Raw genomic sequence first — 56,668 nt, 5'->3', positions numbered from 1 at the left:
CGCGTGCCCAACGCCGCTACGTGTCCAGAACGCGGTGCCGTCGAAGCCGCCGGTGTCGCGTTCGGCGCCCTTGTCGCCGTAGGCGCTGCCGCGCGCATAGATGATGTTCGGGTTCACCGCGCGGATGTGCTCGATGTCGAACTTGTTCTTCTGCCGTTGTGCCGGCATGTAATTGGTGAGGAACACGTCGGCGGTCTTGGCGATCTCGTAAAGCACCTCCTGGCCGCCCGGGGTCGACACGTCGATCCCGACGCTGCGCTTTCCGCGGTTCGGGTGCTCGATCAACGGGTGCCGGTTCGGGTCGAGTTGGAATCCGCCCATGTTGATGAAGCCGCGTTGGGTGTCACCGCGTACGGGATGCTCGACCTTGATGACGTCGGCGCCCCAATCCGCCAGGATGGCGCCCGCCGCGGGCACGAACGTGAACTGTGCGACTTCGAGGACCCTGACGCCCTGCATCACCTTGATCAAACTCGTGCCCCTTCTGACGGCGTTGTCGGCGGTTGTCGGGGAAGTCTAGCCCAATTTCGATACTGTAATGTTTACCGTTGCGCGTGCCGGATGGGTGCCGCGCTGTCGTTCGACCGAAGGTGCCACATGGGCGAGGCCGTGACCGAATCGCAGACCAGCATCGAGATCGGCCGACGTGCCGCCGAGCGTGCCGAACGGCGGATGCTGATCGACGGCAACCTCGTCGCCGCCGAGTCGGGTGCGGAGTTCGACAACATCAGTCCGGCCACCGGCGCGGTACTCGGTACCACGGCCGCGGCCGACGTCACCGACATGGACCGCGCGATCGCCGCGGCCCGCAATGCCTTCGACACCACGGACTGGTCGACCAACCGGGCGCTGCGCCGTCGGTGTCTCGAACAGCTGCAAGCCGCGCTCGAGTCCGAGCAGGAACTGTTGCGCGAGGAACTGATCGCCGAGACCGGGTGCCCGGTGATGATGACGGCCTCAGCACAACTGGATTGGCCGTTGGCCGACGCGCTGCGCTACCCCGCGCAGCTGATCGACACGTTCGAGTGGGAGCGTACGCTCGACGGCGGAGGCCTCTTCGGTGAACGCAACATCCGTACCGTGGTCAAGGAGCCCGCCGGGGTGGTCGCCGCGGTGACTCCGTCGAACTTCCCGATCGAGGTCATCCTCAACAAGCTCGGTCCCGCCCTGGCGGCCGGGAACACCGTCGTCCTCAAGCCCGACCCGCACACGCCGTGGAACGCCACCCGGATCGGCCGACTCATCGCCGAACACACCGACATCCCGCCCGGCGTCGTCAACGTCGTCACCACCCCGTCCAACGAGGTGGCCGGACGGCTCGGCACCGATCCGCGGGTGGACCTGGTGTCGTTCACCGGCTCGACCGCGGTCGGCAAGCTGTTGATGCGCCAGGGTGCGGACACGATGAAGCGCATGTTCCTGGAGTTGGGCGGAAAATCGGCGGCCATCGTGCTCGACGACGCGAACCCCGCCGCGATCGTGCCCACCGCGATCGGCGTGTGTGTGCACGCCGGGCAGGCCTGCGCGGCGACCAGCCGGATGCTGGTCCACCGCTCGCTCTACGAGCAGGCCGTCGCCGACATCACCATGGCGTATCAGCATGTGCCCGTGGGTGATCCGGCCGACCCCGGGACGCTGGTGGGTCCGGTGGTCAGCGCCGCGCAGCAGGAGCGTGTGCTGACCGCGATCGACGGTGCGCGGCGTGCCGGCGCGGAGATCACCGTCGGTGGCGGACCGGCCACCGGATTGTCCGACCACCTGGCAGGCGGCTACTTCGTGGCACCCACCGTGGTGACCGGCGTGGACAACAGCGCCGACATCGCGCAGCAGGAGATCTTCGGGCCGGTTCTGGTGGTGCTGCCGTTCGACGATGACGACGACGCGGTTCGCATCGCCAACGACAGCCCGTTCGGTTTGGCCGGCGCGGTGATGTCGCGGTCGGAGGAACGGGGGATGGTGATCGCGCGCCGGGTGCGTACCGGCGCGTTCGGTGTCAACGGCGGCATGTTCTACGGTGCCGACGCACCGTTCGGCGGCTACAAGAGCAGCGGGGTCGGCCGCCAGTGCGGCCTCGAAGGATTCCAGCAGTACCTGGAGACCAAGACGATCGCGCGCCGGGAGCGTCGCAAGAGCTGAGAGACGCTACTCCGCGGGGGTGAAGGTGACCGGCAGCGCGGTCGGGGACCGGAACGGCTGGCCGTGGATGTGTGGGTCGTCGTCGGTGACCAACTCGATGTCCGACAGCCGGGTCAACAGCGTTTCCAGCGCGACCCGGGTCTCCATCCGCGCCAGATGCAGGCCCATGCACGTGTGCTCGCCGGCGGCGAACGAGATGTGCGGTGTGCGCTTACGGAAGATGTCGAACTCTTCGGAACGCTCCCAACGCTTCTCGTCGCGGTTGGCCGAACCGATGCAGACGTCGATGACCGAGCCGGCCGGTATCGGGACGCCCTCGAGTTCGGTGTCCTCGGTGGCGGAGCGTTGCACCGTGGTCAGGGGTGTCTCGTAACGCAGACCTTCCTCGATCGCGGCACCGATCAGCTCGTGGTCGGCCTCGACGGCATCGAACTGGTCACGGTGAGTCAGCAACAGGTACAACAGGTTTCCCGACGACCGGTAGGTGGTTTCCAACCCGGCGGGCAGCAGTAGGCGGAGGAACGAGTAGATGGCCTCGTCGCTGAGCTTCTCCCCGTCGATCTCGGCAGATACCAGGTCGCCGATGATGTCTTCGGTCGGGGCGGAGCGGCGCTGCTCGATTTGGGCCAGGAAGTACTCCTTCAGTGCTGCGGACGCCTCGAAGGCGCGCTGGTACTTCACGGTGTAACTGATCAGCTCGACCGCACGCTTGCGGAACCAGGACAGGTCCTCCTCGGGGAGGCCGAGCAGGCGCGAGATGACCCGCGTCGGGAACTCGAACGTGAAGTCCCGCACCAGGTCCGCTTCACCCGCGTCGACGAACTCGTCGATCAGCTCGTTGACCACGGGGCGGACGATCTCGGGTTCCCAGCGCGCCAGCGAGCGTGACTTGAACGCCGCCGAGACCAGGTTGCGGTGCTCCCAGTGCGGTTTGCCCTCCATGGCGAGGATGGTCGGGCCGATGAACAGACCGATGGTCGAGTCGTAGATGCGAGAGTTGAACACCTTGCCGTCCCGGAACACCCGATTGACGGCGTCGAAAGACACAGCGGCGTAGAGATTTTCCGGGACCATCGATGCCGGGGTCTTGGACCAGTCCATCACCGAACCGCGGAACACACCACCCTCGGCGCGTCGGCGCGCGAACATCGGATAGGGATCGCGTAGGTCGATGGGCTCGTCCACCGCGACATCCGGGACCGGCGTCTCCATAAAGTTACTGTAACTCTTACAGTAACTCGTGTACAGAGTGTGCCGTGCGATCACCGTAATAGTTACAGTAACTGCGACTAGGATCGTTTTGGCCACCGCGACAAATGAAGTGCCAGGAGGGCAGCTATGGGTTCGGACGTGCGCCGTGTGGTGGTCGTCGGTGCGGGTTCCGGGATCGGTGCCGCGGCGGCCCGGTGGTTCCACGATCGCGGCGATCACGTGCTCGCCGTCGATGTACGGCCGCAAACCGGACCGGCCGCCGAGTGGCTGATCTGCGACTTGCGCAACGGCGACGAGATCGAGCAGACCCTGACCTCGATCGGTGACGGGTGGGACGTCTTCGCCCATGTCGCGGGCATCCCGGGCACCGCTGCGGCCGCCGACGTGTTGTCGGTCAACTACCTCGGTGCCAGGCTGATGCTCGACGGCATGCTGCAACGGATGAATCGCGGCGGTTCGATGGTTGCCGTGGCGTCCACCGCGGCGCTCGGCTGGGAGAACAACCTCGAGATGCTCTCGAGGCTGCTCGAGGTCGACGACGCGGCGTCGCTGCATGAATGGCTCTCGACCCAGGACCCGGCGATGGCCTACTACGTGTCCAAGCAGGCCCTCATCCTCTATGCCAAACGGCTCAGCGGCGTCGCGTGGCGTGAGTACGGGGTGCGGGTCAACACGATCAGTCCGGGTCCCACGGAAACGCCGATCCTCGGTGAGTTCGAACAGTCCATGGGCAAGGAGATGCTCGACGGCGTGCGCGCGACGATCGGCCGGCACGGCACGGTCGACGACATGACGCCGGCCATCGGGTTTCTCACGTCTCCGGACGCGCGCTGGATCAACGGTCAGGACATCCAGGTCGACGGCGGATTCAACGCCGCCCTGATGTACCCGATGCCGGCGCAGGCCGGCGCCTGAGGGGTGACTTCCGTGCTCACCCGCGCCGACAAGATCCTCTGCGCGATATACGGAGTCACCGCGCTCGGCGCGCTGATCGCGACATGGTGGCACAACGTCGCGTTCTTCGTCAGCGGGCAAGGGCGCAGCATCGTCGACTTCGTCACCGCGGCCTACGCCAACCACGCCGCCGCGTCACTGACCAACGATGTGGTCCTGGTGGCGGTCGCCGCGTTCGTGTTCATCGTCGTCGAGGCGCGGCGGCTCGGCATCGCGCATGTCTGGGTCTATCTCGTGATGAGCATCTGCGTCGCGATCAGCGTGGCTTTCCCGGTGTTTTTGATCGTGCGCCAAAACGTGCTGGCCCGGCGCCGGCCTGCAGGGAGTTGACGGTGGCTGATCCGATGATGGCGCTCCTGGAACGTCAGCGCGCGTCGTTCCTCGCCGAGGGGCCGCCGGATCTGGCGCAGCGCCACAACAGGATCGACCGCCTCCTGGCCATGGTGCTCGACCACGCCGACGACTTCGTCGACGCCATGAATGCCGATTACGGCACCCGGCCGCGTGACGGGTCCCTGTTCACCGAGATCCTCGGCATGGTCTCGGTGATCGAGCACACCCGCGCCCACACCAGGCAGTGGATGACACCGACCCGGGTTCTGCCGTCAGGCCGGCTGTTCGGTGTCAAGGCCGAAGTCCACCCGACCCCGAAAGGTGTTGTCGGGATCGTCGGGCCCTGGAACTTCCCGCTCAACCTCGTGGTACTTCCCGCCGCGGCGGCATTCGCGGCCGGCAACCGCGTCATGATCAAGATGTCGGAGGTGACCCCGCGCACCGCCGAGACGTTCGCGGAGCTGGTGCCGAAGTTCTTCGATCCGACGGAACTCGCGGTCGTCACCGGTGATGTGGACGTGGCGTCCGCGTTCACCCGGTTGCCGTTCGACCACCTTTTCTTCACCGGGTCGCCGTCGGTGGGTGCGATGGTGGCGCGGGCGGCGGCGGAGAATCTGGTGCCGGTGACGTTGGAGCTGGGTGGCAAGAACCCGGTGGTGGTCGCTCGGCAGGCCGACATGGTGCGTGCCGCCACCCGCATCGCCCAGGGACGCATGATCAACGGGGGACAGGTATGCGTCTGCCCGGACTACGTTTTCGTCCCCGAGACACACGTCGAGCAGTTCACCGCGACGGTGCGGGACACCTGGCGCTCGATGTTTCCGTCCATCGTGTCCAACGACGACTACTGCTCGTCGGTGAACCAGGCCAACTTCGACCGCGTCCGCAACCTGATCGAGGACGCCCGTGGGAAAGGGGCGCGCGTCGAAGCGGTTGCCCCGCCCGGTGAGTCGCTGCCGGATCCGGTCTCGCGCAAGATCGCACCGACGCTCGTGCGCGACATCGACGAAACCATGCTGCTGGCCAGCGAGGAGACGTTCGGACCCGTGCTGACTGTACGGACCTACCGGAGTTTGGATGACGTCGTCGACTACGTCAACGCGCGGCCGAGCCCGTTGGTCGCGTACTGGTTCGGCCCGGACGACGGCGACTTCCGCTCCTTCGTGCGGCGCACCCGCAGCGGTGGGGTGGCGCGCAATGACTTTGCCGCCCAGATGATCCCGTCGGATGCACCGTTCGGCGGGATCGGGCGCAGCGGGATGGGGGCGTACCACGGCAAGGCCGGGTTCGACGCGTTCACCCACTATCGGTCGGTGGTGGGCAGTGATCTCCCGTTCACCATCACCGGCCGGGCGGCCCCGCCGTTCACCCGGTCGCTGCGGATGACCACCGCGCTGGCGCTGCGCAGCGCGCGCCGGCGCACGCGCCGACGGCTGAGGTGAATCAGTTGCCGGCGACGGCTTGTTCGCGGGCCCAGCGGTAGTCGGCTTTGCCTGCGGGGCTGCGCTCGATGGCCGGGCGGAACACGACGGCCTTGGGCAGCTTGTAGCGAGCGATCACCTGACCGGCGTGCTCGATGAGTTCCTCGGCGGTGACCTGCGCGCCCTCGGCCAGTGCGACGACAGCGACGACCTCCTGACCCCAGCGTTCGCTCGGACGTCCCGCGACCACCACGTCGGCGACGGACGGATGGGAAGCGACTGCCGACTCCACCTCCTCGGCGAAGATCTTCTCGCCGCCGGAGTTGATGGTCACCGAGTCGCGGCCCAGCAGCTCGATCGAACCGTCGGCCAGGTGTCGGGCCCGGTCGCCAGGAATCGAGTACCGCACACCGTCGATCACCGGGAAGGTGGCTGCGGTCTTGGTGGCGTCGCCCTTGTAGCCGAGTGGGACGTAGCCGCGCTGCGCCAGCCAGCCGATGCCCTCGTGACCCGGCGCGAGCATCGAGCCGAGATCCTCTGCGGCGACGTAGGTGTCGGGTCCGGCGTTGAACTTGCCGGTGGACACCGCGCCCGGTGCCGACATGTGGGTCATCTGGGCGCCGGTCTCCGAGGACCCGACGCCGTCGACCACCATCAGGTTCTCTTTGGCGTCGATCAACAACTGCTTACCGGTCGGGGTGAGCTGCGCGCCGCCGTTGGCGACCACGGCCAGCGACGACAGGTCGGCGTCGGTGCGCGCGAACGCCTCGGCCAGGGGGCGCGCCATCGCGTCACCGACGACGGTGACGGCCAGGACCTTCTCCCGTTCGATGGTCGCGACGACGTCGTCAACATCGAGATGGTCGGTGACCGAGGAGAACACCACGGTCTGGCCGGTGTTCATCGCCGTGAACACCGCCCACTGCGCCGCGCCGTGCATCAGCGGCGGCAACACCAGCAAGGACGTGGCGGGGGCTTCGGCGCAGCGCTGCGTGATCTCGTCGTAGGTCGACACGAGCTCGCCGGTGTAGAGGCTGCGTCCACCGAACGAGGTCATGAAGATGTCGTGCTGGCGCCACAACACGCCTTTGGGCATCCCGGTCGTCCCGCCGGTGTAGAGCACATAGAGATCATCCGGTGACGGGGTCACCGGCGGGGGATCGGCAGGGTACTCCGACATGAGCGAGTCGTAATCGACTGCCCCGGGCAGCAATTCGTTGCCCGAGTCGTCGGCGATCTGGATGAGCACCCGCAACTGGGGCAGCTCGGGCAGCACCTCGGCCAGCCTTGGGGCGAAGGCGGAGTGGTACAGCAGGGCGGTGGCACCGGAATCGGCCAGCAGGTACTGCAGCTCGCTCTTGACGTAACGGTAGTTGACGTTGAACGGAGCGACGCGGGCTCGCCACGCCCCGATCATGCCCTCGACGTACTCGGGTCCGTTGTAGGCGTAGATGCCCAGCAGGTCCTGCCCGATTTCGTGCCCGGCGAGCTGCGAACGTTCGGTCCGGCATCCCAGCCCTTGGGCGTGCAGGTAGTTGGCCAGCCTGTTCGACCGCTCGACGACCTGGGCGTACGTCAGCCGGCGATCTCCCTGCACGACGAAGGGGCGGTCGCCGATGACTGCCGCGATGGCGTCGGCGGCTGCCGGAACGGTGAACTGGGTGGGCTCAGACATACGGCCTCTCATCGCAAGTGGGCGGGACGATCATCGAGACTCTATCCGGCAGCTGTGGGGTGGGTCACTGCCGCGGGGCGCTAAGCCGACGGGGGAACTTCGTAGAACTGCTGCGCCCACTTGCGCATGGCCATGTAGGGCTTGGCATCCACTTTGGCCAGCGGCGGGTTTTCCACGTATTTCTGGTAGCGCCAGATGTCACAGTCCTCCCACACGGTCTTGAGGAACTGCTTCTCGACCTTGGTCCGCACCTCGGCCGGCGGGATGTCGGATGTCTCGCCGGGGACTTTCGGCCACCAGATCGAATAGAACATGTCGGAGACCTCGTCGTCGACCGGGGTGCAGGCGAAGATCAGCCGGTGGTTCGAGGAGCCTTCGAAGGCGCTCATCGCGAAGCCCAGCCCGGAGAAATGGCTGTGGATCTTCAGCGCCATCTTGTCGGGATCCTCGCTGCGGGCGTCGGGCCATCCCGTCAGGAAGCGCCACTCGTGGTCGACGTTCTCCCAGTGCAGGCACACCGGGGTGACGGAGGCGCCGTGCACATAACGGAAGTGTGAGCTGTCCGGACCGTTCTCCGCCACGATCTGGGGATGCACCGGGATGGCGTCGGCGCGGCTGGAGAACTCGGGATAGGGCCGGTAGTAGGCGTTGGCGTCGGTCTCGAACTGGGGGAACTTGTGGAAGATGTCGGGCAGCTCCCACTGCGGTTCCTTGCCGTGCGGCTGGTACCACATGAAGATGCAGCCGTACTGTTCCTTGACCGGGTAAGAGCGCAGTCGCAGGCCACGGTTGGGCCGGTCGGGCTGGTAGGGGATGTAGGTGTTGGATCCGTCGGGTCCCCAGCGCCAGCCATGGAACGGGCACTCGACACAGTCACCGACCACCTTGCCGCCGTGGCCGATGTGGGCACCCAGGTGCTTGCAGTGCGCCTCGAGCACGTGCAGCTCGCCGGACTCGTCGCGGTACGCGGCCAGGTCCTCGCCGAAGTACCTCAGCGCCTTGACATCTCCGACTTCGAACTCGGCCGACCAGCCGATCATGAACCACCCGGTGACCTTCCAGGTGAACGGGACTTTCATGACATCTCCTTCGACGTTGCGGCCAGATGCCTCCGGCCGATCACATCCGAGCCGAACGTATCGATGAACTCCAGCGCGGCGCCCGCCGAGCGCCCGTCGGCGCGGATCAGCGCCCACGTGGCACCGGCCGCCGCGAGCTCTTCGAGTATCTCGACAGTGCGTGCCGTGTCGTTGCCGTCGACGGGCGGGCAGACGACCTGCACGTCGAGTGAGGCGGGATCCCGTCCGGCGCGTTCCATCGCGTCACGCAATCCGCCGACCGACCGGGAGAGGGCGTGGGTGTCGGGGATGGCGGTGGTACGCATGGTGGCTGCCAGGGGCTCAGGGGCGATCACCGGCATCCATCCGGTCCCGTACTCGACCACGCGGCGCCGCGCCGCGGCACTGTTGCCACCGATCCAGATCGGCGGATGGGGACGCTGGACCGGACGTTGCAGCCAGACCGGCCCGACGGTCGAGAACCCACTGCCGCCTACCGGAGTATCGGGGTCGACCCAGATGGTCCACAGCGCCGCCAGCGCCTCGTCGAACAATGCTGCGCGCCTTCCGAAGTCGACACCGAGGGCGGTGAACTCCGAGCGCAGGTAGCCGGCGCCGAGCCCGGCGATCAGGCGACCTCCCGACAGTTGGTCGAGGGTGGTCAGTGCCTTGGCCGCGAGGTAGGGGTTGCGGTAGGGCAGCACGTAGAGGTTGGTCATGACCTTGATCCGGGAGGTCACCGCGGCCATGAAGCTCAGGGCGGCGACCGGGTCGAGGGTGTCGTGCCCGCCGCGGGCGCGCCACTTCACCGACGGGGCGGGATGTTCGCTCAGCGCGACAGCGGAGAAGCCGCATTCCTCGGCAGCCCGGACCACGTCGGCGATCACCTCGGGGCGACCGAAGTCATCGTCGGCGGCCGGCAGGTCGCCGGGGTACTCCAACGTGAATCGCATGGTCTCCGCCTTCGGCGTCGCGGGCTGAATTGTCGAATCCATCCCGGCTCAGCGCCAATACTGTAATAGTTACAGTAACATCCGCCAAGTGGTGCCAGCCACGAACCGATGAGGAAGCGTGACAGTGTCGTCGACCAGCGCCGAAGCCGCCGATTCCCACCTGTTGACCGGTTCGTTCGACGCCGTCGTCGTCGGCGCCGGATTCTCCGGGCTGTACGCGTTGCACCGCCTCCGGGAACTGGGCGTCACGGTTCGGGTGCTGGAGAAGGCCGACGACGTCGGCGGCACCTGGCTGGTCAACCGCTACCCGGGTGCGCGCTGTGACATCGAGAGCATCGAGTACTCCTACTCGTTCTCCGAGGAGATCCAGCAGGAGTGGGTCTGGACCGAGACCATGCCGGCGCAACCGGAGATCGAGGCCTATCTGAACTTCGTCGCCGACCGATTGGACTTGCGGCGCGACATCACGTTCGGGGCCGAGGTGGTGTCCATGACGTTCGACGAGAGCGCGGCGACCTGGATGCTTCGGCTCGCCTCGGGCGAGACGGTCGGCGCCCGCTTCGTGGTCGCGGCGACGGGCATCCTGTCGACACCTCTGGAACCGTCGCTGCCCGGTATGGACTCGTTCACGGGTACGTCGCTGCACAGCAGCCGGTGGCCGCGCGAGGGTGTCGACCTGTCCGGCCGGCGGGTCGGAGTCATCGGGACCGGATCCACCGGCGTGCAACTGATCCCGGTGGTCGCACGAGAAGCCGGCACGCTGACCGTCTTTCAGCGCTCACCGGCCTACACGCTGCCCTGGGAGGTCAGGGCCTTCGAGCCCGGGGAACTCGACGAGCTCAAGGCACGGTATCTGCAGATCCGAGCCGCCCAGCGCGAGCACCCGGTGGGAGCGGCGCGACTGAGCGCGTTCTCGGTGATGCTGGAGATGCTGACCAAGCCGCCCTTGAAGACGGCCTCGCCGGAAGAGCAGCGGCGCGCAGTCGAGGAGGGCGGCATCATGGGCGCCCTGAACTGGGGCGATGTGTTCTTCGACATCGAGGCCAACCAGATGGCTGCGCGGCTCTACGGCCAGGCGGTGGCCCAAATCGTCAAGGATCCCGCGACCGCGCAGGCGCTGACACCGAGCCATCCGTTCGGGTGCAAGCGCCCGATCATCGACCAGGGTTACTACGAGACGTTCAACCGGGACAACGTGACACTGGTCGACCTGCGCGCGAATCCCATCGTCGCGGTGCGACCGGACGGCATCGAGACCGCAGCAGGGCTGCACGAACTCGACGTCATCATCTACGCGACCGGATTCGACGCCATGACTGGGGCGCTGAGCAGCATCGACGTCCGCGGCCGCGACGGCTTGTCGCTGCGCGACTTCTGGGCCCAGGAGGGCCCGCTGAGTTATCTGGGCCTGGCGGTGGCGGGCTTTCCGAACCTGTTCATCGTCCAGGGACCCGGGAGTCCCTCGGCGGCAACCAATTTCGTCGCAGCACTGGAGCAGCACATCGAGTGGATCGGTGACTGTGTGGCCTACCTGCGCGACCAGGGCTACCAGACCATCGAGGCGCAGCCCGACGCACAACGCGAGTGGATCGAGCACGCCACGTCTCTGGTCGAGCCGACGGTGCTGGTGCACCCGTCGTGCAGCTCCTGGTACAACGGCGGCAACGTCGAGGGCAAGAAGCGGATGTACATGGGTTACACCGCCGGCATCCCCGAGTACCGGCGACGCTGCGACGAGATCGCCAAGGCCGGCTACACCGGATTCACCCTCGCGTGAACCCCGCCGAGCGAGCTTGGCGAGCCGTGAGCGACGTGGCCGGTGTGCTCCCTCGGGCACATTCGGCGCTGACCGGTTCCGGTGATTGGAACGCGCTGTCGCTCGACGGTGCCCGCCAGTTCGGCGAAGTGCTGCTCGACGAACTGGCGTTGACGGGCCTGACCCTGACCGCACCGCCGCCGCGCCTGGAACGCAGCGTTGCATCGTGTGCCGAGATCGGCGCCGAGCTCGCCCCAAACCTCGCAGAAGCCCATAGCGAACCGGAACCGTTGCGCGTCAGGTCCGTTCAACGGCGCCGGTTCGCCGGGCACAGCTACGAGCAGGTCACGTTCGACCACGATCCCCAGTTGCCGGAGGCGCTGTCCCGTGAGGGCTTCGGCGGGCCGGCGACGGCCGTGGTGCATCTGTGCCGCGACGACGACACCCGACGACCCTGGCTGGTGTGGGTGCACGGCGCGGGCCAGGGCCGGCCGATCGATCTGCTGTTCTCGCGCGCTCGACGCATCCAGGACCGGCTGGGGTTCAACATCGCTCTGCCCGTGCAGCCCGGGTGCGGCGTGCGGCAGACCCGGTGGCCCCGCTATCCGAGCATGGATCCGGTGGAGAACGTCGCCGGCATGATGCGCGCGGTATCCGAGGTGCGTGCGGTGGTGCGCTGGCTGCGGCCGCAGGCCGACGCGATCGTGGTGTCCGGAGTGTCGATGGGAAGTCCGGTGGCAGGGTTGGTATCCCACCTCGAGCCGGTCGACGCGGTCGCGGTCTACACGCCGATCGCGGGACTCAACGCGATGATCGCCGCGCACCTGGGACGGTGGGGTCCGTCGGTGCGCGACACGATCGCGCTACTGCAGTCCGGTGCGGCGGCCGACATCATGTCCGTCGTCGACTACCACTCGGTGAGCCCGACCGCTGCGCCGGACCGCCGGTTGATCGTCGGGGCCTGGTACGACCAGATGGCACGAAGGGAGACAGCGTTGGCGCTGCACGAACGATGGGGCGGGCGGATTCACTGGCACCGGGGGAGCCACGTCGGGCACCTGTTCGCTCCGGGTGTGCAGAACGCATCCGAGGACTTCCTGCGCTCGACCATCCCGGCGGGTGCGCGGTGACCACCGCGCACACCGACGTGCCGGCCGGAATCGAGGCGGTCACTGCCGATTGGCTGACCGCGGTCCTGCGCGCCGACAGCGATCTGTCGAATGACCTGCAGGTCAGCGACCTTCATGTGGAACGCATCGCCGAGGACACGGGGTTCTCGTCACTGCTCTACCGATTGACGCTCACCGGAACCCCCGGACTGCCGCGGACGCTCATCGCGAAACTGCCCGCCGGCTCCGAAGCCCGTGGCGCGATGGACCTGCTGGGTGGATACCGACGGGAGGTCGCCTTCTACCGCGAGGTCGCGAACCGCGCACCGATCGACACCCCGACCGTCTACAGCGCCCGCATGGCCGACGATTCAGCAGACTTCGTGCTGCTGCTCGAAGATCTGCAGCGATGGGAGAACGCCGATCAGCTGGCCGGATTGTCCCTGGATCGGGCACGGTCGGCCATCACGCAATTGGCCGGTTTGCATGCGTGGTCGGTCCAACCCGCCAATTCGGATGCGGTGCAACACTTCCCGAGCCTGGACTCATCGGTGGTGCGTGATCTGCTGCTCCCGGCCTTCGGGCCCGGGTGGGCGATGTACCGAGACCGAACCGATGCGCCGGTGCCCCGCCATGTCGCACGGTTCGCCGACCGGTTCGTCGAGCACGCCGGTGAGGCGCTGTCGGTGCTGGCCGAGCACTCGATGCTGCTGCACGGTGACATCCGCGCCGACAACATGTTTTTCGACGGCGGTCGGCTCCGGATCGTCGATTTCCAGATGGCCTCGACAGGATGCGGTATGGCCGATATCGCCTACCTGGTGAGCCAGGGTCTGCCCATCCTCACGCGCCGCGGCCATGACGAAGCTCTGGTGTGTGAGTACCTGGACGCGTTGGCGGGCCACGGTGTCGCAGGTTACTCGTTCGACGACGCGTGGCGCCGCTACCGCTACGGCATCGTCTACTCGATGGTGCTGCCCGTGATCATCCTGAACGGCTGGGACGCGTTACCCCCGCGCTCGCGAACCCTGTGTGTGGAGCTGACCGACCGCGCCGTCGCTGCCATCGAGGACACCGGTGCCCTGGAGGTCTTCGCATGAGCCGGTCGGCGCGCGAGGTCGTCGAGCTGTACAACCTGGTGGTGTGGAACGAGCGGAACTTCGACCTGGCCGACGAGCTGATGGGCGATACGGTGGTCCGCCACGACGTGGGGGAGGCGACGACCCTGACCCACGAGCAGGCTGTCGCACGCATCGTCGATCACTGGGCCATGTTCGACACCATCCGCTTCGACCTCAAGCTGGTGGTGGCCGGCGACGACGGTGAGCACGTCGTCATCGTCTACGAGTCCCCGATGACACTCAAAGACGGCACCTCGATGACGATCAGCAGTATGGAAGTCTTCCGGGTGATTGATGGCAGGATCACCGAGGTCTGGAATTGCGGCTACAAGCAAGGAGTTTGGGCGTGACGGAGAAGGTGCTCGACGAACTGGGTTTCTACCTGCTGGCCGGCGCCGGCGGAGAGGGTCCCGCCACGCTGATGGACGAGGCTCGCCTTGGCGAGGAACTCGGCTTCGGGACGGGTTTCATCTCCGAGCGGTGGAACGTCAAGGAGGCGTCGTCGCTGACCGGCGCAGCGCTGGCGGTGACCAGTCGCATGCAGATCGCGACGGCGGCCACCAACCACAACACGCGTCATCCGCTCATCACGGGGTCCTGGGCGACGACGATGCACCGGCTCTCGGGTGGGCGGTTCACCCTCGGGATCGGACGGGGCATCGGCGCGATCTACAACGCCTTCGGCATCCCCTCGGTGACCACCGCGCAGATGGAGGACTTCGCGCAGGTCATGCGCAAGCTCTGGCACGGGGAGCTGATCTTCAACCACGACGGTCCGCTCGGTAAGTACCAGGTGCTGTTCCTCGACCCGGATTTCCGCGAGGACATCCGCTTGGCGATCGTCGCGTTCGGTCCCCAGACGCTGGCGCTGGGCGGCCGGGAATTCGACGACGTCATCCTGCACACCTACTTCACGCCCGAGACGTTGCAGCGTGCGGTCAAGACCGTCAAGGACGCCGCCGAACAGGCCGGCCGGGATCCGGCCAGTGTGCGGGTGTGGTCGTGTTTCGCCACCGTTGGTGACCATCTTCCCGAGGAGCTGCGGCTGAAGAAGACGGTGGCCCGGCTGGCCACCTACCTGCAGGGCTACGGCGACCTGCTGGTCAACACTAATGGTTGGGATCCTGCTGTGTTGCAACGGTTCCGGGAGGACTCGGTCGTGCAGTCCATCGGTGGGGGAATCGACCACAAGGCCACCGCCGAACAGATCGAGCACATCGCCACGCTGATCCCCGACGAATGGCTCGAGCCTTCGGCCACCGGCTCACCGCAGCAGTGCGCCGACCGGGTGCGCAAAGAGTTCGACTACGGCGCCGATGCGGTGATCATGCACGGCGCCACCCCCGACGAACTAGAGCCGATCGTCGCCGCCTACCGCGCCGGTACCTAGCGATTTCGCCCAGGGTCAGGGCGTGATCCCCGTGCGGGTCACCGGCTGTGGGGCGGCCTGACGACTGTAGAGCGCACGCTCGAGCGCGTCGATGAGCACATCGCGCGTCTCCTCGGGATGGATCAGGTCGTCGAAGCCGAGGTGTCCGGCCGAACGGAACGACGCGTCGACCTCGGCCTGGCGCAGCCTGGCCTCGATGTCCTCGGTGGCGTGCGAGGCCTTGCTCAGCGCCGCCGCGCTCATCGCGCCCATCGTGGCGCCGGGATAGGCGAAGGTCGCGCTCTGGCCGTCGAAGCCCAGCAGCGACATCACCATCGATCCGAAGCCGTACGCCTTGCGCAGTGTCACATGCAGTTTCACTGTGGTGGCCGCGGTCTGCGCGGCGAACATCCGGGCACCGCTGCGCAGCACGCCGGTGCGTTCCGAGCGGCTGCCGGGCAGCATGCCCGGGTTGTCGGCGAGGAACACGATCGGCAGGTGGAACGCGTCGGCGACCGAGATGAAGTGCGCGGCCTTGTCGGCGGCGTCGGCGTCGATCGATCCGGCGAGCACCTTGGGCTGATTGGCCACCACCGCCACGGGATGGCCGCCCAGATGGGCCAGCGCGGTGATCATCGCCGGCCCGAACTTGGGCTGCACCTCGAACCAGTCCGTGTGGTCGAAGAGGACGTCGAGCACCGCGCGCATGTCGTAGACCCGGCGGTTGCCGCGGGGGACGATGTCGAGCAGTTCCGGCGTGGCGCGACGGGCGGTCGCCTCGTCGGCCGGAAGTGATGGCGGATACGACCACGCGCTGGACGGGAAGTACGACAGGTAGCGGCGGATGTCGTCGAGCACCGCGGCATCGTCCTGCCCGAAGTTGTGGATCACCCCGCTGGCCAGGGCCACCGACGGGCCCCCCAGGTCCTCTTTGGAGATCTCCTCGCCCGTCGATTCCTTGACCACCGGAGGACCGGCGGTGAAGATCGCGCCCTGGGCCGTCATGATCGTCCAGTCGCACACCGGTGCGACCAGCGCTCCGTGCCCGGCCGACGGCCCGAACAGCCCGCCGATCGTGGGCACCTTGCCCGAGCACTGCGCCTGGGCCAGCAGATCGGTGGGGGTGCGGCCGTAGTGCTCCCCACTGGGCCGAAAACCGGCGCCCTCCAACAACATCACCATCGGGACGCGGTCGCGCAACGCGAGTTCGGCCAGCCGGTAGCGCTTGGCGTTCCCGCCGGGGCCGATGCTGCCGGCCAGCGTCGTGAAGTCCTCCGCGCCGACGAGCACCGGGCGACCGTCGACCAGGCCGGAACCGGTGACGATGCCGTCGGCGGCGATGTCGCCGCCGACCAGGGTGCCGAACTCCCGGAACGAGCCCTTGTCCAACAGGTGGTCGATACGTGCCCGTGCGTCGAGCTTGCCCTTGCCGTAATGCTTGGCCAGACGCTCGTCGCCGCCCATGGCGCGCGAGTGATCTCGACGCCGATTCAACTCGGCGAGCGTGTCCTGCCAATCCTCGGCACTGGCCATGCGCAGACTCCTGTTCTCCGACGTCCCGGCGTTGACCTTACTGAATTGCTTACTGTAGCGTCATCCAACATGGGTGCTGGAGGCGGCCTGAAGGTGGATGCTGCCGTCGTCAGTCAACTGTCCCAGGTTCCGACGGCCGCGAGAACACTGGAGCGGCGTGGATTCGACGGTTGCTGGACAGCCGAGATCAACCACGACCCGTTCCTGCCGCTGACGCTGGCGGCCGAACACACCCACAGCATCGAGCTCGGCACCAGCATCGCGGTGGCATTCGCCCGCACCCCGATGACGGTGGCCCAGATCGGCTGGGACTTGCAGGACTACTCGCACGGACGGTTCCTGCTGGGGCTCGGCTCGCAGATCAAGCCGCACATCGAGAAGCGCTTCGGCATGCCGTGGAGCAGGCCGGTGGACCGGATGAGCGAATTCGTCGAGGCCCTGCGCGCGATCTGGGCGTGCTGGCGTGACGGAACACCGCTGGACTTCGAGGGTGACTTCTACACCCACAAACTGATGACCCCGATGTTCGTCCCGCCAGCGCAGCCGCATGGGGATCCGAAGGTGTTCGTCGCCGCGGTGGGGGACAAGATGACCGAGATGTGCGGCGCGGTCGCCGATGGACTGATCGCGCATGCGTTCTCGACGCGGCGCTACATGCACGAGGTCACCATCCCCACGCTGACCCGGGGCATCGAACGCGCCGGCCGCTCACGCACCGACGTCGAGGTGGCCAGCCCGCTGTTCGTCGTCACCGGCAACGACGAAGAACAGGTGGCCGCCGCCGCGGTGGCCACCCGCAAGCAGATCGCGTTCTATGCCTCGACACCGGCGTACCGCAACGTGTTGGAGCTTCACGGCTGGGGCGATCTGCAGACCGAGATGCACGGACTGTCCCGCAAGGGTGACTGGGACACGATGGGCTCGCTCATCGACGACACCATCCTCGAGGAGTTCGCCGTCGTCGGCCTCGTCGACGACATCGTGGACAAGATCAGATCGCGATGTGACGGTCTGATCGACCGCGTGCTGGTGGGTTTCCCGCCGACCATCGACGAGGCGACCGTCGTCGACCTCGTCACCGATCTGCGCTGCGGCGCATGACGAAGGAGACACCGATGAGTGTTCGCATCGCCGACGAAGCGGCCAAGGTCTTCGCAGACCCGACCGCGTATGCCGACGAGGCCAGATTGCATGCCGCACTGACGCATCTGCGCGCGAACGCCCCGGTGTCATGGGTCGAGGTGCCCGGGTACAACCCGTTCTGGGCGATCACCAAGCACGCCGACATCATGGCCATCGAACGGGACAACGAGATCTTCACCAACTCACCGCGTCCGGTGTTGACGACCGCCGAGGGCGATGCCCAGCACGAGTCGATGGGCATCAGCACGTTGATCCACCTCGACGACCCGCAGCACCGCAAGGTTCGCGCGATCGGTGCCGACTGGTTCCGGCCCAAGGCGATGCGGGCGCTCAAGGAACGCGTCGACGAACTGGCCAAGACGTTCGTCGACCAGATGGCCGACCGCGGTGGCGAGTGCGATTTCGTCGCCGAGGTCGCGGTCAACTTCCCGCTGTATGTGATCATGTCGCTGCTCGGTATCCCGGAGTCGGACTTTCCTCGCATGCTGACCTATACGCAGGAACTGTTCGGCAACGACGACGCCGAGTTCCAGCGTGGCACCAGCATGGAGGAACGCGGTCTGGCGCTGTTCGACATGTTCAACTACTTCAACGAGATCACCGCAGCGCGGCGCGCGAACCCGACCGAGGATCTCGCGTCGGCCATCGCCAATGCACGGATCGACGGGGAACCGTTGTCCGACATCGACACCGTGTCGTACTACCTGATCGTCGCGACCGCAGGCCACGACACCACCAGCGCCACGATCTCCGGTGGGCTGCAGGCCCTCATCGAGAACCCGGACCAGTTGCGCCGACTGCAGCAGAATCCCGATCTGATGCCACTGGCGGTCGAGGAGATGATCCGCTGGGTGACCCCGGTCAAGGAGTTCATGCGCACCGCCCAGCGCGACGCTGAGGTCCGCGGAGTGAAAATTGCTGCGGGAGAGTCGGTTCTGCTGTCCTATCCGTCCGGCAACCGCGACGAGGACATATTCACCGACCCGTTCACGTTCGACGTGGGCCGTGATCCCAACAAGCACATCGCGTTCGGGTACGGCGTGCACTTCTGCCTGGGTGCCGCGCTGGCCCGGATGGAGATCAACAGCTTCTTCACCGAACTGTTGCCGCGGCTGTCGTCGATCGAGCTGGCGGGGCCCCCCGAGCACACCGCCACGGTGTTCGTCGGTGGGCTCAAGCACCTTCCGATCCGCTACACGATGTCGCGCTGAAGTCTTCGCGTCACCCGGCCGACCGGGTCCCGCCGAAATTGCATTCCACGTGGTGTTTTCGCGATTTGACGCGCGTGGAATGCAATTTCGGCGGGTGTGGGGGCAGCTAGTCGCTGCCCGAATTGCCGCGCGCGGCAGCCTTCAACGCATCGAAAGCGCCTGCCCCACTGCTGTGGTCGTGCTTCGACAGGGCTTGGATGGAGACGTCGTGTCCTTCGGCGGCTTTGCGCAGGGCGCCGACGGTGGCCTGGTCTTTGCCGATGTGGGTGAAGGGGTCCCAGTTGTACCAGCGCATGGCATTTTCGTAGGTCATCTTGTTGATCTCGTCGTCGGGGACGTTGTTGGCCTTGAGGACCTCGTCGAGTTGTTCGGGCGCCCCGGGCCACATCGAATCGCTGTGCGGGTAGTCGGCTTCCCAGCAGATGTTGTCCACCCCGATCTGATGACGGGTGGCCACCCCGACCGGATCAGCGATGAAACAGGTCAGGAAATGCTCCCGGAACACCTCGCTGGGCAGCTTGCCGCCGAAGTCCTGACCGGTCCAGGTCGAATGCATCTCATAGGTGCGATCCACCCGCTCCAGGAAATACGGAATCCACCCCGTCCCACCCTCACTCAACGCGATCTTCAGATCCGGGTACTCCTTGATCGGCCGCGACCACAACAGATCCGCCGCAGCCTGGACGATGTTCATCGGCTGCAACGTGATCATCACATCCATCGGCGCATCCGGCGCGGTGATGGCCAACCGCCCCGAGGAACCGATATGCACATTGAGCACCGTGTCGGTATCAACCAGTGCATCCCACATCGGCTTCCAATGATCGAAATCATGAAAGGACGGGTAACCCATCGCCGCCGGGTTCTCGGTGAACGTCAACGAATGCACCCCACGCGCCGCGTTACGCCGAATCTCCTTGGCGCACGCTTCGGGATCCCAGATCACCGGCAACGTCATCGGAATGAACCGCGCCGGATACGCCCCGCACCACTCCTCGACATGCCAATCGTTGTAGGCCTGCACCAACGCCAACGAGAACTCCGCATCCTCGGTGGCAAACAACCGCCCCGCAAACCCCGGGAACGACGGAAAACACATCGACCCCAAAATCCCGCCGGCGTTCATGTCCTTGACCCGCTCATCGACCTGCCAACACCCCGGCCGAATCTCATCAAGACCCTGAGGCTCCAGGCCGTACTCCTCCTTCGGACGACCCGCCACCGCATTGAGCGCCACATTCGGAATCACCACATCCCGGAACTGCCACGTATCGCTGCCGTCCGGGTTATGCACCAACCGCGGCGCCTCATCCAAATACTTCTTCGGCAGATGATTCTTGAACATATCCGGCGGCTCAACGATGTGATCATCCACGCTGATCAAAATCATGTCGTCTTTATGCATGGCACGGCCCGTTCTGTAGTTGCTTACCGTTGGGTCAACAGTTTAGTCGGAGGGTCAACAGCAGCGCGCTGACGGATTCGCGTCGGCCTCGGCGTGCCGGTGCCGCCAGTACGCGCTCTCCGTCATCACCGGCTCACCGGGATGCACCCGTCGATGGTGCTCGACGTAACGCTGATAATGGTTGTCGCCCATCAGCGACTTGCAATACCAGCTCACCGCTCGGAGGGCGCGGAGTGCGCCGGGGTAGACCGTTTCGGCAAGGCGTCCCACTGCTTCTGCACCTCCTTCTCCGGTGTGGTCATGAGCATCCCGGCCGGCGCGAAGATCCGCGACGGGATCGGTTTCTCCTCGGCCAGCGGCGGGGCCTGTCCCCGGATCGCGCGGAGTGCCACCAGCACCCCGGCGGCGAACACGATGAGCACCAGCACGGCGAACACGATCGACAACGTCCCCTGAATGAAGGTGTTGCGGATGACGGCGTCGAGTTCCCCGGCGTCCTTGGCGGCACCGAACGTGGTGGCGCCGCCGTCGCGGGCGTTGCGGTACTGGAAGTGTTGCGTCCAGTAGCCGACCTTCGGGTCGCCGGAGAAGATCTTCTGCCACGACGCCGTCATCGTCACCGTGAGGTCCCACAGCAGCGGAATCCCGGGAATCCACGCCCATTTCAGCAATCCGCGCTTGATGATCACGACGGTGACGACGGTCAGCGCGATGGCCGCGAGCAGCTGGTTGGCGATACCGAACAGCGGGAAGAGCGTGTTGATGCCACCGAGCGGATCGGTCACGCCCATCAGGAGAATGCTGCCCCACGCCGCGACCACCACGATGCTGCAGGTCCATGCGCCGATCCGCCAGCTCGGGTCACGCAGCTTCTTCAGCGGCCCACCGAGATTGCCCAGGCCGTCCGAGAGCATGAACCGCGCGACGCGGGTGCCGGCGTCGACCGTGGTCAGGATGAACAGCGCCTCGAACATGATCGCGAAGTGGTACCAGAACGCCTTGAGCGTCTCCCCGCCGAACACCTGATGCAGCACCTCGGACATGCCGAACGCCAAGGTGGGCGCACCGCCGGTGCGCGAGATGATCGACTCCTCGCCGACGCTGCGGGCCGCTTCGTCGATCTCCTCGGGACTGATGGCCGCCCCGGACAAGCCGAGGCCGTTGACGTAGTCCGCGGCCGTCTGGGCGGTGGCGCCCGTGGCTGCCGACGGCGCGTTCATCACGAAGTAGAGATGCTGGTTGAGGATCGCCGCGGTGATCAGAGCCATGATGGCGACGAAGGATTCGGTGAGCATGCCGCCGTACCCGATCAGCCGCATCTGGCTTTCTTTTTCCAGCAGTTTCGGGGTGGTGCCCGAGGAGATCAGCGCGTGGAAACCCGACAACGCGCCGCAGGCGATGGTGATGAACAGGAACGGGAACAGCGAGCCGGCGAACACCGGACCGGTGCCGCTGGCCGCGAACTGCGAGATCGCCGGGGCCTCCATGACCGGACGCGCGATCAGGATCCCGACGGCCAGCAGGGCGATGGTGCCGACCTTCATGAACGTCGAGAGGTAGTCGCGCGGCGCGAGCAGGAACCACACCGGCAGGATCGACGCGGCCAGCCCGTAGATGATCAGGCACCACGACAGCGTGACCTTCGACAGGGTGAACCATTCGGTGCCCCAGTCGGTCTCGGCGACCCAGCCGCCGGAGGCGACGGCCAGGAGCAGCAGCACCATCCCGATCAGCGAGACCTCCGACACCCGGCCGGGGCGCAGGAAACGCAGATACAGACCCATGAAGATCGCGATGGGGATCGTCATCGCGATCGAGAAGACACCCCAGGGGCTTTCGGCCAGCGCGTTGACCACCACCAGCGCCAGCACCGCGAGCAGGATCACCATGATCACCAGCACCCCGACGATCGCGGCCACACCACCGACGGCGCCCAACTCGTCGCGCGCCATCTGTCCCAGCGACCGCCCACGTCGCCGCACCGAGATCGACAGCACCAGGTAGTCCTGCACGCAGCCGGCCACCACCGCGCCGATGATGATCCAGATGGTGCCCGGCAGATAACCCATCTGCATCGCCAACACCGGCCCCACCAGTGGTCCGGCACCGGCGATCGCGGCGAAGTGGTGCCCGTAGAGCACCCGCCGGTCGGTCGGCATGTAGTCGGTGCCGTTCTCGAAAACCTCAGCCGGAGTGGCAAGGTCGTCGCGGGGACGGACCACCTTCATCTCGATCAGGCGGGCATAGAAACGGAACCCGATCACGTAGGTGCACACCGCGGCGATGACGAACCAGACGGCGTTGACCGTCTCTCCGCGGAAGAACGCGATCACCGCCCAGGCGACGGCGCCCAGCAGCGCGACGGCCGCGAAGATCAGCCGGTGCTTCGTGGTGATGGGGGAGCGGTCGATGATCGCCACCGGCGGCAGATCCTTGTCCGTGCGGACATAGGTGATGTCTCCGTGTCGCTCCTCGATCCGGTCGGGTGATTCTGCGGTCGGAGTGGCCACGTTCCTCCTCGTCGGCTCGACAGCGTGGATGCCCGGTCCCTACCTTGTCCGATCCTTGCACCGGCCCAGGTGCGGCGGGGCCGAAATCCAGTTTCGGTCAGTGCCGGTCGTAGAGGGCGCGCACGGTGTCGATGGTGTCGGCCTCGGCGGCGGACTTGTCCTCGCGGTACCGCAGGACACGCGCGAACCGCAAGGCCATCCCGCCGGGGTAGCGCGAGGAGGTCTGGAGACCGTCGAAGGCGATTTCGACGACCTGTTCGGGACGTACGGGCACGACGTAACCGTCGGTCGGCCCGGTGGCGAGTTCGAGGAACCGCTGCGTCTGCCAGGCCAGCATGTCGTCGGTCATGCCCTTGAACGTCTTGCCCAGCATCACGAAACCGCCGGTCTGCGGATCGCGGGCGCCGAGGTGGATGTTCGACAACTTGCCGGATCGCCGGCCCGATCCCCACTCGACGGCCAGCACCACCAGGTCCAGGGTGTGCACCGGTTTGACTTTCAGCCAGGCCGCTCCCCGCCGGCCGGCCTCGTACGGTGCGGTCGGTGATTTGGCCATGACGCCCTCGTGCCCCGCGGCCAGGGTCGTGTCCAGGAAGTGTTGCGCCGCATCAGGATCACCGGTGACCAGGCGGTCGACGCGCTGCTGGGCGGGCACGATCGCGTCGAGTGTGGCCAGCCGCTCCCGCGCGGGCCGGTCCAAGAGGTCCACCCCGTCGGCGTGCAGCAGGTCGAAGAAGAACACCGACAGCAGCTGGGTCGCGGGCGCGTCGCCGCGTCGGCCGAAGCGTGATCCGGTCACCTGGAAACGATGCGGCCGACCGTCGTCGCGCAGCGCGATCGCCTCCGCGTCGGCGATCAGGTCGGTCACCGGCAGCGCCAGGACGGCGTCGACGACCTCCGGCAGCCGGTCGGTGACCTCGTCGAGACTGCGGGTGTAGATCGACACCTCTTTGCCGCGGCGATGGATCTGAACCCGCGCCCCGTCCAGCTTGGCCTCGAAGATCGCTGTCCCGCCGAGGCGGTCGAGCGCCTCTGCGACGTCTGCGGCCGTCTGGGCCAGCATCGGCCCCACCGGTCGGCCGACTTGCAGGGTGAACCGGCCGAGCGCGTCCTCACCGCCGGTGAGGGCGGCCGCGGCGACCGCGGGCAGCGCGCCGCCGAGCATCGCGGCGCGGCGCACCGCTGCGGCCGGAACCTCGGCGGCCGCGGCGACGGCGTCGGCCATCACCCCGAGCAACGCTCCCTGGCGCAGCTCCCCGCTGAGCAGTCGACGCAGAAACGTCTGTTCGGTGGCCGTCGCGGCGGCGAAGAGCGCGCCGAGCAACTCGGCGCGGCGGGATTGCGAACCTCTCCCGGCCACCTGACCGATCGCGCTCAGCCGGGCCTCGACGTCGGACACCGTCAGCGTCGGGTGTGCGGCGGGGTCGGGTAGGGCGCGCAGACTGGCCCAGCCCACACCGATCTGGCGTTGCGTGAGCTCGCCGGACAGCCACGAGACGATCACAGCGACCAGATCCGCTTCGCCGCGGACCTCGTTCAGCAGCGCAGCGATCCGCGTGATCTTGGCCCGCCGCGCCGACGACGCGCCGACCTCAGCCGACGCCCGGGCCACCTCGATCAACAACACGAGTCACTCTTTCCCGCCGAACTCGCATTCCACGCGCGTCAACTTCGCGTGACGCGCGTGGAATGCAATTTCGGCGAATGGGGGAAGGGGGTCATGGGGGAGGGGCGGCATCAGTGGACGGCGAACGTGATCGAGTGCCAACCGGTCGCGCCGTCGGGGATCGGCGCGGCGCGGTCGGCGGTCTGGACGTACCCGGTGTCGTCGGTGGCGCGCACGGTGATCGTGTGGAATCCGGTGTCCCGGGCCACCCACGGGAAACTCCACAACCGCCAGGTGTCGCGGGAATAGGCGTGCGCCAACTGCGCCGGTTCCCAAGGCCCGTCGTCGATCTGCACCTCGACCGCGCGCACCCCGCGGTCCTGGGCCCACGCGACTCCGCCGAATGTCACCGGCCCGAGCGCGACGTCGGCTCCGCTGCGCGGCACGTCGATCCGCGACGCCGTCTTGATCGGTCCGCGCTCCGCCCACCCCAATCGGGTCCAGTAGGCCTGGGCGCGGTCGAATCGGGTGACCTCGAGGTCGACGACCCATTTGGTGGCCGACACATATCCGTACAGTCCCGGGACCACCAGGCGCGCCGGATATCCGTGCTCGACGGGCAGGGCCTCCCGGTTCATCCCGACCGCCAGCAGTGCATCGCCGTCGAGGAGCGCCTGCACGGGAGTACCCGCCGTCCACCCGTCGATCGAGGTCGACAACACCATGTCGGCATCGGAGTGCACCCCGGCTCGGGAGAGCAGGTCGGACACCCGGTAACCCGTCCACAGGGCATTGGAGATCAATTCGCCGCCAACGGGATTGGACACACACGTCAACGTCACCGCCTTCTCGACGACCTCGAACCCGTCGAGGTCGTCGAAGCGATAGGTGATCTCGCGGTCGACCATGCCGTGCACGCGAAGCTGCCACTCGGTCGCGCTGAGCTGGGGGACGCTCAGTGCGGTGTCGATGCGATAGAAATCGGCGTTGGAGGTGACGAAGGACGGCAATGCCACCCCCTCCGGTTGCACCGACGCCGGTATCGGCGCGGCCGGCACATCGGCCGGCGGCACCGCGAAGGCCCGGCGCTCACCGGAGACCGAGGTCGTCAACCTGGCGAGCACGACGCCGAGGACCCCGCTCGCGGTCCCCGCGACCAGAAAGCCCAGCCCCAGCAGCGACGCCCGGCGGCTGCGATCGGTCACCTCGTCGCGCGCCCGGACGGTCAGGTACCGCAGCACAGCGATCCCGCACGCCGCGCCGAGCACGGTCGGAAGGACATCGACCGGACCCGACCCGCTTCGGGACAGCACCGCCGCGCCGCCGAGGGCCGCCGCGGCCGCGATGATCAGGCTGCCCACGGGACGTCGCGGGGTCTCCAGGAGGCCGGCCGCGGCGCCCAGTACGGCGATCACGATCAGCACCGACGCCGTGAGCACGGCTTTGTCGGCCGTGCCGAAGGTCTGGATCGCCCACTCTTTGACGGCGCCGGGCGTCAGGTCGATCACCGAGGAGCCCACTGCCGTGCGGGCGTCAGACCGGGGGCCGAACAAGACCGCGACCAGCTGCGCCACGCCGAGGGCGGTGGCGGCGGCGGCCACACCGCCGAGGGCCCGCGCACCCGGGGTGGTCATGGCGCCAACGTACCGCCGGAGGGAACCCGAAAGGCTTACAGATCGATGTCATCAGCTAGGTTGCTTTACGATTCGAGCACTTTTTGGAAAGGGGAACTTGCGTGGAAATCTCGGGCAAGAAAGCCATCGTCGTCGGCGGAGCGTCCGGCTTCGGCAAGGCCACCGCCGAGCTGCTGGCCCAGCGCGGCGCCGATGTCGCGGTGTTGGACCGTCCGCAGTCGAAGGGCAAGGAAGTGGCCGATGCGATCGGCGGCTCCTTCTTCGAGGTGGACGTCACCGACTTCGAAGGCACCGAGAAGGTGCTGCAGCAGGCCATCGACAAGCTCGGCGGGCTGCACATCATCGTCACCACCGCCGGTGGGGGCGCCGCCGAGCGCACGGTCAAGAAGGATGGTCCGCACAGCCTGGACACCTTCCGCAAGTGCGTCGACCTGAACCTGATCGGCACGTTCAACATCAGCCGGCTGGCCGGTTGGCAGATGAGCCAGCAGGATCTCGTCGACGACGAGCAGGAAGAGCGCGGCGTCATCATCAACACCGCCTCGATCGCCGCGTACGAAGGTCAGATCGGCCAGGTCGCCTACACCGCGTCCAAGGCCGCCATCGCCGGCATGTGCCTGACCATGGCCCGCGACATGGGCAGCCTCGGCATCCGTGCGCTGGCGATCGCGCCGAGCCTGTTCGCCACCGGTCTGACCGAGGGCATCCCGGACGAGTTCGCCAAGGCCCTGACCAAGGACGCGGCGTTCCCGAAGCGCCTGGGCAAGCCCGAGGAGTACGCCAAGCTGGTCGCGGCGATCGTCGAGAACCCGATGCTCAACGGGCAGTGCCTGCGCCTGGACGCCGGCCAGCGGTTCGCCCCGAAGTAGCAACCGTGCGGCGCGCCGACCCGCCACCCGCGGGCTCGGCGCGCCGATACCGGCTGTCGGACAGGCATTTCCGCGTCTGCTCGAGCCGACCTGACACCATGGCGACATGCCTGTCGATATGACTCTCACCGAGGCCGAGCAGGGTGCGCTGCAGGACTGGGTCCGCCGCACCGGTCTGGGTGCCACCGTCTCCGATGTCGCACCGCTGACCGGCGGCTCGCAGAACATCGTGGTCCGGTTGCTCGTCGACGGCGCTCCGATGGTGCTGCGCCGCCCGCCGGAACACCCGCGGCCCACCAGTGACAACACCATGCGCCGCGAGATCGCGGTGCTGTCCACACTCAAGGGCACCGCAGTCCCGCATCCGGAGCTGATCGCCGGTTGCGAGGATCTCGACGTGCTCGGAGTGGTCTTCTACCTGATGGAGGCCGTCGACGGGTTCAACCCCGGCACCGAGATCGACGACGCCTACATCGGCGACCCCGCGATGCGTCATCAAGTCGGGCTCTCCTACGCCGCGGGTCTCGCCCGGCTGGGGAACGTGCCCTGGGAGGGCAGCCCGCTGGCCGCCCTCAAGCGTCCGGGGTCGTTCCTGGCGCGTCAGGTGCCACAGTTCATGCGGCTGCTCGAGAGCTACCGCCACGAGCACTACGCCCCGGAGTCCTTTCCGTCGGTGCACGCGCTGGCCCAGTGGCTGGAAGACCATCGACCGCCCGACACCGAGCCGGGAATCATGCACGGCGACGCGCATCTGAACAACGTGCTGCTGCGCCGCGACGTCCCGGAACTGGCCGCATTCATCGACTGGGAGATGTGCACCGTCGGTGATCCACTGCTGGACCTGGGTTGGATGCTGATCTGCTGGCCGCAGGGACCCAATCCCATCGACGCCGGTTCCGCCCTGGCCGCGCACGGCGGACTGGCCGACCGTGCCGAGCTGCTCGACGCCTACCGCGAGGCGGGCGGTCGTGGAACCCAGCACGTCGACTGGTACGTGGCGATGGCCTGCTTCAAACTCGCGATCGTCATCGAAGGCACCTGGTCGCGGTACCTGGCCGGCCAGGCGAGCTCCGAGGCGGGGGAGCGGTTGCACAACTCGGCGCAGAACCTGGTCGAACTCGGCACCCGCGTCACCGCCGGTGACAACCCGTTCGTGTAGTCGCGATCAGCGGTAGGCGTCCCAGCCCAGCCGCGCGGCCAGCGCCAGCCCGGCCACCCCGATCGCCAGCCGCATCGGGCCCGCCGGTGCGTGCCGCACCACCACGGGACCCATCCGGGATCCCACCAGGCAACCCAGACCCAACACCAGCACGGCGTCCCAGCGAACGTCGGCGACCGCGGCGAAGATCACGGCCGCCACCGTGTTGGCCACCCCCAACACGACGTTCTTACCCGCGTTGGCCTCGGCCAGAGAGCCACGGTTGAGCCGGAGCAGGACCGCCAGCAGCAGCACCCCGGCCGCGGCGCCGAAGTAGCCGCCATAGATACAGATGGCGAAGATCAGGGTCGCGACGAGCAGCACCCTGGTGCGCCGGCGCGTGGTCACCGAGGTATCCGGGCGCGGGCGTACCGGCAGCAGGATCGCAACCGACGCCACCCCCAGCAGGAGCGGGACGAGCTTCTCGAAGCCGTCGGCCGGCGTCGACAGCAGCAGGACCGCCCCGACCACCCCACCGGCCACCGCGATCGGGACCAACCGCTGCAGCTGGGCGCGTTGACCCCGCAACTCGGGCCGGGAGCCGGCGATGGAGCCGATGCCGTTGAAGACCAGCGCCGCGGTGTTGGTGACGTTCGCGCTCACCGGCGGCAGTCCCACCAGCAGCAGCGCCGGATAGGTCGCCACCGACGCCAGGCCGGCGATGCTCCCGGTCAACCCACCCAGCACACCCGCGCCGACCAGCAGCACCGCCTCCGACCACGACATCCCCGACATTGTGCCCGCGCATGTGCGCGGCGCCGGGGGGCGGTGCGGAACACATTTGCGCGCCCCGCGTCGGCCGGACTAGCATCGCGACCGTGCCGAGACGACTCGTAGTAGCAACCCGCAGCGGGGTCTGATCCTGACCGACCCCTCGCTGTGGGTCGTCGCTACTTCGTCGGTCACCTTTTCTCGATCTGCAAGGTCGGCACATGACTTCTCAACTTGCCTCTTCTGCGGTGTCCTTCGCCGCCCACCTCGACGCCCCGATGCCGCGGGCTCTGCGCGCGCAGGCCGCCCAACGCTCCTTCACCGACTTCGTCGCTGAGTACGCGCCGTCGGCCGGTCCGGTCAAGCTCGGACAGTGGACGTGCGTCGACGAGCGTCCGGGCCGCCGGCTCGGGCCGCAGGCATGCAATTACCAGGCCACGCTCGCGGTTGGGGACCGCATCGGCACCCGTCGCGCTGCGGCCACCGGTCCGGTGGCCGCGCTGACCCAGATGCTGCACGACTGTGGTGTGGCCGTGGAGATGACGGCGTTTCACCAACTGCCCGCCGGAGCCCACACCGCAACCCTCATCCAGGGCAGTCGCGACGGCCGGACCGAATGGGCGCTGGGGTGGTCCGAGGACCCGACGACGTCGGCGTTGCGGGCCGTGATCGCCTGCGCCAACCGGTTGCTCGCACACGCGTGAGGGCCCGCCGGATCACATCCGGCAGGCCCTCAGTCGCGTCGTTCAGGCGGTCGTCACTGCAGCGGACGCAGCACGATCGGCATGCCGTCCACCGGCACCGACATCCCGCCGTGGTCGTAGAGCGGCTTGTAGTTCGGATCCACCAGCTCCAGGCGGTACTTGCGCAGCAATCGGTGCATGACGGTCTTGATCTCGAGCTGACCGAACACCATGCCGATGCACTTGTGCGCGCCGCCGCCGAACGGGGCGAACGCGTAGCGGTGCTTCTTGTGCTCGTTGCGCGGCTCGGCGAAGCGTTCCGGGTCGAACTTCTCCGGGTCGGTCCACAACTCGGGCAGCCGGTGGTTGAGTGCCGGCCAGGTCATGATGTTGGTGCCCGCCGGGATGTAGTAGCCCAGCAGTTCGGTGTCGCGCACGGCCTGCCGGAAGTTGAACGGCAGCGGCGTCATCATCCGCAGCGCCTCGTTGATCACCAGATCGTAGGTCTCGAGCTTCTCCAGAGCCTCGATGTCCAGCGGGCCGTCGCCGATGCGCGCCGACTCGTCGCGGCAGCGGTCCTGCCACTCGGGGTTGGCCGCCAAGTGGTAGGCCATGGTCGTCATGGTCGAGGTCGACGTGTCGTGCGCGGCCATCATCAGGAAGATCATGTGGCTGACGACGTCCTCGTCGGTGAAGCTGCCACCGTCCTCGTCGCGTGCGTGACACAACACGCTGAACATGTCGGTGCTCTCCGAGGCGCGCTTCTCAGCGATGCGCGCGTTGAAATAATCCTCGAGAGTCTTACGCGCCTGGATACCGCGCCACCAGGTCAGCGGCGGCACCGGCTTGCGCACGATCGCGTTGCCGGCCCGCGTGGTGGTGGTGAACGCCTCGTTGACCGTGGTGACGAGTTCGACGTCGGTGCCGGCCTTGTGGCCCATGAACACCACCGACGCGATGTCGAGGGTCAACTCCTTGACCGCCGGGTGGAACAGGAAGCGGGGATCGTTGGCCACCCAGTCGTTGGCGACGACCTTCGAGGCCACCGAGTCGATGTGCTCGACATAGCCCGCCAGTCGCGTGCGGGTGAACGCCTCCTGCATGATCCGCCGGTGATAGAGGTGGTCGTCGAAGTCGCGCAGCATCAGGCCGCCCTCGAAGAACGGACCGATGACCGGGTCCCAGGCGCGCTGCGAGAAATCCTTGTTGCGGTTGGTGAACACCGCCTGGGTGGCGTCGGGGCCCAGCGCGGCGACCGCGGGCAGCACCTGCGAGCCGGAGAAGTAGATGGGGCCGTACTTGCGGTACTGGTGGAGGATGAAGTCCGGGCCGCCGCGGAACATCTCGATCATGTGCGCGATCACCGGCAGACCCTTGTCGCCCTTGACCGCCTTCAGGCCGCTGCCCGGGGGTGGTTCGGCCAGAGTGATCTGCTTGAACTCGGTTTCGAGGAGTTTCTTCTCGAGCAGGCCCATGCCCGGGATGGTCACCGGGGTCGGCTTGAGACGTCGTTTTGCCTGGTCGATCAAGTAGTCTCTGGTGCTGATCGTCGCCATTGAACGCTCCTGTGGAGAAGTGCTTGTGGTGGATGTCACCCTGGGTCCATCCTGATAGGGACACTTGACGCCTGTCAAGTTTGAAGTGAGTCGAGTTTCGATGAAAAGGTCTCCAGTCATGACCGTTGAACCGACATCCTCCGGCGAGGACCGTCGTAGCCGCGGCGATCGGCAGCGTGACGCGATCGTCGCCGCGGTGCGTGAACTGCTCGAGGAGCATTCGTTCGCCGACCTGTCGGTCAGCGCCATCAGCGAGCGTGCCGGGGTGGCACGGTCGGGGTTCTACTTCTACTTCGAGTCCAAATACGCGGTACTCGCGGTGATCCTCGACGACGCGCGCGAAGAGCTCACCGAGTTGACCCACGATTTCGCCCCGCGCGAACCGGGGGAGACGCCGTCGGAGTTCGCCAAACGCATGGTGGGCAGCGCCGCCAAGGTCTACGCCACGAACAACCCCGTGATGCGGGCGTGTTCGGCTGCCCGCAACACCGACGCGCAGATCAGGACCATGATGGACGACTTCGCCGAAGCGGTCGTGGCCCGGATCGTCGCCCTGGTCCAGCAGGACGACGGCGCCCGACCGATCACTCCCGATCTGCCCGCCCTGATCCGCACCCTGGCCGCCACCACGATGATGACGTTGACCCACGACAGCGCCTTCATCGGAACCGACCAGGACGTGGCGCGCGCTGTGGAGATCGTCGAACGGTTGTGGCTCAACGCGTTGTGGGGTGGAAGCGACCTCCGTAGTTGACCGGTTGCGATTTCGGCGAGGCCGACCGCCGGTAAGGTCGGCGCACATGGCGCAGCGCAGCGGATCACGCAGACCCTTCCGGAACGGCTACCAGGGGAAGCGGTGCCTCGTCACCGGAGCCGCCAGCGGAATCGGTCGCGCCACGGCGCTGCAGTTGGCGGCCCAAGGTGCCGAGTTGTACCTGACCGACCGCGACGAGGAAGGCCTGTCGGCCACCGTGGCCGACGCCCGCGCACTCGGTGGCACCGTCGCCGAGTACCGTGCTCTCGACATCAGCGACTACGACGCGGTGGCGGCTTTTGCCGACGACATCCACGCAGGCCACCCGGCGATGGACCTCGTGTTGAACATCGCCGGGATCTCCGCGTGGGGCACCGTCGACCAGTTGACCCACCAGCACTGGAAATCGCTGATCGACATCAACCTGATGGGCCCCATCCACGTCATCGAGAAATTCGTGCCGCCGATGATCGAGGCGCGCCGCGGCGGCAGTCTGGTCAACGTCTCGTCCGCGGCGGGGATCGTGGCATTGCCCTGGCACTCAGCGTATTCGGCCAGCAAGTACGGACTGCGCGGACTCTCCGAGGTGTTGCGGTTCGACCTCGCACGGCACCGCATCGGGGTGTCGGTGGTGGTGCCCGGCGCGGTGAAGACCCCGCTGGTGCAGACCGTGGCGATCGTCGGAGTCGATCGTGACGACCCGCGCGTGCAGTTCTGGACGCGCCGGTTCGGTGGGCACGCGGTCTCGCCGGAAGTCGCCGCGCAGAAGATCCTGCGTGGTGTGGCACGCAACCGCTACCTGATCTACACGTCCAATGACATTCGGGCGCTCTACATGTTCAAACGCACGATGTGGTTGCCCTACAGCGCGGCGATGAAGCAGGCCAACGTGCTGTTCACCCGCGCGCTGCAACCAAAGGGTAAGTCCCGCTGAGGGGTCACCGAGAACCCCAGTCCCAGCGCGGGGTGCTGAGCAGGTCCTGACCCGCAATCGTGGTCTCGCCCCAGTCCTTGACCAGTTCGATCTCCCAGGCCTCGGGGTCGAGCGCCTGACGCAGGACAGCCGAGTGCGTGACCACGACGACCTGGGCGCGCGCCGCCGCCGCGGAGATCAACTGCGCCAACGGCGCCACCAACTCCGGGTGCAGGGACGTCTCGGGTTCGTTGAGCACCATCAACGATGGCGGTTGCGGGCTCAACAGTGCCGCCGCCCACAGCAGGAATCGTATTGTGCCGTCCGATAATTCGGCGCTGCGCAGCGGGCGGAGCATCCCGCGTTGATGCAGCTGCAGGTCGAACAGTCCGTCGTTGACCGACACCGAGAGTCGCGCGCCGTCGAACGCGGTCGCCACCGTGCGCGCGAGGTCCTCGGTGCCGGTCTCCAGGATCGTCTGGACCGCCGAGGCGAGGTCGGCGCCGTCGTCGGCGAGTACGGTGGTCCGCGTGCCCACCTGCGGGCGGCGGGCCGGGGCTTCACGGTCGGTGCGGAAGCCGTCGTAGAAGCGCCAGTCGCGCAGGCGATCCCGGACCATGGTCAGCTCGGGAACCGCGCCGGCCCAATCGCTCAGGACGCTGCGGTGTGGAGCCAGGTTGCGGGCCAGTTCGTCGAATCGTCGGGTGGCCTCGCCGGCGACCTCGACATGGGCGCGAACCCGGCGCACCAGGGTGGCCGCCGGTCGCGGTACCGGGCCGGCGAAGATCGACTCGCGTTTGATCTCCGGATCGCGGGAGAACGCGGTGTTCCTGTCCTGCGGTAGGCCGAGGTCGATCAGATAGCCGAAATCGTCTGATGCGTACCCGAGTTCGATCGTCATGGGGCGGGTGCGTCGCCCACCCTCGGCGACCCCCGAGCTGCGCGCGGCGCCCAGGCTCTCGGGTCCGGCCCACAGCGCCGACTCGACCCCGCCCTCTCGGGCGAACGATCCGATCACCTCGCCGCGGCCACAGTCGGCCAGCAATCGCAAAGCCCGGTACAGCGACGATTTTCCGGCGCCGTTGGCCCCGGTGACGACCGTCAGCTGCCGCAGCGGGACCACCACGTCGCGCAGCGAGCGGTATCCGCGGATGGCGACCGTCTCCAGCATCGGTTTCTACGCTATCGGCTGGTGCTGACAGCCGAAGTGGCGGGCGCTGCGAGCTCCAGGCGGACGCCGAGCAGGCGGACCGGTCGGTCCAGATCGAACTGTGCGAGCAGCTCCATGGCGGTGGCGACGATGACCTCGGAGTCGGTGCCCGGCGCGGCGAGCTTGCGGATCTTGGTGCGCGTGTAGAACGTCTTGGTACGCACCGTGACCGCGACACGGGTGACGATACGGGCTTGTTCGACAACTTCGGTCAGTGTGCGGCGCGCCAGATCAGCGACGGCCTCGGCCATTTCGCGGGTATCGGTGAGGTCCTGTGGGAACGTGATCACGTGGCTGCGCGACCGCGGTACCCATGGCTGTGCGCTGACGGTGCTGTCGCCGCCACCTTTGGCCAGCAGGAGGATCCACAGCCCCGTGGTCGGTCCGAAGGTGGTGGTGAGGTCCTGGGCGTCGGTTGCGGCCAGTTCCGCGACCGTGAAGATACCCATCGCGGCAAGCTTTTTCGCGGTCTTGGGGCCGACACCCCACAGTTCGTCGACGGGACGCTCGCCCATCGTCGTCATCCAGTTCTCATCGGTGAGGGCGTGGATCCCTGCGGGTTTGGCGAACCCGGTGGCCACCTTCGCGCGCTGCTTGTTGTCGCTGATCCCCACCGAGCACGACAACCCGGTCTGTGCGCTGATCAGGGCACGGATCTGCGCTGCCAGGTCGATCGCGTCACGCAGGCCGGCCACCTGCGCGCCGACGTAGGCTTCGTCCCAGCCCCAGACCTCCACAGGGTGGCCGAGGTCGCGCAGCAGCGCCATGACGCGCTCTGAGGCGGCGTCGTACGCTTCGGAGTCCGAGGGTAGGAACGTCGCTTCCGGGCAACGTCGGACCGCGGCGCGCAACGGCATTCCGGCGCGGACCCCGAACGCCCGCGCCTCGTAGGAGGCGCAGGCGACCACTTTTCGCGCCTCGGTGGGATCTCCACTGCCGCCGACGATCACCGGCGTCCCGATCAGTTCGGGGTGACGCGCCAACTCGACCGCGGCCAGGAACTGATCGAGGTCGACGTGCAGAATCCACCCCGTGTGCTGGTCGGTCATGTCCCGCACAACTTGCGGGCCACGCTCTCCCACGCGTCGCCGAGATCGTCGAGGGTTCGGCCGCGTTCGGTCGTCTGGAAGTGCACGTAGTCGGCGTCGAGGAGCGCCACGAGTGCGGCGGCTTGGCCGTCGAGATCCCCGGTGGTGCCGGCGGCCTGCAGCAGTACGCGAATGTGGCTGTGGTGGAACGCCATCGGCGCGGTGAAACGCATCTGGGCGTCCCGATTGACGGTGGAGAGCAGCGCATGGTGGGAGTCGACGAAGGCCAACCGCTCCCGTCCGTAGGCCAGCAGCCGCTCCAGCGGAGGCGCGCCGGGTCCCAACGGAGGCGGACCGAACAGCAGGGCGTGCTGATGTGCCTTCTCGTCCTCGTCGAGCAGAACGTTCATCAGGCCGGCCCGGCTGCCGAAGCGGCGGAACAGCGTGCCCTTTCCGACGCCCGCGGCCCCGGCGATGTCATCGGTGGTGACCGCGTCCACTCCGTGTTCGGCCACCAGCCGGCGCGCGGCCTCGAGGAGCAGACCCCGGTTGCGTGCGGCATCACCACGTTCGGGTGGTCCACCGTCGACCGCCCGCAGCGTGCTGGGATGCTCGGACACGCTCATCTCGACCACTTTAACTCAACGGGAAATATATCGGACTACGGTCCGGTTGGTGCGTGAGACGATCGAACCGACTCGAGGAGGAACCCGTCGTGGCGAACGAGACCGTGTTGGTCCTGGTAGGCAGCTTGCGTGCAGCATCGATCAATCGTCAGCTCGCAGAGGTGGCCATCGACAGCGCGCCTCCCGGGGTGGATGTGGAGTGGTTCGACCGACTGGCGGAACTGCCGATCTACAACGAAGACATCGACACCGACCCGGTACCGGAGCCGGTCGAGGCCTTGCGTGCCGCGGCCGCGCGCGCCGGAGCGGCGTTGGTGATCACCCCCGAGTACAACGGCTCGATCCCCGGCGGGCTCAAGAATGCGATCGACTGGCTCTCCCGGCCGTGGGGCAACGGCGCGCTCAAAGACAAGCCGCTCGCCGTCATCGGTGCATCCCTGGGGCGCTACGGCGGGCAGTGGGCGCACGACGAGACCCGGAAGTCCTTCGGCATCGCCGGTCCCCGCGTGCTGGAGGACCAGGTGTTGTCGCTCCCCACGAAGACCCTCGACGGCAAGCACCCGCGGGAGCACGCCGACGTGACCGAGCGCGTCCGGGACATCCTGGGCAAGTTGGTCAGCGAGATCGCCTGACCCGGGGCATCCGGCTGCCCATCGACGCCGACGTAGGTGCCTTCTGTCCGGCTGCGGAGTAGCCGGGCCCGGTCGGTGTGCTGCGCCGAGCGAGTCGCTTCGCGCACGGGTTCGCAGCGTAGCGGCCGTCACCACGCCGGACGGTCTTTGCCCGCGACCCTCGCGACCGTACAAATTGTTTGCTGAACGCTGACGCGGAGGCCTCGCGGGTCGGCGCTGTTGTCGGTGGGTGCTGGTACACCTGTCCTGCGGCGTGCGACACGGTCGGTTGTGACGTGCGACACGCCGGTGCGTCGCGTGGAGAAAGGCTTACGACCTGGGAATTTCAAGAATGTCATTCAGAACATCTTGTATCTCTTCTGAAAGTCAGACACTAGGTGTAGTGTTTCGAGCACCAACGGAACCCCAAGATATGGTGTCCGAGCGGGACCGAGAACACCGGCACAGTCGCCCTCAACGCGAGCCGGGACACGGTCGCGGCGGCCCGGAATTTCGGCGGTCCCCAGGTCGCTGAACCACAGCGAGACGCAGTAATCCAGATGTTGCCAGCCCTTCTTCTCATATGCCTCACGACAGGAGCCGATCACAGATGACACAGCCAGCCGCCGTCACCGTGTACACGAAGCCGGCCTGCGTGCAGTGCAACGCGACCTACAAGGCGCTCGACAAGGCGGGCATCGCCTACGACGTCATCGACATCTCGGTCGACGACGAGGCGCGCGACTACGTGATGGCCCTGGGCTACCTGCAGGCTCCGGTGGTCGTGGCCGGTGGCGAGCACTGGTCGGGTTTCCGCCCCGACCGGATCAAGGCGCTGGCGGGAGCGGCGGCCACGGCCTGAAGCGCGATGGGCGGGAGCAGGAGACGGACGAGCCAGGGAAGTGCAGGAGTGAGATGACCAACCTCGTGTACTTCTCCAGCGTGTCCGAGAACACCCACCGCTTCGTCGAGAAGCTCGGGGTGCCCGCCACCAGAATTCCGCTACACGGGCGTATCCAGGTCGACGAACCGTACGTTCTGGTCCTGCCGACGTACGGCGGCGGGCGGGCGACGCCCGACATCAACGACGGCGGTTACGTCCCCAAGCAGGTGATCGCTTTCTTGAACGACGAACACAACCGGTCGTTGATCCGCGGCGTCATCGCCGCGGGCAACAACAACTTCGGCGCCGAGTTCGCCTACGCGGGCAACGTCGTCTCACGTAAGTGTGGCGTGCCATACCTCTACCGATTCGAACTGATGGGAACCCCGGACGACGTCGACGCCGTCCGGGCGGGATTGCAAGACTTCTGGAAGGAACAGACGTGCCACCAACCGTCACAGCTGCAGAACCAGTAACCACGGGCACGCACGCGCTGCCGGGGGAGACCGACTACCACGCGTTGAACGCGATGCTGAATCTCTACGATGCCGACGGCAAGATTCAGTTCGACAAGGACGTGCTGGCCGCGCGCGAGTTCTTCTTGCAGCACGTCAACCAGAACACGGTGTTCTTCCACAGCCAGGACGAGAAGCTCGACTACCTGGTCGAGAAGAACTACTACGAGCGCGAGGTGCTCGACCAGTACTCGCGCAACTTCGTCAAGACGCTGCTGGATCGCGCCTACGCCAAGAAGTTCCGGTTCCCGACCTTCCTCGGCGCGTTCAAGTACTACACCTCCTACACGCTGAAGACCTTCGACGGTAAGCGGTACCTGGAGCGGTTCGAGGACCGCGTGGTGATGGTGGCGCTGACGCTGGCCGCCGGTGACACCGCGCTGGCCGAGAAGCTCGTCGACGAGATCATCGACGGCCGGTTCCAGCCGGCGACGCCGACGTTCCTGAACTCCGGCAAGAAGCAACGCGGCGAGCCGGTGAGCTGCTTTTTGCTGCGCATCGAGGACAACATGGAGTCGATCGGGCGCTCCATCAACTCGGCACTGCAGCTGTCCAAGCGAGGCGGCGGAGTTGCGCTGCTGCTCACCAACATTCGTGAGCACGGTGCGCCGATCAAGAACATCGAGAATCAGAGTTCGGGTGTCATCCCGATCATGAAGCTGCTCGAGGACTCGTTCTCCTACGCCAATCAGCTCGGTGCACGTCAGGGTGCGGGCGCGGTGTACCTGCACGCCCACCACCCCGACATCTACCGGTTCCTCGACACCAAGCGCGAAAACGCCGACGAGAAGATCCGGATCAAGACGCTGAGCCTGGGCGTGGTGATCCCCGACATCACCTTCGAGCTGGCGAAGAACAACGACGACATGTACCTGTTCTCGCCGTACGACGTCGAGCGCGTCTACGGTGTTCCGTTCGCCGACATCTCTGTCACCGAGAAGTACTACGAGATGGTCGACGACAGCCGGATCCGCAAGACGAAGATCAACGCCCGCGAGTTCTTCCAAACGCTGGCCGAGCTGCAGTTCGAGTCCGGATATCCGTACATCATGTACGAGGACACGGTGAACCGGGCCAACCCCATCGACGGCAAGATCACCCACTCCAACCTGTGCTCGGAGATCCTGCAGGTCTCCACACCGTCGGAATTCAACGAGGACCTGTCCTACAAGAAGATCGGCAAGGACATCTCCTGCAACCTCGGCTCGCTCAACATCGCCAAGGCCATGGATTCGCCCGACTTCGCGCAGACCGTCGAGGTCGCCATCCGCGCGCTGACAGCGGTGAGCGACCAGACCTCGATCGCCTCGGTACCGTCGATCGAGCAGGGCAACAACGACTCTCACGCCATAGGGCTGGGGCAGATGAACCTGCACGGCTATCTCGCGCGTGAGCGGATCTTCTACGGCTCCGACGAGGGCATCGACTTCACCAACATCTACTTCTACTGCGTGCTGTACCACGCGCTGCGCGCGTCGAACCGCATCTCGATCGAACGCGGCGTGCACTTCAAGGGATTCGAACGATCGAAGTACGCCAGCGGTGAATTCTTCGACAAGTACACCGATCAGGTGTGGGAGCCCAAGACGGCGAAGGTCCGGCAGATCTTCGCCGAGGCCGGCATCCGCATCCCGAACCAGGACGACTGGAAGCGGTTGAAGGAGTCGGTGGGCAAGCACGGCATCTACAACCAGAACCTGCAGGCGATTCCGCCGACGGGATCGATCTCCTACATCAACCACTCGACCAGCTCGATCCACCCGGTGGCGAGCAAGATCGAGATCCGCAAGGAAGGCAAGATCGGTCGCGTCTACTACCCGGCGCCGTACCTGACCAACGACAATCTGGAGTATTACCAGGACGCGTACGAGATCGGGTACGAGAAGATCATCGACACCTACGCCGCGGCCACCCAGCACGTGGACCAGGGGCTGAGCCTGACGCTGTTCTTCAAGGACACCGCCACCACCCGCGACGTGAACAAGGCGCAGATCTACGCCTGGCGCAAGGGCATCAAGACGCTGTACTACATCCGGCTGCGTCAGATGGCACTGGAGGGCACTGAGGTGGAGGGTTGCGTCAGCTGCATGCTGTAGAACACTGACGGCGCGGAGGTCCGGGATTCCCCGGACCTTTGCCCGTCGGTGCCGGAGTCGTTGCGCACGAGGGTGTTCCGATGTCGACAACCATGGAAGCGCTTCTGATTGCCGCGCTGGTCCTCGGGATCGTCATCGCGCTGTTCGGTCTGATTTTCGTGTGGGAGACGTGGGTTTCGGGGAGCCGACTGGAGCGGCGCATCGATGACTTCTTCGATCGCCTCAGCGACAAGTTCTTTCGGTAGCACTAGGACGAAAGGTGGGCTGTCATGGTCGCTAAATCGTGGAAGGATCTGCCGCCGGCAGGCAGAACGGCAATCGTTGTCGCGGCGCTGGTCGACGGTGTCTTGCGAGCATGGGCGTTGCGTGACCTGGCCGGGCGCGACGACGCCGCGGTCAACGGCCCACGCTGGCTTTGGCGTGCCGCACTCACCGTGGTGAGTTCGTCGGGAGTCTTGCCGGCCGCGTACCTGCTGCGCGGACGTCGGTAACTCCCGCGTCGATGTGCGGGTGTTTTCCGGCCGGATCGACGAGTCGCGTATGAGGCTGCACAGCCGGACTCAGACCGCTCAGGTGTCTTGAGCCTTCTCCGACCGGAGCGACTTCAAGCGCCGCTCCTCGCGCAGCACATTCTGGTAGCTCTCGCGCTCGGCGACCAGCCACTCGGGCATCTCCTCGAGAAGCTGACCGATCTGCTCGGAGGTCAGCGCTTCGGTGACGCCACCGCGCGCGAGACCGGCGATCGACACGCCGAGCTTGGCGGCGACGAGGTTCTTCGGGTGTGGCCCGTTCTTGCGAAGATCTTTGAGCCACTGTGGCGGGTCGGCCTGCAGCGCGGCCAGCTCGCTGCGGGTGATCGCGTTCTCCTGGAACTCCGGGGGAGTGGCAGGTAGGTACACGTCCAGCTTCTTCGCCGCGGTCGCGGGTTTCATCGACTGTGCATCGGGCCTGCTCATGGGCACAGCCTATCGGTAGCCTGATCCGATGACCGCGCGCTCGCTGACCCTCGGGTACGTCCCGGGTGCCACGCCGGCGAAGTGGGCGCGGACCTGGGCGCAGCGACATCCAGACGTCCCTCTGCAGTTGCGCACTGTCGGTGCCGCCGAAGCAGCCGACGCCGTCCGTGACGGCGCTGTGGACGTGGCGGTGTTGAGGCTTCCGACCGACACGTCCGGATTGGCGGTCATCCCTCTCTACGAGGAGACCACGGTGGTCGTGGTGCCCACCGATCACCTGCTGACCGCAGCTGACGCGGTCGCTGCCGCCGACCTGGGGGATGAGCCGACGGTGCTCCCGCTCGACGACGTCGTCGACTGGGCCGACCCACCCGGTGTCCCGGTTGATCACCGTCCCGAAACCACCTCCGATGCAATCGAACTCGTCGCTGCCGGGATGGGCGCCCTGATCGTCCCGCAGTCTTTGGCGCGCCTCCATCACCGCAAGGACCTCACCTACCGACCTATCACCGATGCCCCCACTTGCGCGGTGGCGCTGGGCGTTCCGGACGGGCCGCAGCCGCAGCTCGTCGAGGAGTTCATCGGTGTTGTCCGAGGCCGCAAACCCGGGTCGTCGAGGGGGCAATCCGAACCCGCACCGAAGCGCACCGCGCGGGAAAAGGCACTGGCCAAGCAGGCTGCGCGCGCGGCAGCGGGCAAGGTCGCACGCAAGCCGGGCGCGGCCAAGCGCGGCCGACGCTGATCAGATGCTGAGAGTGCCGTCGTCGTTGATGGTCCACTGCGGGTTGAGGGCAACCTCCCAGACATGGCCGTCGAGGTCGGCGAAGTAGCCGGAATAGCCGCCCCAGAACACTCTTTCGGCCGGCTTGAGGATGGTCGCTCCTGCAGCCTCGGCCTGCGCCAGTACCGCGTCGACGTCGGCTTCACTGTGCTGATTGATCGCGATCGTGATGCCGCTGAAGCGGCCGTCGATCGGATGGCGTGCGTCCTCGGCAAGATCGTCGCGACCGAACAGTGCGAGCGCGATGCCGGGTAGTTGATAGAACACGACACCTTCAGGGGCGTCCTTCGGATTCCAACCCAGGCCTTGCTCGTAGAAGCGGCGCGCCCTGGGGAGGTCGTCGACGCCGAGGGTGATCAAACTGATGCGCTGCTCCATGGGCGTCATGCTATGTCCGTCGACCGACAGGCTCAGTCGGCGATGGGCGGGGGAGGTGGCCCGAGTACCTGGATCGAGAACTCGCTGCACACCTGCGCCACATGTGCGGGGTCGATCTCCTCAGGTGCGGGAAGTACCGGTTCGTCGGCGGGACGTCCGAGCGCCGCCACGAAGCGCTCGAACTGTCCCGGGCAGGACACCTGCAGCAGTCTCGCGGTCTCGGAGCGAACCTGGAAGGTGTGGGGCAGGCCCCGAGGAAGCCAGACCATCGCGCCGCTGCCGTGTACGGCTTCGACCTCTCCGCACGAGAACCAGACCGCGCCGTCGAGGACATAGAGGAGTTCGTCCTCGGCGTCATGTCGGTGCAACGGGGGTGCGAAGTTCTTGTACCCGAGGAACTCCATGACGGTCAGAGCCCCGTTCGTCTGATCGCTCGTGATCTTCGAGGTGTACAGGATGTTGAGGAAATGGAAATGTTCGCCCTCGGACTGACCGACCATCGCCGGGACCTGCATTGTCATGGTGAGACGGTACCGGTTCTGGTGACGTCTTACGTTGTGTTGAAAGAGATTTGGAGTACACAGCGTCGCTCGTGCCGGATCATGCCGCGTGTTCTCCTGCCCGTCGGGTCCTGCAGGATCGGCGGTCTATTCGGTCGGGGGCGGCATAGTCGTCTGGTGGTCACCTCTGGGTGTGTTGCGAATCCGCAAGTCGACCGGTTGTCACAACGCCTTCAACTCGACGACTCCCGCGTCGACGAAACCGCCTCCCGCAGGTTCGAGTTTCGTGAAGTCGACACCGTCATACAGTGAATTCTCGTAGCCCTCGGCCACCACGCCGACCGAGTACACCTGATCCGTGGGAAACGCGACGCTGCTCTGGTAGGCACCCCGGGCATTGGTCTGCGTGACGTCGAGGATGTGATCAGGGTTGTCGAGATCGGCGTCTGCCCAGGTGATTCCCGGCGCCAACACCACGAAGTAGGCCTCCGAGATCGGTCTGCCTGTGTCGGCCGAGACCACGGATCCGCGGACCGACACCTTTGCCGAGGCCGCCGCTGTCCCGCCCACTCTGATCTCCGGGGTGGTGCCATTGCCGTTGCCGGCCGTGATCCGCACGGAGTACCGGCCGTCGGCCAGGCCTTTCGCGTTGGTCGTACTCACCGTCAGCATGCCGTCGCCGGCCTCCACCGGCCACTCGTCGTGCTCCTCGCGGACGCCTGTCGGTTGCCCGTCCCGCAACCACTCGAACGCGAACGGCGTATTGGCCGGCACGGCGTAGTAACCGAAATGTGCGAACAACTCAGTCGATCCGCTCGGCACGGTTTCGACGGCTTCCGTGGCGTCCGCGGTCGCGGTGTAACCGAGGAAAGCGACATCGAGGGGTCCGTAGGCCCCGGTGGACGGCACGGGCCCCAGCGACGACCCTCCTTTACAGCCCGGAACCCCCAACGAGCCGACGTCTTTGGTGATCTCGGTCCCAGCGGCAATGGGGCGGATGAACCCGATCTTGCCCTGCAGGCTCGCGTCACCCGACGTCATGATCTGGGTCGGGACCCCGACCAACTTGCCCTCGCCGTCGATCGCGCTTCCCCCCGAGTTCCCCGGATTGATCTCGGTGTCGGTCTTGATCCACGGGCCCGACTTTTCGAAGCCGCTGACCGTTCCCTCGGTATAGGTCACCGAGTTGCCGCCGAGGCTGGGAAAACCGATGACGGCGACTTCGTCACCGACGAGCAGCCCGTCGGAATCGCCGATCGAATGGGTGGGCAGCGTCAGGCAGCCCGTGAGGTCACGTCCGCTGATATCGGAGACGACCGTGACGAGTGCGAGATCCAGCGCGGCGTCAGAGCGGATGACCTTGCCCAGGTAGGTCGGGTTCGGCGGATCCCGGGGATCCGTAGTGATCGAAATCAGGACGATGCCATCGGCATTGGCCAACTCTCCGGCTTCGTTGGCGACGACATGGTGGTTGGTCAGTATCTGACCGCTCTGCACGAGTATCGAACCGGATCCCGTTCCGATGGGAACAAGGTCATTGTCGAGTGCATACACCTTGACCGTCGCGGGAATGACTTTCTCGCGAGTTTCCCGAGGGATCGCTCCGGTGCTCGGTTGGACGAGGGCGGCGGTGAGCAACAAGACCGAGAACACCGAGAAACCGAGCTTGAGTCGTCGCAGCGTGTCCATCGTCGCTCAACCTCCAAGGCTGACACTGGATTGGATCTTCGGCCACATCGCTTCCAGTTCGGCGCGGCGGTCCGACGGCCCCTCGAGCGCCACCGCGTAATAGGACTGTTCGCCGGGAACGAGCAACTCGTTCCCGACGATCACGCGCAACCCCGTCGCGAACGCCTGAGAACTCTTGTCCACGTACTGATAACTGAGCACTTCGGCATCTCGGCCGTCTGCCTGTACCGCCTGAGTCCCCGACACCTGATACAGCGTTCTGCTCTGAGCCTGTTGCAACGCCCGCGAAGCCGCCAGATCTCCGCTCTCGCCGGCCGGACCGCTCGGAGTCGGGAGCTTCTCGACGCGCACCGTCATACCGGGTGCGGTCGCAACATATGCGTCGGTCGTGGACTCGACGATGGATCTTCTCGGGACCTCGAACACCACGTCGCCGAAAGACGCGGATTGTGTTGCGTTGACGTTGAGTTGCCGTAGAACGATGGCACATACCAATGCCACGATCACGAGCAGCAACACCGACAGGTCGGCCGCACGCCACCGCCGGGAACCGGGCAGGTAGGCGTTCTCGGTTGAGGACTGAGTCCCACTCATGCCGATGCCCCCTCCACCGTCGCGGTGCGTCCTACGGCGCGGCGGATGAGCAGGAATACGACGGCGAAGACCAGGACCGCGAAGACCGTCGTGGAGATCAGCGTGGGCCACGGGTTGTAGGACAGGCCGGTCGAGGCCCCGCTGAAAAGGCCTGAGACGTAGAGGTACAAGCCGTGGACGACCGCCGTGACCAGGACGCCGAGGCCGGCGTACCACGGGGGTGCACCCCCCGGCTTGACCAGTCCGAGGAAATAGCCGACAAGAGCGCCGAAGGTCGCATAGGCCAGGCTCGTGACGATGACCTGCATCGTGCCGACTCCGATGCTGACCGTGCCGTGGTCGAACAGGTAGGTCAGATTGGCGGCGATCCCCAAGCCGAGTGCCACCGAGGTGCCGTAGATGATGCCGTCGACGCGCTCGTCGAACTCCGGCGTGGGCAGCACGGTGAAACGGACAGCGACGTACACCAGAGCGGCGGTCAACAAACCATGGACGAAGATGTTGGCCAGCAGTTCGGACAGGATGCCCGATGGTGCCCACAGTTGGACCTTGAGGAAGTCACGCAGCAGCGGCTGTTCGACGGCTCCGCCCAGCAGCCCGCCCAGGACGAACAACCCGACGACGTAGTGGTGCGGTTCGGGTTCGAGGTGGTCCTGCGCGTAGAACAGGCCGAGCCACAGGACGGCGGGAACGATGGCCAGAAGAAGGCCCACGATCAGCCGTGTGGTCTCGGACAGTTCGAAGAGGGTGCCCCCGAATGCGGTCAGGAGCACTCCGACGAGCGCCAACAGGATCAACAGCACGACCGTGGCTCGCACCAGGCCGCTTCGCCGCAGCGACGTACCAGATTCCGGAGTCAACGCCGGCACCTCCCCCCGAGCGCAGCGATGTGAATCAGCGACGAAGTCGCCACTGATCGAGCAAGATCAGACTGTACTTTGACACGGAAAGAATTGCTGTGCAATAGCGAGAAATGCAGTAGACGTGGCGGGACGCGCCGAACTCGACTGTGCTGTTCTCGCATCGCCGGGGATTTTTCTGTCTGTGTGGCGGCAGGTTCGTGGACTTGCCGGTGCGGAGGTGGCCGGAACCTTCACCGGTCGTGACCGGCAGGAGGCGCCTGCAAGCCTCGTAGTTCGCCTCAGGTGCGCGTGGGCTGCCGAAGAACATCGGACACCGCCCGCGAACGGGCAGAAAGCGGTACTTTGCAGGCGCGATCAGTCAGCGGTCACGGCGGGCGGCAGATTGCTAGATTCGAACGGCGCTGTCGATACTGTCGATGTCGTGCTGATCTGAGGGGGGTGGATCATGGCAGCCGGAGATCCGGATGGCGTCCTCGCCGAACGTATCGCTGCGTTGGAGTCCGAGGTCGAGCGTCTGCAGCGACGTATCGCCGAGGACCGGTTCGCCCAGGATCTCCGTGACGCGCTGCAGACCGCGTCAGCCGCCGCCGCAATCGGCGCGCCGGTCAGCTATTCGCGGCTACTGCAGACCATCGTGGCCACGGCCGCCGACATCATCGACGCCAAATCGGCGTTGTTGTGCCTGGTGGATCCGGACAGCGAGGAACTCGTCTTCGAGGCCGCGTTCGCCGACGGCGACGGGGAGCCCAAGAAGACCCGTGTGCCGCTGGGGGATGGTGTTGCCGGCCTGGTCGCGAGAACCGGTCAACCGATGGCCATCTCGGACACCGAGGACGACGACCGCGACGCGAACGACATCGCCGCGGCGCTGGGATTTCGACCGAAGAACATCTTGTGCGTGCCGCTGTCGTTCCAGGGCACCATCATCGGCGTGCTCGAGTTGTTGGACAAGGAGGGGGTGGACGCCTTCAGTGTCGCCGACATGGAGGCCATCGGCTTGTTCGCGAACCTGGCCGCGGTCGCCATCGAGCAGTCACGTAACCACAGCCGAGTCGGCGCCATGGTCGCCGACCTCATTCGGGCAGTCGATGGTTCCCCGGACTACGACAGCCACGGTCTCACCCAGCGCGCCCACGCCTTCACCACGGAACTCGGCCGGCAGACCGGGTTTCGCAATTCGTTGGCGCTGGCCCGCCTGGTCCAGGAAATCGTGCACTCCGGTGACGATGCAACCGACGCCGTCAAAGGGATTCTCGGAAGCTTCGTCGGTTACCTGCGCACCCGCGAAGTGACTGCCGCAGGCGAAGTTGGTCTCTCATGGTGAGTATGCGCCCCGCGTATTCGGCGGCGTTCGCCGACACCAAACTCACGACCTGTGCACCCCTGGAACCCATCGATGCCGTCACCCCGCAGTGGGCCTGGGAGGGCAGCTCCGGTGAGGGCGTGAAAGTCGCGGTCATCGACAGCGGCGTCGACGCGACACACCCCGATATCGGTCCGGTACACGGATATGTTGCCATTCATGAGGACAAAGACCTCAAACTCATCTACGACACCGACCCGCACGCAGACAGTTTCGGCCACGGCACCGCCTGCGCCGGGGTGATCCGGTCTCTGGCGCCGGGGTGTGAGCTCTACAGCGTCAAGGTGTTGGGGGACAAGGCCACCGGCCAGGGCCGAGTCTTCGCTGCTGGTGTGCGGTGGGCGATCGACAACGGGATGCACGTGTGCAACCTGAGCCTGGGCACCACCAAGCGGGACTTCTTCAGCATCTTCCACGAACTGGCCGACGACGCGTACTTCAAGAACATCGTCTTGGTGACGGCGGCGAACAACATGCCGATCCCCAGCTATCCGTCCGTGTATTCCTCGGTCATCTCCGTCGCCTCACATGCGGTGCAGGATCCGTATGTCTTCTACTACAACCCGAATCCGCCGGTGGAGTTCGGCGCTCTGGGCATCGACGTCGATATTGCGTGGCAGGAGCACAAGCGTCGCAAGATGACCGGCAACAGTTACGCCTCACCCCACATGGCGGGAATCGTGGCCAAGATCCTCGGGAAACACCCCGGGCTGACCGTCTTCCAGCTCAAGACGATTCTGCGCGAGCTCGCGGCCAATGTGGATCGCAACCGCGTGAGTCGTCCGCCGCGACTCCTCGGAGAGCAGGCAGGGGGCGCGGCCGAATGATGGTTTGCGACCGGCGTCCTGCGGTCCTCTGAGAAAACACCGATCGACATGCCGGCCGTTCCCGACCCCACCAGCCTTCGGAGGATCTCCCTCTTCCGTGACATGGCGTTGGCTGAGCTGGCGGTGCTGAACGGGCTGATGCGACGGCATATGTTGCCCGCCGGAGCCCGGATCGTGATGTCCGACCAACTCGCCGACACCGCCTATGTCATCCAGTTCGGTGTCGTGAAAGTCGTTGTCGAGCAATCAGATGGCAGCGAGCTGATGATGGCGATCCTCGGTCCGGGTGACGTGATCGGCGCGTTGACCATCGGAGAGTCGCCCGACGGTGCGCACTCCATTCTTCCGCTGGAGGACACATCTCTGCTCTGGATCGACCGCCACGCCTTCGAGCGCTGCATCCAGACCATGCCGGAACTGAGCGCCAACCTGGCAGGAGTATTGGGGCGGCGAATCCGGCTGGCCAACGACCGGATCGAGGCGATGGCCGGCATCGATGTGCGAACCCGCATCGTTCGGCACCTGTTGTTGCTCGCGCGCGAGTATGGCGAGGTGATCGAGGACGGCGATGGTCAATGTGTGCGGATTCCGTTGCGTTTCACCCAGGCCGACCTTGCCCGTCTGGTCGGGGCGTCCAGAGTGCGCGTGAACCACGCGCTGAGCGAGTTGCGCCGCCGCGAGGTGGTGCAGATGGATGACAACCAGAAGCTGCGGATCCGCAACATGGCCGCATTGGAGAAACTTCGCTGAAACCCGCGGGCATCCGGTCGGTGCGCCGGACTTGCCCTTACCAGAATGGCAAACAGAGTTCAATCTGATTGACGTCAGTGTAAAAGATTTCACAGGCAGCTGTCGCGCACTTGATTGCCGCGATCGAGACGCCGGTGGTCTGATCATCTCGTTCAGTCGGCCGAGTCGGATTCGGTCGACGACATCGATCAGAAGGAGACCGAAATGGCCGTCTTGAGTGGGACCGACGAAACCGGCGCACCAGCGCTTTACGACGTTCCCGACGCGGAACTGTCGAAGTACAAACTGAACCTCAAGCCGATGACCGACGAGGTCCGCAATCGGCTGTTCCCCGGGAAGGACGAGCTGAGCAAAGATGACGCGCAGGGCGTTGTCCCGGCCGGCGCGACCTCCAGCGAAGTCCAGGGATACGCGGCGATCTGCTGGTACTACGTCGAAGATGGCTACGGCAACTGGGTTTACTGGGAGGCCTACTGCTGACCGTCGGGCTCAGCGGTCGCGCCGCCCCGGGTCCTACTGCTGAGGAAGCTCCGATGCTGTCCTCGGCGGAACGACCCGGGCGGCGCGGCGCCCATTTGCAGTCCGGATCGCCGGCAGAGTCAACTGACGAGAGTAGACCCCCAGTGCCCCACGGCCCCTCGCTTCCCGAAGCCGTCACCGGCGCCGCTCGACTGCGTCGCGAAGGCCGAGTAGGCGATGCCCTCGCGATGGTCGAATCCGCACTCGGCGAGGCCCGAGCGCGACCGTCGGACACCCCTTTTCGGGACCGCGTTTTGCTGGGACTCACCCTCGCAGACCTACTCCTGCTGGCAGGTGACCACGAACGGGCCCGCAACCTGCTCGAGATCGAAGCGGCCTTCGCCGAGCGCGTGCTCCAACTCATCCGCGAGGGCGGATCGCCCGAGCAGGTGCTCGCCGCGTCCACGGGCTACGGTCAGTTGCGGGACAGGGCGATCCAGATCGGTCTGCTGGGAACCGAGGCACCCGAGATCGACGTCGACCACTGGGTGCCCAACGGCCCGACAACCCTGGCCGACCAGCGCGGCGATGTCGTTCTCCTCGAGTTCTGGGCGCCGTGGTGCAAACCGTGCCTGGCGATGTTGCCTGCGTTGCAAGATCTGTTTCAACGGCATGGCCGCGGTGGTTTGCAAATCCTGGCGCTGACACACTTCCGCCGCCAAGATTCGGACGGGCGCAAACAGGAACTCGAGGTGGTTCGGCAGTTCGTCATCGACCACGACCTGAAGTTCCCGGTGGGCATCTGCGCGGATGCGCAGACGCGACAGCACTACGGCGCCAACGGTATTCCCACCTATGCACTTGTCGACCGCGCCGGCATCGTCAGGCTGGCGTCGTCCAAACCCGACAAAGCAGCGCTCGAGCAGACGATCACCGATCTGCTGAATACACCGGTCGGCAACTGACCAAGGAGCGAACAGATGGCCCAGCATCCGATGTCACCCCGCATACCCGGCGGTCCTCCCGCCGGTGTGAGCCCGATGGCAGGTCCGCCCCCGGCGGGGGGCCCGCCGGGCGTTCCCGCCGGCGCCATCAGTGCGGCGATGGTAGGTGCCCGGCCGAAGCCGGTCCATCAGCGCGCGAACATCGTTCGCAGCCTGCGCCTGCTCGACTCGTTCCGCGGGCCGGTGACGTTGTTGATCCTGCTCGGATTGGTCGTCGCGGCGTTGCCGTTCGTATCCAACGCGGCGTTCGGTCCGATGACGCAGGTCATGGCCGAAGCGTTCCAACGCGGAAGTCTCGCCGACGCCTGGGGACTCAGCGGCCCGCTGATGGGCGGGCCGGGGAGCAGCCCGTCGGGACTGTTCGGGTGGTTGGGCACCCCACTGCCGTTCGCGGTACTCCTGACCATCTGGGCTGCGGCACTGGTGCTGGCGCAGCTGCTCGGATTCGCGCACTCCTGGATCGACGCACAGGTCGACCGCAAACTACTGACAGAGATCCGGCAACGCACACACGACCACATCCAGTCACTCTCACTGGATTTCTTCACCGGTGCGCGCAGTGGGTCGTTGATGCAGCGTGTGCAGATGGAAGCGGGCAGCGTGCAACGCCTGCTGACCGAGTGCCTGATTCCGCCCGCGGTCGACGTGGTCATCCTCGCGGTAGCGCTGGCCTACCTGATCGCGTTGTCCTGGCAGATGACGCTTGTCACGCTGATCCTGTCCCCGTTCGTGCTGATCTGGCTGCGATTCGCCGGTCAGCGACTGCAGGCGGCTACGCGACGCAACATGATGGGTGGCCGCAGGATGGGCGGCGAACTCGAAGAGACCATCAGCGGCATCACCGACATCCAGGTCTTCAACGCTCAATCGCAGCGGAGCAGGAGATTTCTCGACGCATCGGACACAGCGGCCAAAGACCTTTCGGCGATGATGATCTGGCTGCAGGCCACCAGTCGCAGCGTCCAGGTGTTCATCGCGCTGAGCACCGCGCTGGTGTTGATCGTCGGCGTCGCCTTCAGTACCAGCTTCGGCCTGGACTTGGCGAGTCTGCTCGTGTTCGTGTCGTCGGTGCCGACGATGTTCGCTTCGTTCCAGCGGATTGTCACCGCCTGGACCACCTACAAGTCGATCGCACCGCAGGTGGAGTCCACCTACGATCTACTCGACACCGAGCCGACGGTGCGTGAGCTACCCGACGCCACCGCACTCGGGGAAGTGCACGGCAACATCGAATTCGAGGATGTCGCTTTCGGATACACACCCGAACAGAAGATTCTCGACGGCGTGTCCTTCTCGATCAGGGAAGGTGAGACCGTCGCGCTGGTGGGCGCCATCGGGTGCGGCAAGTCGACCATCTTCAACCTCCTGCTGCGATTCATCGACCCGCAGCGCGGTCGGATTCTGCTGGACGGCCACGACATCAGTGAGGTCACGATCGCGTCGTTGCGTGAGCAGGTCTCGAAGCTGGCGCAGTTCCCGTTCTTCATGAAAGACGCCATCCGCGAGAACATCCGGCTCGCACGGCAGAACGCCACCGACGAACAGATCGAGGAAGCCTGCCGACTGGCCCACGTCCACCCCATCATCGTCGACCCGGCCAAGATGCCCGAAGGCTACGACACCGTGGTAGACGTCCAGGTACCGTCCGGTGGTCAGAAGCGGCTGATCGCGATGGCGCGTTGTCTGCTGCGCAAGCCCGAGGTCCTGCTACTCGACGAGCCGACAGAGAACCTCGATGCCGATCAGCGCACCCGGCTGACCACGGTGATCCGCGAATACGCCCGCGACCGCACCTGCGTCGTCATCAGCCACGACATGGACTTCATCGCCGCGGTAGCCGACCGGGTCATCGTGCTGGGCGGCGGGAAAGTCGTCCAGGAAGGCACGCACCACGAATTGTTGGCGGCCGGTGGTTTGTACAAGAAGCTCTACGAGGCGCAGAATGTGGAGCCGTCACTGGTCCGCCCGGCGGCGGCCGCCGCTGGACCCGTCAGCCCGGGAGCTTGACCTCGTGACCGACAGTGAGCCCGGATTCCGGCTCACCCGCAGAAGGTGGCTGCGGTCAGCGGCAGCGGTCGCGGGCGCGTGCTACGTCGCGGCGGTGCTGTATGTGTGTGCGCTGGCGGTGAATCCACAGCTGTCCGAGGCGGTTGCGCATCGGTTGTGGGGTTTCGGATTGCCGGGATCGCTGTGGTCGATCGCGGTGGTGCTGGCCATCCCGATCATCTATGTCGGGCTGCGTCGCCTCGATGGAAGCACGACATTCACGGCTCCGCTGGTCGTCATCACCGTGATGGCGGCTTCGGTCCTCGTCCTCGGCATGAGCGGTTACTGGCGGTGCCACGGCGATCAAGCACCGTTTTTCGCGCCGCTGGCCTGGACACTCGCGCTGTTCCTCGGCAACGTCGAGACATTCGATGCCGGGCCCTGTGCTCCGATGCCGGTCGCTCTGGAGATCGCGCGTCTGTTGGCGCTGACCACCACGCTCACCGCGGCACTGGCCGCCGGACTGCAGCTGTTCCGCTCGCAGGTCGATCGATTCGCGATCTGGCGCGCGCGTTCGCTGACCGTCATCGTCGGCGTCGATGACGAGACGCTGTCGATGGTGCGTGCGATTCTGCAGACGCTGAACCCCGCGGGCGCCGCGGTGATCCTCACCGTCGATGCGGGAAGCGACGCCGCACGCAGAGCGCGGGAACTCGGCGCCAGACTCCGAAAAGTCGATGTGACCGATCCCGCGCTGTTGTCGTCGGGGACCGTGTGGGGCCGACTCGATCGTCTCTACCTGATGTCGGCGGACCCTGTCGAGAATCTCCGACGGTTCAACGCGATCGACTCTGTGGTGCGCGGACGCGTCCGGGCCCGCATCCCGCTGACCGTACGCATCGACGACCCGTGGCAGGCGGAGGTCTGGCGCCGCAGTTTCTCGGTCAGCGCCGACCGTGGCTGGGTGGCCGACGCGGTCGGCAGATACGAGATCACGGCCGCGAAAGTGGCCCGGCACATGACAACGCACGACCCTGCCGACACCGAGGCCCGACCGGATCGCCCGACGGTGATCCTGTGCGGGTTGTACCCGCTCACCTATGCCCTGGCATCCGAGCTGGCCCAGATCGAACGGGAGCAGCATCTGCATCACAAGGCGCATGTGGTCACTCCGTCGAACGTCGTGATCTTCGCCAGGGGCGCTGACGGCTTCGTCGTGGATCACACGGCCCGCCAACGGCGGGTCTCACCCGCCGGGAGCATGCTGGCTGTGACCGCCGTCGACGAAGAACCCACGGTCGACGCGATAACGCGGTACCTGCAGGGCGTGGACAGCACGAACCACATCGTGGTGCTCGGTGATCCAGACCTGGAGACACAGGGCACCCGGCTGGCGTCACGGTTCCCGCACCTGCGGGTCTATTCCGCCTCCCGAACCGCGACATCGCTGATCGATATGTCGATCGTCGGTGCACTCTACACATTCCCGATCGACATGGAACTCGATGCCGGTGCCCCACAGGACGTCTGGGAACGTGCAGCCGAGCTCATCCATGAGCACTACAGCGCCGACAAGCCGCGCGACAAACCAACGACGAAGTACTGGAAGGAGCTCGACCCTTTCATCAGGCAGTCCAACCGGCGTCAGTTGCTCAATGCGCTGTGGATGGTCGAGGCCCTCGGAAACCACACCTGGAACAGCCTGGAGCAGACCGCTCCCGCCGCTGCTCTGCCGGACGATTTCGCGGATCTGGACCCGATGGCTCAGCTCCAGATCCTGGGCTTCGACGAGGAGACCGCCGATCGAATGATCGAAGCCGAGCACGAGGACTGGCGAAAGTACTACAGCGACGCGGGCTGGAAGTTCGCGGAGAACCGTGACGACGCCCGGCGCCGCCACGATCGGCTACTACCGTGGAACGAATTGGTGGAACAGAAGCCGGATTTCGCCGACGCCGCCCGCAAGAGTCTGGTCAGTACCCTGGTGTGCCTGCGCAACCTCGGCTACCGGTCGGTGCCGAAAGACGCGACGGCCCAGTCTTCGACCCGGCCCCGGGCAGATGTGTCCGGGTGGCGGCGTTACCAGCGCCGCGGACAGGTCACGGCGGAGAGACGTGATCGTCCGTGGACCTGGACAACGCCGTCCGGAGATGTCATGCACGCCGCGCAGGGGGACTGGGCGGTCGTCGACGATGCGGGCCACGAGCGGTCGGTTGCCGCAGGCATTTTCGAGGCAACCCATCGGCAGGTGGGACCCCGACGATACGAACGTTGCGGGACGGTGCTGGCACGCAGGACCGATCGACGTGAACTTGTGCGCACGCTCGAGGGCGACGTTGTTGCGCACGAAGGAGACTGGATCGTTCAGGGTGGGGCAGGCGAACAGTGGCCGGTTGCCGACGAGGAGTTCCGCGCAAGTTACGACGGTCCCGTGAGCGAGCAGCCGGCGTATCGAGAGTCGTAATCGAAAGCGGCCGTTCACTTCGCCACCGGACCGTCCGGGGCCACGGGTAGGTCGGGGCAGGTCTGCTGGTAGTCGATGTCGGGGGAAACCCAGTCGCGCCATTGCCGGTGGCTCATGTTGGCGGTGAGCTTTGCGCACAGTTCCGACTCTTGCGCCGATGTGGGCCACAGGCGCACAGTGTGATCGACTCCCGCACTTGCGACGATATTGCCGTCGGGCGCGAACGCCACATTGAACACCTGATAGTCGTGGCCCAGGAGCGGATCACCGAAAGGCTGACCGCGACCGACGTCCCACAACCGCACGGTGCCGTCGAATCCGCCGCTGGCCAGGCGTTGCCCGCCGGGGTCGAACACCACCGACCGCACAAGTCCACGGTGGCCGTTCAACGGTCCGCCGACGGGCCGGCGGGTCTCGACGTCGAACACCCGTATGAGACTGTCGTAGCTGCTGGCGGCGAGGAACCGTCCGTCAGGGCTGAACGCGGCACCCCCGACGGCGGCATCTCCTGGGACATCGAAGGGGTCACCGAGCTGGTCGCCGGACTCGGCGTCCCAGAGCAGAAGCGTTCCGCGATTACCGGCACTGGCAAGCATCGTGCCGTCGGGACTGAAGGCCACGCTGATCGCCGCGGTACGCGCGGGCACAGCGAGTTGACCGGCCTGTTCATAAGTTTCGGTGTTCCACAACCGGATCGAATCATCGAAGCTGCCCGTGGCGAGTCGGGTGCCGTCGGGGCTGAAGGCGACGCTGCTGATCTCGCCGGTGTGGCCGGTCAGGGGTGCGCCGAGGGGTTGGCCGGTGTCGGTGTTCCAGATGCGCACGGTGTGATCGGCACCGCCGGAGGCCAGTTGGGTGCCGTCGGGGTTGAAGGCGATGCTGGTGACTGGGCCGGCGTGGCCGGTGAGGGGTTCGCGCAGTGTTCGGCCGGTGCGAGGGTCCCAGAGTCGGATGGTGCCGTCACCGCTGCTGCTGGCGAGTTTGGTGCCGTCGGGACTGAACGCCACACCGGTCACCACATCGGTATGTCCGGTCAGGGGTGCCAGCGCGTCAGGATTCCAGATCCGCACGGTGCCGTCCCGGCCGCCCGAGATGACGCGTTGCCCGTCCGGCGTGAACGTCACGTCATAGACGGCACTTTCGTGGCCGACGAGGGGTTCGCCGATCATCTCCCGGGTTGCGACGTCCCACACTCGGACCGTGGCGTCGTCGGCACCGGAGACGATGCGACGCCCGTCCGGACTGAAGGCGACGGCAAGGACTGTGCTCCAGTGTCCTGAGAGGGGCTCGCCGAGGGCTGCGCCGGTCTCGGGATCCCAGATGCGCACGACGTTGTCGCGACCACCGGTGGCCAGTTGGTTGCCGTCTGGGCTGAAGGCGATGCTGGTGACGGTGTCGGTGTGGCCGGTCAGTGGTGCGCCGATCGGTTGTCCGGTGGTGGCGTCCCACAAACGGATGGTGTCGTCGTAGCTGCTTGTGGCCAGCCGGGTGCCATTGGGGCTGTAGGCGATGCCCGTGATCGCCTCGGTGTGTCCGGTCAGTGGTTGGCCGATTTGTTGTGTGGTGGTGGTGTCCCAGAGTCGGATGGTGGTGTCGGCACCGCCGGTGGCCAGTCGGGTGCCGTCGGGACTGAACGCCAAGGTGTTGATCGCGTCGGTGTGTCCGGTCAGTGGTTGGCCGATTTGTTGTCCGGTGGTGGTGTCCCAGAGTCGGATGGTGGTGTCGGCACTGGCGGTGGCCAGCCGGGTGCCGTCGGGACTGAACGCTACGGAGTACAAGAGCGACTCATGCCCGGTCATGGGTTCCGCCACGAGTTGGCCGGTGGTGCTGTCCCACAACCGGGCGATGTTGTCGCGGCTGCCGGAGGCCAGCCGGCTGCCGTCGGGACTCACAGCGAGAGCGTTGACGGGCGCGCCGCCGGGGATCTCGATGATTTTGGTGGTGGTGGTTTTTTTGATGGTGGCGCTGTAGAGGGCGCTGTCGTTGGTGGGGGTGGGGGTGAGGTGGCGGGCGGCGAGGAGTTGGTGGAAGGCGCGGGTGTCGCTGCCGGGGGTGGTGTCGTTGAGCATGGCTTGGGCTTGGGAGGTCAGGCGTTGGCTGGTGGCTTGGAGGAAGCGGTCTTGGGCTTGGGTGCGGGCGCGGATGGCCAGTAGGCCGCCGAGGACGGCCAGGATGGCGATGAGTGAACCGCCCTGGTTCTACTGGAGGCTCGATCTATTGGATTGCGACCAGTGGTTGGTCGCTCCGTGGGGCATCGTAGAA

At 66.2% G+C, this 56,668-nt stretch carries 53 protein-coding genes (1 of these 53 cut by a window edge); 30 read left to right on the top strand and 23 right to left on the bottom strand.

Annotated features, from left to right (window positions below; translation table 11 throughout):
* Positions 1-459: the beginning of a CaiB/BaiF CoA transferase family protein gene (locus ACAG25_RS22480; RefSeq protein WP_370490688.1), read on the bottom strand. The gene continues 753 nt to the left of window position 1, outside the view; 459 of the gene's 1,212 nt are visible here — the first part of the coding sequence; the start codon lies at positions 457-459; its stop codon lies beyond the left edge, outside the window.
* Positions 460-597: 138 nt separating this feature from the next.
* Here ACAG25_RS22480 and ACAG25_RS22475 point away from each other — a divergent pair, with 138 nt between their 5' ends.
* Positions 598-2,136: an aldehyde dehydrogenase family protein gene (locus ACAG25_RS22475; RefSeq protein ID WP_370490687.1), complete on the top strand. Its 1,539-nt coding sequence runs from the start codon at positions 598-600 to the stop codon at positions 2,134-2,136.
* Positions 2,137-2,142: 6 nt separating this feature from the next.
* Here ACAG25_RS22475 and ACAG25_RS22470 read toward each other — a convergent pair whose 3' ends face one another.
* Positions 2,143-3,348: a cytochrome P450 gene (locus ACAG25_RS22470; protein WP_370490686.1), complete on the bottom strand. Its 1,206-nt coding sequence runs from the start codon at positions 3,346-3,348 to the stop codon at positions 2,143-2,145.
* 126 nt (positions 3,349-3,474) lie between these two features.
* Between ACAG25_RS22470 and ACAG25_RS22465 the strand changes: the two genes are divergently transcribed.
* Genes ACAG25_RS22465 through ACAG25_RS22455 form a run of 3 tightly spaced genes read left to right on the top strand, consistent with a single transcriptional unit; the run spans position 3,475 to position 6,077 of the window.
* Positions 3,475-4,263 carry an SDR family oxidoreductase gene (locus ACAG25_RS22465; RefSeq protein ID WP_370490685.1) on the top strand — a complete coding sequence of 263 codons (789 nt, stop codon included), beginning with the start codon at positions 3,475-3,477 and terminating at the stop codon, positions 4,261-4,263.
* Positions 4,264-4,275: 12 nt separating this feature from the next.
* Positions 4,276-4,632 (top strand): DUF2834 domain-containing protein, encoded by a 357-nt coding sequence (locus tag ACAG25_RS22460; RefSeq protein ID WP_370490684.1) that lies wholly within the window; start codon positions 4,276-4,278, stop codon positions 4,630-4,632.
* Between the two features lie 14 nt (positions 4,633-4,646).
* A complete protein-coding gene (locus tag ACAG25_RS22455; RefSeq protein ID WP_370490701.1) occupies positions 4,647-6,077 on the top strand; it encodes a coniferyl aldehyde dehydrogenase in 1,431 nt (476 codons plus the stop codon).
* Position 6,078: 1 nt separating this feature from the next.
* Here the strand turns inward: ACAG25_RS22455 and ACAG25_RS22450 are convergent, their stop codons facing one another.
* The 3 genes from ACAG25_RS22450 to ACAG25_RS22440 all read right to left on the bottom strand — a co-directional run bounded on the left by ACAG25_RS22450 (position 6,079) and on the right by ACAG25_RS22440 (position 9,742).
* Entirely contained in the window at positions 6,079-7,731 is a 1,653-nt protein-coding gene (locus tag ACAG25_RS22450; protein ID WP_370490683.1) for an acyl-CoA synthetase, read from the bottom strand.
* Positions 7,732-7,811: 80 nt separating this feature from the next.
* Complete coding sequence (locus ACAG25_RS22445; RefSeq protein ID WP_370490682.1) at positions 7,812-8,810, bottom strand: Rieske 2Fe-2S domain-containing protein; 999 nt, start codon at positions 8,808-8,810, stop codon at positions 7,812-7,814.
* Positions 8,807-9,742, bottom strand: coding sequence for an LLM class F420-dependent oxidoreductase (locus tag ACAG25_RS22440; protein WP_370490681.1), 936 nt, complete (start codon positions 9,740-9,742; stop codon positions 8,807-8,809). The genes ACAG25_RS22445 and ACAG25_RS22440 overlap by 4 nt, the downstream gene beginning before the upstream one ends.
* A gap of 118 nt (positions 9,743-9,860) precedes the next feature.
* On the opposite strand from ACAG25_RS22440, the gene ACAG25_RS22435 reads away from it, so the two are divergent.
* From ACAG25_RS22435 to ACAG25_RS22415, 5 genes are read left to right on the top strand one after another with little or no spacing between them, the layout of a single operon-like run.
* Entirely contained in the window at positions 9,861-11,519 is a 1,659-nt protein-coding gene (locus ACAG25_RS22435; RefSeq protein ID WP_370490680.1) for a flavin-containing monooxygenase, read from the top strand.
* Positions 11,516-12,628, top strand: coding sequence for an alpha/beta fold hydrolase (locus ACAG25_RS22430; protein WP_370490679.1), 1,113 nt, complete (start codon positions 11,516-11,518; stop codon positions 12,626-12,628). The genes ACAG25_RS22435 and ACAG25_RS22430 overlap by 4 nt, the downstream gene beginning before the upstream one ends.
* Positions 12,625-13,707: a phosphotransferase gene (locus tag ACAG25_RS22425; RefSeq protein ID WP_370490678.1), complete on the top strand. Its 1,083-nt coding sequence runs from the start codon at positions 12,625-12,627 to the stop codon at positions 13,705-13,707. The genes ACAG25_RS22430 and ACAG25_RS22425 overlap by 4 nt, the downstream gene beginning before the upstream one ends.
* Positions 13,704-14,078, top strand: a complete 375-nt coding sequence (locus ACAG25_RS22420) for a nuclear transport factor 2 family protein (protein ID WP_370490677.1) — start codon at positions 13,704-13,706, stop codon at positions 14,076-14,078. Before ACAG25_RS22425 ends, ACAG25_RS22420 begins: the two co-directional genes overlap by 4 nt.
* Entirely contained in the window at positions 14,075-15,118 is a 1,044-nt protein-coding gene (locus tag ACAG25_RS22415; RefSeq protein WP_370490676.1) for a TIGR03857 family LLM class F420-dependent oxidoreductase, read from the top strand. The genes ACAG25_RS22420 and ACAG25_RS22415 overlap by 4 nt, the downstream gene beginning before the upstream one ends.
* A 15-nt stretch (positions 15,119-15,133) precedes the next feature.
* Here ACAG25_RS22415 and ACAG25_RS22410 read toward each other — a convergent pair whose 3' ends face one another.
* The gene (locus ACAG25_RS22410) at positions 15,134-16,630 is read right to left on the bottom strand and encodes an acyl-CoA carboxylase subunit beta (RefSeq protein ID WP_370490675.1); all 1,497 of its coding nucleotides are present in this window, start codon (positions 16,628-16,630) and stop codon (positions 15,134-15,136) included.
* 69 nt (positions 16,631-16,699) lie between these two features.
* Between ACAG25_RS22410 and ACAG25_RS22405 the strand changes: the two genes are divergently transcribed.
* Together ACAG25_RS22405 and ACAG25_RS22400 are read left to right on the top strand one after the other, a co-directional pair.
* The gene (locus ACAG25_RS22405) at positions 16,700-17,731 is read left to right on the top strand and encodes an LLM class F420-dependent oxidoreductase (RefSeq protein ID WP_370490674.1); all 1,032 of its coding nucleotides are present in this window, start codon (positions 16,700-16,702) and stop codon (positions 17,729-17,731) included.
* Between the two features lie 14 nt (positions 17,732-17,745).
* A complete protein-coding gene (locus ACAG25_RS22400; protein WP_370490673.1) occupies positions 17,746-18,984 on the top strand; it encodes a cytochrome P450 in 1,239 nt (412 codons plus the stop codon).
* Between the two features lie 106 nt (positions 18,985-19,090).
* On the opposite strand, the gene ACAG25_RS22395 is transcribed toward ACAG25_RS22400, so the two are convergent.
* The 5 genes from ACAG25_RS22395 to ACAG25_RS22375 all read right to left on the bottom strand — a co-directional run bounded on the left by ACAG25_RS22395 (position 19,091) and on the right by ACAG25_RS22375 (position 26,139).
* On the bottom strand, positions 19,091-20,389 hold the full coding sequence (locus ACAG25_RS22395; protein WP_370490672.1) for an amidohydrolase family protein: 1,299 nt from the start codon (positions 20,387-20,389) through the stop codon (positions 19,091-19,093).
* 54 nt (positions 20,390-20,443) lie between these two features.
* A complete protein-coding gene (locus ACAG25_RS22390) occupies positions 20,444-20,581 on the bottom strand; it encodes a YbdD/YjiX family protein (protein WP_370490700.1) in 138 nt (45 codons plus the stop codon).
* Positions 20,582-20,601: 20 nt separating this feature from the next.
* Entirely contained in the window at positions 20,602-22,899 is a 2,298-nt protein-coding gene (locus ACAG25_RS22385; protein ID WP_370490671.1) for a carbon starvation CstA family protein, read from the bottom strand.
* A gap of 97 nt (positions 22,900-22,996) precedes the next feature.
* Positions 22,997-24,526: an ATP-dependent DNA ligase gene (locus tag ACAG25_RS22380; RefSeq protein WP_370490670.1), complete on the bottom strand. Its 1,530-nt coding sequence runs from the start codon at positions 24,524-24,526 to the stop codon at positions 22,997-22,999.
* Between the two features lie 110 nt (positions 24,527-24,636).
* Positions 24,637-26,139 carry a molybdopterin-dependent oxidoreductase gene (locus tag ACAG25_RS22375; RefSeq protein WP_370490669.1) on the bottom strand — a complete coding sequence of 501 codons (1,503 nt, stop codon included), beginning with the start codon at positions 26,137-26,139 and terminating at the stop codon, positions 24,637-24,639.
* A gap of 101 nt (positions 26,140-26,240) precedes the next feature.
* Between ACAG25_RS22375 and ACAG25_RS22370 the strand changes: the two genes are divergently transcribed.
* Together ACAG25_RS22370 and ACAG25_RS22365 are read left to right on the top strand one after the other, a co-directional pair.
* Positions 26,241-27,008 carry an SDR family NAD(P)-dependent oxidoreductase gene (locus ACAG25_RS22370; RefSeq protein ID WP_370490668.1) on the top strand — a complete coding sequence of 256 codons (768 nt, stop codon included), beginning with the start codon at positions 26,241-26,243 and terminating at the stop codon, positions 27,006-27,008.
* A gap of 106 nt (positions 27,009-27,114) precedes the next feature.
* Positions 27,115-28,167: a phosphotransferase family protein gene (locus ACAG25_RS22365; RefSeq protein ID WP_370490667.1), complete on the top strand. Its 1,053-nt coding sequence runs from the start codon at positions 27,115-27,117 to the stop codon at positions 28,165-28,167.
* Between the two features lie 6 nt (positions 28,168-28,173).
* Here ACAG25_RS22365 and ACAG25_RS22360 read toward each other — a convergent pair whose 3' ends face one another.
* Positions 28,174-28,932, bottom strand: a complete 759-nt coding sequence (locus ACAG25_RS22360) for a sulfite exporter TauE/SafE family protein (RefSeq protein WP_370490666.1) — start codon at positions 28,930-28,932, stop codon at positions 28,174-28,176.
* Positions 28,933-29,138: 206 nt separating this feature from the next.
* On the opposite strand from ACAG25_RS22360, the gene ACAG25_RS22355 reads away from it, so the two are divergent.
* Positions 29,139-29,621, top strand: coding sequence for a homocitrate synthase (locus tag ACAG25_RS22355; protein ID WP_370490665.1), 483 nt, complete (start codon positions 29,139-29,141; stop codon positions 29,619-29,621).
* A gap of 53 nt (positions 29,622-29,674) precedes the next feature.
* Here ACAG25_RS22355 and ACAG25_RS22350 read toward each other — a convergent pair whose 3' ends face one another.
* Positions 29,675-31,156, bottom strand: a complete 1,482-nt coding sequence (locus tag ACAG25_RS22350) for a cytochrome P450 (protein ID WP_370490664.1) — start codon at positions 31,154-31,156, stop codon at positions 29,675-29,677.
* A gap of 118 nt (positions 31,157-31,274) precedes the next feature.
* Here ACAG25_RS22350 and ACAG25_RS22345 point away from each other — a divergent pair, with 118 nt between their 5' ends.
* Both ACAG25_RS22345 and ACAG25_RS22340 read left to right on the top strand, forming a co-directional pair.
* Positions 31,275-31,910, top strand: coding sequence for a TetR/AcrR family transcriptional regulator (locus tag ACAG25_RS22345; protein WP_370490663.1), 636 nt, complete (start codon positions 31,275-31,277; stop codon positions 31,908-31,910).
* Between the two features lie 46 nt (positions 31,911-31,956).
* On the top strand, positions 31,957-32,844 hold the full coding sequence (locus ACAG25_RS22340) for an SDR family oxidoreductase (RefSeq protein ID WP_370490662.1): 888 nt from the start codon (positions 31,957-31,959) through the stop codon (positions 32,842-32,844).
* A gap of 4 nt (positions 32,845-32,848) precedes the next feature.
* Here the strand turns inward: ACAG25_RS22340 and ACAG25_RS22335 are convergent, their stop codons facing one another.
* The 3 genes from ACAG25_RS22335 to ACAG25_RS22325 are packed head-to-tail and all read right to left on the bottom strand — an operon-like array spanning position 32,849 to position 35,687.
* Entirely contained in the window at positions 32,849-33,994 is a 1,146-nt protein-coding gene (locus ACAG25_RS22335; RefSeq protein ID WP_370490661.1) for an AAA family ATPase, read from the bottom strand.
* Positions 33,995-34,005: 11 nt separating this feature from the next.
* Entirely contained in the window at positions 34,006-35,082 is a 1,077-nt protein-coding gene (locus ACAG25_RS22330) for a DNA polymerase IV (protein WP_370490660.1), read from the bottom strand.
* Positions 35,079-35,687 carry a TetR/AcrR family transcriptional regulator gene (locus ACAG25_RS22325; protein ID WP_370490659.1) on the bottom strand — a complete coding sequence of 203 codons (609 nt, stop codon included), beginning with the start codon at positions 35,685-35,687 and terminating at the stop codon, positions 35,079-35,081. Before ACAG25_RS22325 ends, ACAG25_RS22330 begins: the two co-directional genes overlap by 4 nt.
* Positions 35,688-35,776: 89 nt before the next feature.
* On the opposite strand from ACAG25_RS22325, the gene ACAG25_RS22320 reads away from it, so the two are divergent.
* The 6 genes from ACAG25_RS22320 (at position 35,777) to ACAG25_RS22295 (ending at position 40,283) form a co-directional block, all read left to right on the top strand.
* Positions 35,777-36,319, top strand: a complete 543-nt coding sequence (locus ACAG25_RS22320) for an NAD(P)H-dependent oxidoreductase (RefSeq protein ID WP_370490658.1) — start codon at positions 35,777-35,779, stop codon at positions 36,317-36,319.
* A 589-nt stretch (positions 36,320-36,908) separates the two neighbouring features.
* Positions 36,909-37,160: a glutaredoxin-like protein NrdH gene (gene nrdH / locus ACAG25_RS22315; RefSeq protein ID WP_370490657.1), complete on the top strand. Its 252-nt coding sequence runs from the start codon at positions 36,909-36,911 to the stop codon at positions 37,158-37,160.
* 53 nt (positions 37,161-37,213) lie between these two features.
* Positions 37,214-37,657 carry a class Ib ribonucleoside-diphosphate reductase assembly flavoprotein NrdI gene (nrdI, locus tag ACAG25_RS22310; RefSeq protein ID WP_370490656.1) on the top strand — a complete coding sequence of 148 codons (444 nt, stop codon included), beginning with the start codon at positions 37,214-37,216 and terminating at the stop codon, positions 37,655-37,657.
* On the top strand, positions 37,624-39,792 hold the full coding sequence (gene nrdE, locus ACAG25_RS22305) for a class 1b ribonucleoside-diphosphate reductase subunit alpha (protein WP_370490655.1): 2,169 nt from the start codon (positions 37,624-37,626) through the stop codon (positions 39,790-39,792). Before nrdI ends, nrdE begins: the two co-directional genes overlap by 34 nt.
* Before the next feature lie 80 nt (positions 39,793-39,872).
* Positions 39,873-40,037 carry a hypothetical protein gene (locus ACAG25_RS22300; protein WP_370490654.1) on the top strand — a complete coding sequence of 55 codons (165 nt, stop codon included), beginning with the start codon at positions 39,873-39,875 and terminating at the stop codon, positions 40,035-40,037.
* 24 nt (positions 40,038-40,061) lie between these two features.
* On the top strand, positions 40,062-40,283 hold the full coding sequence (locus tag ACAG25_RS22295; RefSeq protein WP_370490653.1) for a hypothetical protein: 222 nt from the start codon (positions 40,062-40,064) through the stop codon (positions 40,281-40,283).
* A 78-nt stretch (positions 40,284-40,361) separates the two neighbouring features.
* On the opposite strand, the gene ACAG25_RS22290 is transcribed toward ACAG25_RS22295, so the two are convergent.
* The gene (locus ACAG25_RS22290) at positions 40,362-40,748 is read right to left on the bottom strand and encodes a DUF5997 family protein (RefSeq protein WP_370490652.1); all 387 of its coding nucleotides are present in this window, start codon (positions 40,746-40,748) and stop codon (positions 40,362-40,364) included.
* 28 nt (positions 40,749-40,776) lie between these two features.
* Between ACAG25_RS22290 and ACAG25_RS22285 the strand changes: the two genes are divergently transcribed.
* Positions 40,777-41,490 (top strand): LysR family transcriptional regulator substrate-binding protein, encoded by a 714-nt coding sequence (locus tag ACAG25_RS22285; RefSeq protein WP_370490651.1) that lies wholly within the window; start codon positions 40,777-40,779, stop codon positions 41,488-41,490.
* Here the strand turns inward: ACAG25_RS22285 and ACAG25_RS22280 are convergent, their stop codons facing one another.
* From ACAG25_RS22280 to ACAG25_RS22260, 5 genes are all read right to left on the bottom strand, one after another.
* Positions 41,491-41,907: a VOC family protein gene (locus ACAG25_RS22280; RefSeq protein WP_370490650.1), complete on the bottom strand. Its 417-nt coding sequence runs from the start codon at positions 41,905-41,907 to the stop codon at positions 41,491-41,493.
* A 32-nt stretch (positions 41,908-41,939) separates the two neighbouring features.
* Complete coding sequence (locus tag ACAG25_RS22275; RefSeq protein WP_370490649.1) at positions 41,940-42,428, bottom strand: cupin domain-containing protein; 489 nt, start codon at positions 42,426-42,428, stop codon at positions 41,940-41,942.
* Between the two features lie 201 nt (positions 42,429-42,629).
* On the bottom strand, positions 42,630-44,096 hold the full coding sequence (locus ACAG25_RS22270; RefSeq protein WP_370490648.1) for a S1C family serine protease: 1,467 nt from the start codon (positions 44,094-44,096) through the stop codon (positions 42,630-42,632).
* Between the two features lie 6 nt (positions 44,097-44,102).
* Positions 44,103-44,690 carry a hypothetical protein gene (locus ACAG25_RS22265; RefSeq protein WP_370490647.1) on the bottom strand — a complete coding sequence of 196 codons (588 nt, stop codon included), beginning with the start codon at positions 44,688-44,690 and terminating at the stop codon, positions 44,103-44,105.
* Positions 44,687-45,550 carry a PrsW family glutamic-type intramembrane protease gene (locus ACAG25_RS22260; RefSeq protein WP_370490646.1) on the bottom strand — a complete coding sequence of 288 codons (864 nt, stop codon included), beginning with the start codon at positions 45,548-45,550 and terminating at the stop codon, positions 44,687-44,689. The genes ACAG25_RS22265 and ACAG25_RS22260 overlap by 4 nt, the downstream gene beginning before the upstream one ends.
* A 448-nt stretch (positions 45,551-45,998) precedes the next feature.
* On the opposite strand from ACAG25_RS22260, the gene ACAG25_RS22255 reads away from it, so the two are divergent.
* From ACAG25_RS22255 to ACAG25_RS22225, 7 genes are all read left to right on the top strand, one after another.
* Positions 45,999-46,877: a GAF domain-containing protein gene (locus ACAG25_RS22255; RefSeq protein ID WP_370490645.1), complete on the top strand. Its 879-nt coding sequence runs from the start codon at positions 45,999-46,001 to the stop codon at positions 46,875-46,877.
* A gap of 2 nt (positions 46,878-46,879) precedes the next feature.
* The gene (locus ACAG25_RS22250; RefSeq protein ID WP_370490699.1) at positions 46,880-47,743 is read left to right on the top strand and encodes a S8 family serine peptidase; all 864 of its coding nucleotides are present in this window, start codon (positions 46,880-46,882) and stop codon (positions 47,741-47,743) included.
* A 102-nt stretch (positions 47,744-47,845) separates the two neighbouring features.
* Positions 47,846-48,493: a Crp/Fnr family transcriptional regulator gene (locus ACAG25_RS22245; RefSeq protein ID WP_370490644.1), complete on the top strand. Its 648-nt coding sequence runs from the start codon at positions 47,846-47,848 to the stop codon at positions 48,491-48,493.
* 204 nt (positions 48,494-48,697) lie between these two features.
* Positions 48,698-48,973, top strand: coding sequence for a hypothetical protein (locus ACAG25_RS22240; protein WP_370490643.1), 276 nt, complete (start codon positions 48,698-48,700; stop codon positions 48,971-48,973).
* 53 nt (positions 48,974-49,026) lie between these two features.
* Positions 49,027-49,917 carry a TlpA family protein disulfide reductase gene (locus tag ACAG25_RS22235; protein ID WP_370490642.1) on the top strand — a complete coding sequence of 297 codons (891 nt, stop codon included), beginning with the start codon at positions 49,027-49,029 and terminating at the stop codon, positions 49,915-49,917.
* A gap of 15 nt (positions 49,918-49,932) precedes the next feature.
* Positions 49,933-51,963 carry an ABC transporter ATP-binding protein gene (locus ACAG25_RS22230; protein ID WP_370490641.1) on the top strand — a complete coding sequence of 677 codons (2,031 nt, stop codon included), beginning with the start codon at positions 49,933-49,935 and terminating at the stop codon, positions 51,961-51,963.
* Positions 51,964-51,967: 4 nt separating this feature from the next.
* Positions 51,968-54,406: a RyR domain-containing protein gene (locus ACAG25_RS22225; RefSeq protein ID WP_370490640.1), complete on the top strand. Its 2,439-nt coding sequence runs from the start codon at positions 51,968-51,970 to the stop codon at positions 54,404-54,406.
* 14 nt (positions 54,407-54,420) lie between these two features.
* Here ACAG25_RS22225 and ACAG25_RS22220 read toward each other — a convergent pair whose 3' ends face one another.
* On the bottom strand, positions 54,421-56,475 hold the full coding sequence (locus ACAG25_RS22220; RefSeq protein ID WP_370490639.1) for a hypothetical protein: 2,055 nt from the start codon (positions 56,473-56,475) through the stop codon (positions 54,421-54,423).
* Positions 56,476-56,668: the final 193 nt, after the last annotated feature.

Source organism: Mycobacterium sp. pV006, from assembly GCF_041287115.1.
Lineage (GTDB): Bacteria > Actinomycetota > Actinomycetes > Mycobacteriales > Mycobacteriaceae > Mycobacterium.
The sequence above is the reverse complement of the archived record's forward strand: the minus strand, read 5'-3'. Positions and strand labels throughout refer to the sequence as shown.

Bases quoted from the DNA above. Each gene is read 5' to 3' on its own strand.
- ACAG25_RS22475 (WP_370490687.1), top strand. From the start codon at position 598: ATGGGCGAGGCCGTGACCGAATCGCAGACCAGCATCGAGATCGGCCGA.
- ACAG25_RS22470 (WP_370490686.1), bottom strand. From the start codon at position 3,348: ATGGAGACGCCGGTCCCGGATGTCGCGGTGGACGAGCCCATCGACCTA.
- ACAG25_RS22465 (WP_370490685.1), top strand. From the start codon at position 3,475: ATGGGTTCGGACGTGCGCCGTGTGGTGGTCGTCGGTGCGGGTTCCGGG.
- ACAG25_RS22455 (WP_370490701.1), top strand. From the start codon at position 4,647: ATGATGGCGCTCCTGGAACGTCAGCGCGCGTCGTTCCTCGCCGAGGGG.
- ACAG25_RS22450 (WP_370490683.1), bottom strand. From the start codon at position 7,731: ATGTCTGAGCCCACCCAGTTCACCGTTCCGGCAGCCGCCGACGCCATC.
- ACAG25_RS22445 (WP_370490682.1), bottom strand. From the start codon at position 8,810: ATGAAAGTCCCGTTCACCTGGAAGGTCACCGGGTGGTTCATGATCGGC.
- ACAG25_RS22440 (WP_370490681.1), bottom strand. From the start codon at position 9,742: ATGCGATTCACGTTGGAGTACCCCGGCGACCTGCCGGCCGCCGACGAT.
- ACAG25_RS22420 (WP_370490677.1), top strand. From the start codon at position 13,704: ATGAGCCGGTCGGCGCGCGAGGTCGTCGAGCTGTACAACCTGGTGGTG.
- ACAG25_RS22410 (WP_370490675.1), bottom strand. From the start codon at position 16,630: ATGGCCAGTGCCGAGGATTGGCAGGACACGCTCGCCGAGTTGAATCGG.
- ACAG25_RS22405 (WP_370490674.1), top strand. From the start codon at position 16,700: ATGGGTGCTGGAGGCGGCCTGAAGGTGGATGCTGCCGTCGTCAGTCAA.
- ACAG25_RS22400 (WP_370490673.1), top strand. From the start codon at position 17,746: ATGAGTGTTCGCATCGCCGACGAAGCGGCCAAGGTCTTCGCAGACCCG.
- ACAG25_RS22395 (WP_370490672.1), bottom strand. From the start codon at position 20,389: ATGCATAAAGACGACATGATTTTGATCAGCGTGGATGATCACATCGTT.
- ACAG25_RS22390 (WP_370490700.1), bottom strand. From the start codon at position 20,581: ATGGGCGACAACCATTATCAGCGTTACGTCGAGCACCATCGACGGGTG.
- ACAG25_RS22375 (WP_370490669.1), bottom strand. From the start codon at position 26,139: ATGACCACCCCGGGTGCGCGGGCCCTCGGCGGTGTGGCCGCCGCCGCC.
- ACAG25_RS22365 (WP_370490667.1), top strand. From the start codon at position 27,115: ATGCCTGTCGATATGACTCTCACCGAGGCCGAGCAGGGTGCGCTGCAG.
- ACAG25_RS22360 (WP_370490666.1), bottom strand. From the start codon at position 28,932: ATGTCGTGGTCGGAGGCGGTGCTGCTGGTCGGCGCGGGTGTGCTGGGT.
- ACAG25_RS22355 (WP_370490665.1), top strand. From the start codon at position 29,139: ATGACTTCTCAACTTGCCTCTTCTGCGGTGTCCTTCGCCGCCCACCTC.
- ACAG25_RS22350 (WP_370490664.1), bottom strand. From the start codon at position 31,156: ATGGCGACGATCAGCACCAGAGACTACTTGATCGACCAGGCAAAACGA.
- ACAG25_RS22345 (WP_370490663.1), top strand. From the start codon at position 31,275: ATGACCGTTGAACCGACATCCTCCGGCGAGGACCGTCGTAGCCGCGGC.
- ACAG25_RS22340 (WP_370490662.1), top strand. From the start codon at position 31,957: ATGGCGCAGCGCAGCGGATCACGCAGACCCTTCCGGAACGGCTACCAG.
- ACAG25_RS22335 (WP_370490661.1), bottom strand. From the start codon at position 33,994: ATGCTGGAGACGGTCGCCATCCGCGGATACCGCTCGCTGCGCGACGTG.
- ACAG25_RS22330 (WP_370490660.1), bottom strand. From the start codon at position 35,082: ATGACCGACCAGCACACGGGGTGGATTCTGCACGTCGACCTCGATCAG.
- ACAG25_RS22325 (WP_370490659.1), bottom strand. From the start codon at position 35,687: ATGAGCGTGTCCGAGCATCCCAGCACGCTGCGGGCGGTCGACGGTGGA.
- nrdH (WP_370490657.1), top strand. From the start codon at position 36,909: ATGACACAGCCAGCCGCCGTCACCGTGTACACGAAGCCGGCCTGCGTG.
- nrdI (WP_370490656.1), top strand. From the start codon at position 37,214: ATGACCAACCTCGTGTACTTCTCCAGCGTGTCCGAGAACACCCACCGC.
- ACAG25_RS22300 (WP_370490654.1), top strand. From the start codon at position 39,873: ATGTCGACAACCATGGAAGCGCTTCTGATTGCCGCGCTGGTCCTCGGG.
- ACAG25_RS22295 (WP_370490653.1), top strand. From the start codon at position 40,062: ATGGTCGCTAAATCGTGGAAGGATCTGCCGCCGGCAGGCAGAACGGCA.
- ACAG25_RS22290 (WP_370490652.1), bottom strand. From the start codon at position 40,748: ATGAGCAGGCCCGATGCACAGTCGATGAAACCCGCGACCGCGGCGAAG.
- ACAG25_RS22285 (WP_370490651.1), top strand. From the start codon at position 40,777: ATGACCGCGCGCTCGCTGACCCTCGGGTACGTCCCGGGTGCCACGCCG.
- ACAG25_RS22280 (WP_370490650.1), bottom strand. From the start codon at position 41,907: ATGGAGCAGCGCATCAGTTTGATCACCCTCGGCGTCGACGACCTCCCC.
- ACAG25_RS22275 (WP_370490649.1), bottom strand. From the start codon at position 42,428: ATGACAATGCAGGTCCCGGCGATGGTCGGTCAGTCCGAGGGCGAACAT.
- ACAG25_RS22270 (WP_370490648.1), bottom strand. From the start codon at position 44,096: ATGGACACGCTGCGACGACTCAAGCTCGGTTTCTCGGTGTTCTCGGTC.
- ACAG25_RS22265 (WP_370490647.1), bottom strand. From the start codon at position 44,690: ATGAGTGGGACTCAGTCCTCAACCGAGAACGCCTACCTGCCCGGTTCC.
- ACAG25_RS22255 (WP_370490645.1), top strand. From the start codon at position 45,999: ATGGCAGCCGGAGATCCGGATGGCGTCCTCGCCGAACGTATCGCTGCG.
- ACAG25_RS22250 (WP_370490699.1), top strand. From the start codon at position 46,880: ATGCGCCCCGCGTATTCGGCGGCGTTCGCCGACACCAAACTCACGACC.
- ACAG25_RS22245 (WP_370490644.1), top strand. From the start codon at position 47,846: ATGGCGTTGGCTGAGCTGGCGGTGCTGAACGGGCTGATGCGACGGCAT.
- ACAG25_RS22240 (WP_370490643.1), top strand. From the start codon at position 48,698: ATGGCCGTCTTGAGTGGGACCGACGAAACCGGCGCACCAGCGCTTTAC.
- ACAG25_RS22235 (WP_370490642.1), top strand. From the start codon at position 49,027: ATGCTGTCCTCGGCGGAACGACCCGGGCGGCGCGGCGCCCATTTGCAG.
- ACAG25_RS22230 (WP_370490641.1), top strand. From the start codon at position 49,933: ATGGCCCAGCATCCGATGTCACCCCGCATACCCGGCGGTCCTCCCGCC.
- ACAG25_RS22220 (WP_370490639.1), bottom strand. From the start codon at position 56,475: ATGCTCAACGACACCACCCCCGGCAGCGACACCCGCGCCTTCCACCAA.